The organism is [Borrelia] finlandensis (genome assembly GCF_000181875.2).
GTDB lineage: Bacteria > Spirochaetota > Spirochaetia > Borreliales > Borreliaceae > Borreliella > Borreliella finlandensis.
On the sequence record NZ_ABJZ02000002.1, the window covers coordinates 115,344 to 173,014 of the forward strand.

The 57,671-nt window shown below is 28.3% G+C and carries 53 protein-coding genes and 3 tRNA genes (2 of these 56 cut by a window edge); 20 read left to right on the plus strand and 36 right to left on the minus strand.

Features of this window, described 5'->3' with window-relative positions; translation table 11 throughout:
• The 3 genes in view from thrS to BSV1_RS00840 are tightly spaced (at most 4 nt apart) and all read left to right on the plus strand, a layout consistent with a single transcriptional unit that may run on beyond the window.
• Positions 1 to 1,057, plus strand: the 3' portion of a protein-coding gene (gene thrS, locus BSV1_RS00830) for a threonine--tRNA ligase (protein WP_008882264.1). The gene continues 689 nt to the left of window position 1, outside the view; only the last 1,057 of its 1,746 coding nucleotides appear in the window; its start codon lies beyond the left edge, outside the window; its stop codon occupies positions 1,055 to 1,057.
• Between the two features lie 4 nt (positions 1,058 to 1,061).
• Positions 1,062 to 1,691, plus strand: coding sequence for a CDP-diacylglycerol--glycerol-3-phosphate 3-phosphatidyltransferase (gene pgsA, locus BSV1_RS00835; RefSeq protein ID WP_008882268.1), 630 nt, complete (start codon positions 1,062 to 1,064; stop codon positions 1,689 to 1,691).
• Positions 1,678 to 3,123: a hypothetical protein gene (locus tag BSV1_RS00840; protein WP_039949395.1), complete on the plus strand. Its 1,446-nt coding sequence runs from the start codon at positions 1,678 to 1,680 to the stop codon at positions 3,121 to 3,123. Before pgsA ends, BSV1_RS00840 begins: the two co-directional genes overlap by 14 nt.
• Here BSV1_RS00840 and cyaB read toward each other — a convergent pair.
• The gene (cyaB, locus tag BSV1_RS00845) at positions 3,097 to 3,630 is read right to left on the minus strand and encodes a class IV adenylate cyclase (RefSeq protein WP_002665721.1); all 534 of its coding nucleotides are present in this window, start codon (positions 3,628 to 3,630) and stop codon (positions 3,097 to 3,099) included. The two genes, BSV1_RS00840 and cyaB, sit on opposite strands and share 27 nt — an antisense overlap.
• 96 nt (positions 3,631 to 3,726) lie before the next feature.
• Here cyaB and BSV1_RS00850 point away from each other — a divergent pair, with 96 nt between their 5' ends.
• From BSV1_RS00850 to BSV1_RS00865, 4 genes are read left to right on the plus strand one after another with little or no spacing between them, the layout of a single operon-like run.
• Complete coding sequence (locus tag BSV1_RS00850; RefSeq protein ID WP_008882253.1) at positions 3,727 to 5,049, plus strand: TrkH family potassium uptake protein; 1,323 nt, start codon at positions 3,727 to 3,729, stop codon at positions 5,047 to 5,049.
• Between the two features lie 5 nt (positions 5,050 to 5,054).
• On the plus strand, positions 5,055 to 5,837 hold the full coding sequence (locus BSV1_RS00855) for a potassium channel family protein (RefSeq protein WP_008882162.1): 783 nt from the start codon (positions 5,055 to 5,057) through the stop codon (positions 5,835 to 5,837).
• A gap of 9 nt (positions 5,838 to 5,846) precedes the next feature.
• A complete protein-coding gene (locus tag BSV1_RS00860) occupies positions 5,847 to 6,818 on the plus strand; it encodes a MinD/ParA family protein (RefSeq protein WP_002557312.1) in 972 nt (323 codons plus the stop codon).
• Between the two features lie 30 nt (positions 6,819 to 6,848).
• On the plus strand, positions 6,849 to 8,192 hold the full coding sequence (locus BSV1_RS00865) for an ATP-dependent 6-phosphofructokinase (RefSeq protein ID WP_008882210.1): 1,344 nt from the start codon (positions 6,849 to 6,851) through the stop codon (positions 8,190 to 8,192).
• 14 nt (positions 8,193 to 8,206) lie between these two features.
• On the opposite strand, the gene BSV1_RS00870 is transcribed toward BSV1_RS00865, so the two are convergent.
• The 5 genes from BSV1_RS00870 to BSV1_RS00890 all read right to left on the minus strand — a co-directional run bounded on the left by BSV1_RS00870 (position 8,207) and on the right by BSV1_RS00890 (position 15,796).
• Entirely contained in the window at positions 8,207 to 9,538 is a 1,332-nt protein-coding gene (locus BSV1_RS00870; protein ID WP_008882235.1) for a CoA-disulfide reductase, read from the minus strand.
• Between the two features lie 14 nt (positions 9,539 to 9,552).
• A complete protein-coding gene (locus BSV1_RS00875; protein ID WP_008882245.1) occupies positions 9,553 to 10,944 on the minus strand; it encodes an L-cystine transporter in 1,392 nt (463 codons plus the stop codon).
• 66 nt (positions 10,945 to 11,010) lie between these two features.
• Entirely contained in the window at positions 11,011 to 12,603 is a 1,593-nt protein-coding gene (locus tag BSV1_RS00880; protein ID WP_008882186.1) for a glucose-6-phosphate isomerase, read from the minus strand.
• Positions 12,604 to 12,625: 22 nt separating this feature from the next.
• A complete protein-coding gene (locus BSV1_RS00885) occupies positions 12,626 to 13,027 on the minus strand; it encodes a ParB N-terminal domain-containing protein (protein WP_008882248.1) in 402 nt (133 codons plus the stop codon).
• 6 nt (positions 13,028 to 13,033) lie between these two features.
• Positions 13,034 to 15,796 carry a penicillin-binding protein 1A gene (locus BSV1_RS00890; protein WP_008882260.1) on the minus strand — a complete coding sequence of 921 codons (2,763 nt, stop codon included), beginning with the start codon at positions 15,794 to 15,796 and terminating at the stop codon, positions 13,034 to 13,036.
• A gap of 308 nt (positions 15,797 to 16,104) precedes the next feature.
• On the opposite strand from BSV1_RS00890, the gene plzA reads away from it, so the two are divergent.
• The gene (plzA, locus tag BSV1_RS00895) at positions 16,105 to 16,890 is read left to right on the plus strand and encodes a c-di-GMP-binding receptor PlzA (RefSeq protein ID WP_008882169.1); all 786 of its coding nucleotides are present in this window, start codon (positions 16,105 to 16,107) and stop codon (positions 16,888 to 16,890) included.
• Between the two features lie 148 nt (positions 16,891 to 17,038).
• Here plzA and BSV1_RS00900 read toward each other — a convergent pair whose 3' ends face one another.
• A complete protein-coding gene (locus BSV1_RS00900) occupies positions 17,039 to 18,052 on the minus strand; it encodes an L-threonylcarbamoyladenylate synthase (protein ID WP_008882228.1) in 1,014 nt (337 codons plus the stop codon).
• Positions 18,053 to 18,157: 105 nt separating this feature from the next.
• On the opposite strand from BSV1_RS00900, the gene BSV1_RS00905 reads away from it, so the two are divergent.
• From BSV1_RS00905 to valS, 3 genes are all read left to right on the plus strand, one after another.
• Complete coding sequence (locus BSV1_RS00905) at positions 18,158 to 18,946, plus strand: septal ring lytic transglycosylase RlpA family protein (RefSeq protein WP_008882164.1); 789 nt, start codon at positions 18,158 to 18,160, stop codon at positions 18,944 to 18,946.
• 191 nt (positions 18,947 to 19,137) lie between these two features.
• Entirely contained in the window at positions 19,138 to 20,127 is a 990-nt protein-coding gene (locus BSV1_RS00910; protein ID WP_008882294.1) for a tRNA-dihydrouridine synthase family protein, read from the plus strand.
• Positions 20,128 to 20,130: 3 nt separating this feature from the next.
• The gene (valS, locus tag BSV1_RS00915; protein ID WP_008882213.1) at positions 20,131 to 22,758 is read left to right on the plus strand and encodes a valine--tRNA ligase; all 2,628 of its coding nucleotides are present in this window, start codon (positions 20,131 to 20,133) and stop codon (positions 22,756 to 22,758) included.
• Positions 22,759 to 22,841: 83 nt separating this feature from the next.
• Here valS and BSV1_RS00920 read toward each other — a convergent pair whose 3' ends face one another.
• From BSV1_RS00920 to groES, 3 genes are all read right to left on the minus strand, one after another.
• Positions 22,842 to 23,438 carry a hypothetical protein gene (locus tag BSV1_RS00920; protein ID WP_008882274.1) on the minus strand — a complete coding sequence of 199 codons (597 nt, stop codon included), beginning with the start codon at positions 23,436 to 23,438 and terminating at the stop codon, positions 22,842 to 22,844.
• Positions 23,439 to 23,516: 78 nt separating this feature from the next.
• The gene (gene mnmC2 / locus BSV1_RS00925; protein ID WP_008882207.1) at positions 23,517 to 24,194 is read right to left on the minus strand and encodes a tRNA (5-methylaminomethyl-2-thiouridine)(34)-methyltransferase MnmC2; all 678 of its coding nucleotides are present in this window, start codon (positions 24,192 to 24,194) and stop codon (positions 23,517 to 23,519) included.
• A 146-nt stretch (positions 24,195 to 24,340) separates the two neighbouring features.
• Positions 24,341 to 24,613 carry a co-chaperone GroES gene (groES, locus tag BSV1_RS00930; protein ID WP_008882183.1) on the minus strand — a complete coding sequence of 91 codons (273 nt, stop codon included), beginning with the start codon at positions 24,611 to 24,613 and terminating at the stop codon, positions 24,341 to 24,343.
• A 141-nt stretch (positions 24,614 to 24,754) separates the two neighbouring features.
• On the opposite strand from groES, the gene BSV1_RS00935 reads away from it, so the two are divergent.
• The 3 genes from BSV1_RS00935 to BSV1_RS00945 all read left to right on the plus strand — a co-directional run bounded on the left by BSV1_RS00935 (position 24,755) and on the right by BSV1_RS00945 (position 30,327).
• Positions 24,755 to 26,386: an ABC-F family ATP-binding cassette domain-containing protein gene (locus tag BSV1_RS00935; RefSeq protein ID WP_002656991.1), complete on the plus strand. Its 1,632-nt coding sequence runs from the start codon at positions 24,755 to 24,757 to the stop codon at positions 26,384 to 26,386.
• A gap of 35 nt (positions 26,387 to 26,421) precedes the next feature.
• Positions 26,422 to 28,119, plus strand: coding sequence for a PQQ-binding-like beta-propeller repeat protein (locus BSV1_RS00940; RefSeq protein WP_039949399.1), 1,698 nt, complete (start codon positions 26,422 to 26,424; stop codon positions 28,117 to 28,119).
• 105 nt (positions 28,120 to 28,224) lie between these two features.
• Positions 28,225 to 30,327 carry a P83/100 family protein gene (locus BSV1_RS00945; protein ID WP_008882193.1) on the plus strand — a complete coding sequence of 701 codons (2,103 nt, stop codon included), beginning with the start codon at positions 28,225 to 28,227 and terminating at the stop codon, positions 30,325 to 30,327.
• 84 nt (positions 30,328 to 30,411) lie between these two features.
• Here BSV1_RS00945 and BSV1_RS00950 read toward each other — a convergent pair.
• Together BSV1_RS00950 and BSV1_RS00955 are read right to left on the minus strand one after the other, a co-directional pair.
• Positions 30,412 to 30,484, minus strand: a tRNA-Pro gene (locus BSV1_RS00950).
• 7 nt (positions 30,485 to 30,491) lie between these two features.
• Positions 30,492 to 30,565: transfer RNA gene (locus BSV1_RS00955), tRNA-Arg, on the minus strand.
• A gap of 102 nt (positions 30,566 to 30,667) precedes the next feature.
• Here BSV1_RS00955 and BSV1_RS00960 point away from each other — a divergent pair.
• Positions 30,668 to 31,303 (plus strand): endonuclease III domain-containing protein, encoded by a 636-nt coding sequence (locus BSV1_RS00960; protein ID WP_008882185.1) that lies wholly within the window; start codon positions 30,668 to 30,670, stop codon positions 31,301 to 31,303.
• Positions 31,304 to 31,311: 8 nt separating this feature from the next.
• On the opposite strand, the gene BSV1_RS00965 is transcribed toward BSV1_RS00960, so the two are convergent.
• The 3 genes from BSV1_RS00965 to BSV1_RS00975 are packed head-to-tail and all read right to left on the minus strand — an operon-like array spanning position 31,312 to position 33,617.
• On the minus strand, positions 31,312 to 32,172 hold the full coding sequence (locus tag BSV1_RS00965; RefSeq protein WP_008882286.1) for an ABC transporter permease subunit: 861 nt from the start codon (positions 32,170 to 32,172) through the stop codon (positions 31,312 to 31,314).
• Positions 32,172 to 33,152: an ABC transporter permease subunit gene (locus tag BSV1_RS00970; RefSeq protein ID WP_008882299.1), complete on the minus strand. Its 981-nt coding sequence runs from the start codon at positions 33,150 to 33,152 to the stop codon at positions 32,172 to 32,174. The genes BSV1_RS00965 and BSV1_RS00970 overlap by 1 nt, the downstream gene beginning before the upstream one ends.
• A gap of 6 nt (positions 33,153 to 33,158) precedes the next feature.
• Positions 33,159 to 33,617, minus strand: coding sequence for a septum formation initiator family protein (locus tag BSV1_RS00975; protein ID WP_008882200.1), 459 nt, complete (start codon positions 33,615 to 33,617; stop codon positions 33,159 to 33,161).
• A 98-nt stretch (positions 33,618 to 33,715) separates the two neighbouring features.
• On the opposite strand from BSV1_RS00975, the gene BSV1_RS00980 reads away from it, so the two are divergent.
• Positions 33,716 to 34,984 (plus strand): hypothetical protein, encoded by a 1,269-nt coding sequence (locus tag BSV1_RS00980; RefSeq protein ID WP_008882301.1) that lies wholly within the window; start codon positions 33,716 to 33,718, stop codon positions 34,982 to 34,984.
• Positions 34,985 to 35,200: 216 nt separating this feature from the next.
• Here the strand turns inward: BSV1_RS00980 and BSV1_RS00985 are convergent, their stop codons facing one another.
• From BSV1_RS00985 to BSV1_RS01010, 6 genes are all read right to left on the minus strand, one after another.
• The gene (locus tag BSV1_RS00985; RefSeq protein WP_008882298.1) at positions 35,201 to 36,214 is read right to left on the minus strand and encodes a DUF4340 domain-containing protein; all 1,014 of its coding nucleotides are present in this window, start codon (positions 36,212 to 36,214) and stop codon (positions 35,201 to 35,203) included.
• Between the two features lie 19 nt (positions 36,215 to 36,233).
• Entirely contained in the window at positions 36,234 to 37,742 is a 1,509-nt protein-coding gene (locus BSV1_RS00990) for a GldG family protein (protein WP_008882216.1), read from the minus strand.
• A gap of 4 nt (positions 37,743 to 37,746) precedes the next feature.
• On the minus strand, positions 37,747 to 38,481 hold the full coding sequence (locus BSV1_RS00995) for an ABC transporter permease (RefSeq protein WP_008882192.1): 735 nt from the start codon (positions 38,479 to 38,481) through the stop codon (positions 37,747 to 37,749).
• Positions 38,478 to 39,407: an ABC transporter ATP-binding protein gene (locus BSV1_RS01000; protein WP_008882285.1), complete on the minus strand. Its 930-nt coding sequence runs from the start codon at positions 39,405 to 39,407 to the stop codon at positions 38,478 to 38,480. The genes BSV1_RS00995 and BSV1_RS01000 overlap by 4 nt, the downstream gene beginning before the upstream one ends.
• A gap of 8 nt (positions 39,408 to 39,415) precedes the next feature.
• Positions 39,416 to 40,375, minus strand: coding sequence for a ribonuclease Z (locus BSV1_RS01005; protein ID WP_008882261.1), 960 nt, complete (start codon positions 40,373 to 40,375; stop codon positions 39,416 to 39,418).
• 191 nt (positions 40,376 to 40,566) lie between these two features.
• Positions 40,567 to 41,634, minus strand: coding sequence for an NAD(P)/FAD-dependent oxidoreductase (locus BSV1_RS01010; RefSeq protein WP_008882208.1), 1,068 nt, complete (start codon positions 41,632 to 41,634; stop codon positions 40,567 to 40,569).
• A gap of 201 nt (positions 41,635 to 41,835) precedes the next feature.
• Here BSV1_RS01010 and BSV1_RS01015 point away from each other — a divergent pair, with 201 nt between their 5' ends.
• The 3 genes from BSV1_RS01015 (at position 41,836) to BSV1_RS01025 (ending at position 43,289) form a co-directional block, all read left to right on the plus strand.
• A complete protein-coding gene (locus BSV1_RS01015; protein WP_002557344.1) occupies positions 41,836 to 42,432 on the plus strand; it encodes an ATP-dependent Clp protease proteolytic subunit in 597 nt (198 codons plus the stop codon).
• A gap of 46 nt (positions 42,433 to 42,478) precedes the next feature.
• On the plus strand, positions 42,479 to 43,138 hold the full coding sequence (locus BSV1_RS01020) for a hypothetical protein (RefSeq protein WP_008882203.1): 660 nt from the start codon (positions 42,479 to 42,481) through the stop codon (positions 43,136 to 43,138).
• 67 nt (positions 43,139 to 43,205) lie between these two features.
• Positions 43,206 to 43,289 (plus strand) — tRNA-Leu (locus BSV1_RS01025).
• Between the two features lie 12 nt (positions 43,290 to 43,301).
• On the opposite strand, the gene BSV1_RS01030 is transcribed toward BSV1_RS01025, so the two are convergent.
• Positions 43,302 to 44,159: an undecaprenyl phosphate translocase family protein gene (locus BSV1_RS01030; RefSeq protein ID WP_008882219.1), complete on the minus strand. Its 858-nt coding sequence runs from the start codon at positions 44,157 to 44,159 to the stop codon at positions 43,302 to 43,304.
• Between the two features lie 39 nt (positions 44,160 to 44,198).
• Positions 44,199 to 44,528, minus strand: coding sequence for a nucleoside triphosphate pyrophosphohydrolase family protein (locus BSV1_RS01035; RefSeq protein WP_008882255.1), 330 nt, complete (start codon positions 44,526 to 44,528; stop codon positions 44,199 to 44,201).
• A 110-nt stretch (positions 44,529 to 44,638) separates the two neighbouring features.
• Between BSV1_RS01035 and BSV1_RS01040 the strand changes: the two genes are divergently transcribed.
• Positions 44,639 to 45,526 (plus strand): LysM peptidoglycan-binding domain-containing M23 family metallopeptidase, encoded by an 888-nt coding sequence (locus tag BSV1_RS01040; RefSeq protein WP_008882158.1) that lies wholly within the window; start codon positions 44,639 to 44,641, stop codon positions 45,524 to 45,526.
• 247 nt (positions 45,527 to 45,773) lie between these two features.
• On the opposite strand, the gene BSV1_RS01045 is transcribed toward BSV1_RS01040, so the two are convergent.
• The 13 genes from BSV1_RS01045 to flgG all read right to left on the minus strand — a co-directional run.
• Positions 45,774 to 47,132, minus strand: a complete 1,359-nt coding sequence (locus tag BSV1_RS01045) for a sigma-54-dependent transcriptional regulator (protein ID WP_008882166.1) — start codon at positions 47,130 to 47,132, stop codon at positions 45,774 to 45,776.
• Between the two features lie 2 nt (positions 47,133 to 47,134).
• On the minus strand, positions 47,135 to 48,283 hold the full coding sequence (locus BSV1_RS01050; protein ID WP_008882199.1) for a two-component system sensor histidine kinase NtrB: 1,149 nt from the start codon (positions 48,281 to 48,283) through the stop codon (positions 47,135 to 47,137).
• Entirely contained in the window at positions 48,280 to 49,326 is a 1,047-nt protein-coding gene (locus BSV1_RS01055) for a hypothetical protein (protein ID WP_008882212.1), read from the minus strand. The genes BSV1_RS01050 and BSV1_RS01055 overlap by 4 nt, the downstream gene beginning before the upstream one ends.
• Before the next feature lie 10 nt (positions 49,327 to 49,336).
• A complete protein-coding gene (locus BSV1_RS01060; RefSeq protein ID WP_008882172.1) occupies positions 49,337 to 49,825 on the minus strand; it encodes a CvpA family protein in 489 nt (162 codons plus the stop codon).
• A complete protein-coding gene (gene murG / locus BSV1_RS01065) occupies positions 49,822 to 50,913 on the minus strand; it encodes an undecaprenyldiphospho-muramoylpentapeptide beta-N-acetylglucosaminyltransferase (protein ID WP_008882159.1) in 1,092 nt (363 codons plus the stop codon). The genes BSV1_RS01060 and murG overlap by 4 nt, the downstream gene beginning before the upstream one ends.
• Positions 50,914 to 51,061: 148 nt before the next feature.
• Positions 51,062 to 51,856 carry a PfkB family carbohydrate kinase gene (locus BSV1_RS01070; protein ID WP_008882206.1) on the minus strand — a complete coding sequence of 265 codons (795 nt, stop codon included), beginning with the start codon at positions 51,854 to 51,856 and terminating at the stop codon, positions 51,062 to 51,064.
• On the minus strand, positions 51,831 to 52,871 hold the full coding sequence (gene tsaD / locus BSV1_RS01075) for a tRNA (adenosine(37)-N6)-threonylcarbamoyltransferase complex transferase subunit TsaD (RefSeq protein WP_008882288.1): 1,041 nt from the start codon (positions 52,869 to 52,871) through the stop codon (positions 51,831 to 51,833). Before tsaD ends, BSV1_RS01070 begins: the two co-directional genes overlap by 26 nt.
• Positions 52,868 to 53,749: a divergent polysaccharide deacetylase family protein gene (locus BSV1_RS01080; RefSeq protein ID WP_008882263.1), complete on the minus strand. Its 882-nt coding sequence runs from the start codon at positions 53,747 to 53,749 to the stop codon at positions 52,868 to 52,870. Before BSV1_RS01080 ends, tsaD begins: the two co-directional genes overlap by 4 nt.
• A 50-nt stretch (positions 53,750 to 53,799) precedes the next feature.
• Positions 53,800 to 54,600, minus strand: a complete 801-nt coding sequence (rpoS, locus tag BSV1_RS01085) for an RNA polymerase sigma factor RpoS (protein ID WP_002557358.1) — start codon at positions 54,598 to 54,600, stop codon at positions 53,800 to 53,802.
• A gap of 153 nt (positions 54,601 to 54,753) precedes the next feature.
• Complete coding sequence (locus BSV1_RS01090) at positions 54,754 to 55,098, minus strand: rod-binding protein (RefSeq protein WP_002557359.1); 345 nt, start codon at positions 55,096 to 55,098, stop codon at positions 54,754 to 54,756.
• Positions 55,082 to 56,086, minus strand: coding sequence for a flagellar basal body P-ring protein FlgI (locus tag BSV1_RS01095; protein ID WP_008882262.1), 1,005 nt, complete (start codon positions 56,084 to 56,086; stop codon positions 55,082 to 55,084). The genes BSV1_RS01090 and BSV1_RS01095 overlap by 17 nt, the downstream gene beginning before the upstream one ends.
• Before the next feature lie 170 nt (positions 56,087 to 56,256).
• Positions 56,257 to 56,691, minus strand: coding sequence for a hypothetical protein (locus BSV1_RS01100; RefSeq protein ID WP_008882170.1), 435 nt, complete (start codon positions 56,689 to 56,691; stop codon positions 56,257 to 56,259).
• 199 nt (positions 56,692 to 56,890) lie between these two features.
• Positions 56,891 to 57,671, minus strand: the 3' portion of a protein-coding gene (gene flgG / locus BSV1_RS01105) for a flagellar basal-body rod protein FlgG (protein ID WP_008882291.1). The gene runs 17 nt beyond the window's last position; 781 of the gene's 798 nt are visible here — the last part of the coding sequence; the start codon falls outside the window, past its right edge — the gene reads right to left on this strand; it ends in the stop codon at positions 56,891 to 56,893.

The window sequence follows — 57,671 nt, forward strand, 5'->3', positions numbered from 1 at the left end:
AAATGGGTATGATATTCTTTTTACTCCTCATGTTGGTAAATCTTGGCTTTGGCAAACTTCTGGTCATTTAGACTTTTATAAGGATAGCATGTTTGCAAAAATCGAAATGGATAAAAGTGATTATTATCTTAAACCCATGAATTGTCCTTTTCATATTGCAATTTACAATACAGGTAAGCATTCTTATAGAGATTTGCCATTTAGATGGGCCGAGCTTGGCACTGTGTATCGTTATGAAAAGATAGGCGCTTTGCATGGTATGATGAGAGCCAGAGGGTTTACCCAGGATGATGCTCATATTATATGCACCCATTCTCAAGTTTTAGATGAGATTAAAGAAGTTCTTAGGTTTGCTATTTATATGTGGAGTAAATTTGGCTTTAGCAATCTAAAGGCATATCTTTCTACAAAGCCTGACAAATCTGTTGGCAATGATTCTGATTGGGAAATGTCTTTAAAAGTTCTTGAAGAGACTTTAAGCGATTTTGAAGTTCCTTATGAAATTGATAAGGGGGGAGGTGCTTTTTATGGGCCTAAAATTGATCTTAAGATAGTTGATTCGCTTGAGAGAGAGTGGCAGATGAGTACAATTCAATTTGATTTTAATCTCCCTGAAAGGTTTAATATGACTTATACCGCTGAGGATGGTAAAGAAAAAAGACCATTTATGATTCATAGAGCTTTGTTAGGATCTATTGAAAGATTTTTTGGAATTCTTGTAGAGCATTATGGTGGTGCGTTTCCTTTATGGTTATCTCCTGTTCAAGTAGTAATCATTCCTGTTAACAATATTGTCGAAGATTATGCTATTAAGGTTTTTAATAAATTTAAAAATGAGGGGATTAGAATAAAGCTTGATAATAGTTCCTCAAGAATGAATGCTAAAATTAGAGAATATCAGGCTAAAAAAATACCTTATATGTTTATAATTGGTGAGAGAGAAGCAACAGAAGAGAGAATATCTATTAGAACAAGAACAAATGAGCAAATAAATGGAATTAAACTTGATGAAGCTCTTAAATTTATTTTATTTAAAATAAGAGATAAGGAGATTTGATAAATTGAATAATTTAATCAAGGTCATTACCCCTAATAAAATAACATTAGCTAGAATTGCACTTTCCTTTATCATATTGATTTTATTTTTTTTGGAAAATGTATTTTTTTCGTATTTGTTTTTTGGAATTATTTGGTTTTTAATTATTTTTAATGAATTTACTGATTTTATTGATGGTTATCTTGCAAGAAGATATGGTCTTGTTAGCAATGTAGGTAAAATTTTAGATCCTTATGCGGATGTTTTGCAACATTTAACATATTTTGTTTTTTTCTTTTACAAAGGTATAACCCCTTATTATTTTTTTGTAATATTTATTTATCGTGAAATTTCTATTGGGTTTGTTAGGAATTTAATTATTCAGTTTAATGTAGTTCAACAAGCAAATTTTTTGGGGAAATTAAAGTCACTTCTTTATGCTGTTTGCACTTTTGCAAGCCTTTTATTTTATACTTTAAATCAACTGAACTTTACAGAGCCCGTTCAAAATTTTATTAGTTACATTTTAACTTTTGAATTTAAATTTTTATTTATTGTTCAAATTACATATGTTTGTGCTGCTTTTTTTGCAATTTTATCATTTTTAGAATATGTGTTAATATTTTTGAATGTAAAAAAATATGAAAATAAATAAGACATTCATTTTGCTATTTTTATTGACAAAATTTTCTTTTATTCAAGCTCAAGCAAATCAAATATTAACAGAAATTAGTCCTTTAAGTATTTTAAGCAAAAATGGGAAAGGAAGTGTTTACTTAAAAGTTAGCAAATCTTCTGATTATATTTTAACCTTAGATAAGAGTTCAAATTCCGATTTTGTTTTTAGAATTTATGATATTTCTAATAAAAAATATATAACTGATAAAGTAAAAAGAAGAGATTTTAAAATAAGATTAGATAAAAATTCTCTTTATGCAATAATATATGTTGGTACTAAAAATGAAAACATTAAGTTTTCGCTTACAGATTTAGATTTTTCAATTTTAAGTAGCGATTCCCTGAAAGCTAAAACATCTAAGATTGAAAAAGAAGATTTATTTTTTACTTTAAAAGATTTGCCTGTTTTAAATTTAACTGCCAAGCTTAAAAAATATGTATTAAGGATTTATAAAGGCAATATTTATATTGCTTATCAGTTAGAAAATAGCGATGATATTAAAGTTGCTGAATTTATTGAGGATGTTGGTTGGTTTAATCTTGATTCATCTGTTAATAGAAATATTACTAATATAGTTAATTTTGATTTTTCAATTAATTCCAAAGGAAATTTATATATTGCTTTTGTTACGAAATCGGGGGCTGATTTCGCCAGTGAGCTTGTAGTTAAAAAATTTAATAGTAGAAAATGGATTGATATTAGTCCTGGTCACATAGAAAATTTTGGATCTTTATTAAATATTAGCATTGATTTAAAAGATAGGTTGTATTTAGCGTATTTAAGGGAAATTAGGGGTGAATATAAAATTAATTTAATCTCGAATATGGGTTACGGAAGTATTTGGACCGATGTAATACATTCTTATTTAAGTAAAGGTGATTCTAATGTTAATTCATCAAACATTGGGTTAATATCTGAACCTTTTTTGGGCATTTTTTATAATTATAAGTCAAATAATGAGATTAAATCTGAATTTATTATAAACAATGAAAATGCTTGGGTAAATGCAAATATTCCTTCTGTTTATATGGCTAATTTTATTAAAGGCTTTTTTGATTCTAATTTTAATCAAATAATTATGAGTTTTGTTTCTGAAAATAGACCTATTGTAAACATTTGTCCTTTGAAAAGTAGTAGATGGATTAATATAAGCCCTAATGTTGAAATGGAAGGTTTAAGTACTGACATTGGGCTTTATAAAAATAATTTGTTTTTGGCTTTTGAAGACAATAATAATGTGAGATTAATTTATTTTAAGAATAAAAATTGGTATTTTTTAAATAAGCTTGAGAATTTTAAGAGTGATGTTAAAAGCCCTCAGATTGGAATTTATGGCAATCAAGGGCTTGTAATCTCTACTTTAAGCTCTAATTCCAATGAATTATTTTTTACTTTGATTTGCCAATGAAAGTAATTCAGAGTAAGGTCTAGTTTCGATGTTTTCTTTTAATCCAAATTGGTTGATTATGTTATCAATTTCTTTTTTTGCCAAGTCTATATCATTTTGATTGTTAATTATTTTTTCTATTTCTAAAAAAAACCCAAGATTTTTTATTTCGTTTATCTCTACATTTAAATTGTTAGTTTGATAAATTAAACTTTTTTTTATCTTTTTGTATAGCTTTTTAAATTTAAGCTCTTTTATAAGGGTTAAAAAATTATTAATACTATCTATTTTGAATTCTATCTCTTTATTAATTTCTACAGTATGGTTGTTGTCTAATATTTTTTTTTTAAATGTGACAATTTTTTCTAGAGTATTTAATTTTCTTATTCTTATAATTTTTTTTTGGTTTGAGTAATAGATATCAGTTTTTATTTCTTCTTTAATAAACTTAAATTTTTTATTTGCTAGCTTAATAATTCTTTTTAACTCTTTTGGAGGAATAAATGCTTTTGATTCTATTTCAAACATATATTAAAAATAATGTAATTATGATAATATTTCAATGTTAAAATATTGTGCTATATAAGATAAATTTTTAATAATTTAAACAACTTTTTGTATGATATGTTGAAATTTGAATTTAGCGACAGGTTTTTACTTTTTAGTTATTTTGTTTTAATTATGTTTATAGGCTCTCTTTTGTTGATGTTGCCTATTTCCTGGGAAGGTGATGGCAAATTAGCATACATTGATGCTCTTTTTACTGCTGTTTCTGCTGTAAGTATTACGGGCCTTACAACAGTTAAAATGGAAGGCTTTTCTACTTTTGGATTTATTTTGATAATGTTGCTGATCCAGCTTGGAGGACTTGGATTCATAAGTATTACCACTTTTTATTTGCTTATACCTAAAAAGAAAATGAATTTAACAGATGCAAGAATAATAAAGCAGTATTCCCTTTCAAATATAGAATATAATCCTATTAGAATTTTAAAAAGCATATTGTTTATAACTTTTTCAATTGAAATGATAGGTTTAATATTAATACTTATTTGTTTTAAACTTAGGGGAGCGAATATTTCATTCTTAGAGGCTTTATTTACGACAATTTCTGCTTTTTGCAATGCAGGTTTTTCTATGCATTCTGAGAGTATTTATGCATGGCGAGATGTTCCTGAAGCTATAGTTGTGGTCTCTATTTTAATAATTTGTGGTGGGCTTGGGTTTATGGTTTATAGAGATGTAAATAATACTATTAAAAACAAAAAAAAACTATCGCTTCATGCCAAAATAGTTTTTTCTTTAAGTTTCTTTTTAATTATAATTGGTGCAATTTTATTTTTTTTTACAGAGATGCATAAATTAAAAGCTGGTTATTCAATGAGTACTTTAATATTTAATTCAATTTTTTATTCGATTAGTACCAGAACAGCTGGCTTTAATTATCTTGATAATTCTTTAATAAGTGGAAGAACTCAAATAATTTCTCTACCATTCATGTTTATTGGTGGTGCACCCGGATCAACTGCAGGAGGGATTAAGATTACAACATTTTTTTTAATTGTATTAGCTGTTGTTAAAAATCAAAACGGCAATGGATATATTATTGGTTCTTACAAGGTTTCAATAGATAGTATAAGATTTGCACTTTTATTTTTTGCAAGAGCTATTTTTATTTTAAGTTTTTCTTTTTTCATGCTTCTTTTTTTTGAGGGAGGATCTGGCAATTGGAAGGTTATTGATTTAGGTTATGAAGTATTTTCTGCTTTTGGAACGGTTGGTCTTTCAGTTGGAGTAACTCAGGATTTGTCATTTTGGGGGAAAGTCATTATAATTTTTACTATGTTTGCAGGGCGAATAGGGCTTTTTTCAATGGCTGTTTTTGTTTCAAGAAAGTCACGTTTTGAAGAATTTACAAGGCCAAGGCAAGATATTTTGGTTGGTTGAAGCATATGAAAACATTTGTTATTATTGGACTTAGTAATTTAGGCATTCATCTACTTGAAGATTTAAGCAGGCTTGATTGTCAAATTATTATTATAGATACATCTAAAGAGCTTATTGAAGAATATGATGTGATATCTACAGAAAGCTTTGTTGTTGAGCAATTCACTAAAAATGCTTTGAAAAGAATAATTCCAGTAGATACAGACGCTGTTGTTATTGATTTTGATGATGATCTTGGCAAAAGTGCTCTTGTTACTCACTATTGTAATCTTTTAGGTTTGAAAGAAATATGTGTTAAGACAGAAAATAGAGATGATGCTGAAATATTAAAAACTCTTGGGGCAACAAAAATTATATTTCCAAGTAAAGATGCTGCAAAAAGATTAACTCCATTATTAGTATCTCCGAATCTTTCAACTTATAATATTATTGGGTATGATATTATTGTTGCTGAAACTGTTATTCCCAAGGAATATGTTGGTAAAACTCTTTTTGAAGCCGATCTTAGAAGAGAATGTGGGATTACAGTTATTGCTGTTAGAAATTTAAGTAATTCTAGGTATGAATTTGTTGATGGCGATTATTTTTTTTTAAAAGATGATAAAATTGTAATTTGTGGTAAACCAGATAGCATTGAAAATTTTACAAATAATAAAGATTTAATTAAAGATTTAATTTCAGGCTCTAAAGAGGATGAAAATTTAAATAAAGATGCTGAGAAAAAATCGAGATTTTTAGGGATTTTTAATTTTATGAAAATTTTTCAAAAAGATCGTAAGGATAATTAGGATTTAAGAATGACTAAAATTATTCCTGTAGCAAGTGGCAAAGGTGGTGTTGGAAAAACATCTTTTGTTGCAAATGTTGGTTATAAGCTTTCTAGTTTAGGTAAAACTGTAATACTTGTTGACCTTGATCTTGGTGGCTCTAATCTACATACGTGTTTGGGGGTTAAAAATAAGGGTGTGGGCATTGGTTCTTTTATTAATAAAAAGAGTAAAAGTTTTTCAGATTTAGTATGCAAAACATCTTATGATAAACTTTATCTTATTCCAGGTGATGCTCTTTATACGGGAACAGCTAATCTTCCTTTTTCTATTAAGAAAAAGATTATAGAATCTATTCAAAAAGATCTTATTGCCGATTTTATTTTTTTAGATTTGGGATCTGGAACTTCTTATAATACAATAGATTTCTATTTGGCATCTTACAGCGGTGTAATTGTTACAATCCCAGAAACCCCCTCCATACTTAATGCTTATTCTTTTTTAAAGAATGCTCTTTATCGTCTTTTATATTTAGGATTTCCGCAAAAAAGCCCCGAACGGGATTATATTGGTAATTTTTTTAAAGATAAGATTGAAGGGACAAACCTTGGATTTAAAGATTTGGTTGTTGGGATTGAGCTTATTTCTTTGAGCTCTTCTTTGAAAGTTAAGAGGATGATGAATAATTTTTATCCTAGAGTGGTGCTAAATAGAATAGAAACTAGTGAAGAGATTGCTATGTGTGAAAATTTGATTAATGTTGTTAAGAATAATATTAATATACCAATAGAGTTTATAGGTTTTGTGCCTTTTGCAAAAAGTTTCAGAGAGGCTATTAATAATAGAGTTCCATTTATTGATTTTGAGAAAAATTCAAAGTTGAATAAATATTTTGAATTCATAGCTGGTAATTTAATTAAATCTCCTATTGAAGGGTCTCCTTATATTTACGATGACATATACGATATGATTAAAGATCAAAGTCGATTTATTAGAAAATAATTAGGCTATAATTCTATAAAGGAGTATTTGGTGTATAGAATTAAAAATGAAAATTTAGATTTTAAAATAGATAGCTTGGGAGAATGCAAGCAAAACAATCCTTTGATTGATTTTTATGCTAGTGAAGGTTATTCCCATTTTGTTAATGAAAAAAATAAAATCAAGTTTAGTGTATATAGAAATGAGGATAAGGGAGATAGGTATGAAGATGTTCTTTTAGAAAAAGCTGGGCCTAGAGAAAAAATTTATTTTGTGCCCAGGCATGTTAAAGCTGCTATTACTACTTGTGGTGGGCTTTGTCCTGGCTTTAACGATGTTATTCGCTCTATTGTGCGAACTTTATGGAAAATATATGGGGTTCGCAATATTTATGGAGTAAAATTTGGATATCAAGGGCTTCTTCCTGAGTCAAATTCACCTTTTATTAATCTTAATCCAGATGTTGTTGATGATATTAATAAATTTGGAGGCACTATTCTTGGTTCTTCAAGGGGCGGTATTAAGCCTGTGGAAATAGTTGATACTTTAGAGAGAATGAACATTAATATGATTTTTAACATTGGCGGAGATGGTACTCAAAAGGGGTCTCTTCTTATTGCTGAGGAGATAGAAAAAAGAAATTTAAAAATAGCAGTTGTGGGCATTCCTAAAACTGTAGACAATGATTTTATGTTTGTTCAAAAATCTTTTGGATTTGAGACTGCCGTAGAACAAGCCGTTGCAGCTGTTGCTGGTGCTCATTTTGAAGCTAATAGCGCTTATAATGGCATTGGGCTTGTTAAAGTTATGGGACGGGATTCTGGCTTTATTGCTGCTCATACCGCGCTTTCTTCTAATGATGTTAATTTTTGTTTAATTCCAGAACTTGATTTTGACATAGAAGGTCCTAATGGATTTCTTGTTCATCTTGAAAGACGACTTTTAGAGAAAGAAAGCTTAGAAGAGATTCCCCATGCAGTAATATTGATAGCAGAAGGAGCAGGTCAAAAATATTTTGATCATTTTCCTAAGAAGAAAGACGATTCCGGGAATTTGCTTTATGAGGATATTGGGCTTTATATTAAAGATAAAATTACAGAATATTTTAAAGCAAAAAATATACAATTTACTCTTAAATACATTGATCCCAGCTATATTATTAGAAGTTCACCTGCTAATGCCAGTGATTCGCTTTATTGTGCTAGGCTTGGTTCGAATGCTGTGCACGCTGCAATGGCTGGTAAGACAAAAATGTTGATTAGTTTATGGAGTACAAAATTTGTGCATATACCGATTAAGATGGCAGTAATTGATAGAAATAAGGTCAATCCAAATGGTTCTTTTTGGAGAGATGTTCTTTCAAGTACGGGGCAACCAATTAGCATGAAGAATTAATTTAATTCTTCATGCTAATTGGCAGCATTGCCAGCAATATTTAATATGTCCCAAGCTCTTGAGAAGGGTGGGGAATATGAGAAATCCATCATCCCCAGCTCTTTTGTTGTAAGTTTTGAATAGATTGCAATTGATAAAGCATGAATTCTTATTACGGCTCCATTTTTTCCTATTGCTTGTGCCCCAAGGATTATTTTGGTATTTTCCTCATAAATTAATTTAATATAAAGATCTTCTTGGCCTGGATAATAATTTGTATGATTTTTATCCTTTACAAAAATAGTTTTATATTTTATTTGGAACTTTTTTGCATCTTTTTCTGTAAGTCCTGTTCTTGCAGCTTCTAAAGATAGTATTTTAATTGAAGCTGAGCCCAATGTGCCTTTAAATGCCGTATGATTCCCAGCTAAATTTTCACCAACTATTCTTCCAAGTTTGTTGGCTGTTGTTGCCAAGGGTATGTATTCATTTTTTTTACTTACTATATTATAAATAGTTGCACAATCTCCTGCAGAAAAAATATTTTTTATGCTAGTTTCGCCGTACTCATTTACAATTATTGCTCCATTTTCAGTAGTTTTAAGCTGGTTTTCTAAAAATTCAGTATCAGGTTTTATTCCGGTAGCAAGTATAACAGCGTCAGCTTGATAAGTATTTTTGTTTGTTACTACTCCTTCTACCTTTTTTTCTCCTATTAAACTTTTTACAAACTCATTTGTATGAAGATCAATCCCTTTTTTTGTTAGTTCTTCTTCCATTATTGTAACTATTTCTTCGTCAAAGGAATCTATGAGTATGTGCTTATCTAGTTGAATTAATCTTACATTTTTTCTTTTATTTTTTGCTGCTTCTACCATTTCAATTCCAATGTATCCACCACCAATTATCACTATATTTTTAATCTCTTCTCTATCCATTAAATTTTTTATTTTTTGACCGTCTTCTAAATTTCTCAGCGTATGAAAATTTTCTAGATTGATATTATTGATTGGTGGAATAATAGGTTTTGCACCAGTTGCTATCATAAGTTGATCATAAGTATTGTTAAAAATGGTTCCTGTTTTTTGATTTTTTATTACAATTGTATTGTTTTTTGCATCTACCTTGATAACTTCATGGTTAGTTTTAACAGAGATTCCAGTTTTTTCGAATTCTTCTTGTGTTCTTAAAATCATTGTATTGGGGTTGTCAAAGAATCCCCCCACAAAGTAAGGCAGGCCACAGGTTCCAAAAGATACAATATTTGTTTTTTCATAGATAGTAATGTCTAGCTTTTTGTTTAAGCGGTTTGCTTTAGCTGCGGCACTAGTTCCTGCTGATGTGCCCCCAATAATTATTATTTTCATCATTGTTTTCCTATTTATTTGTTTTCAAGCTCTTTTTGGTTGTATATATTGTGGTTGAATTGTTTGAGCTGTTTAGCAGATATAACGCCTGCAAGCATTGAGCCTCCCACATTAACAGCTGTTCTTCCCATGTCAATTAAAGGCTCAACAGATATTACAAGTCCTACCAATCCCACTGGAAAGTTCATTGCTGAGAGCACCATTAGTGAGGCTGTTGTTGCGCCTCCACCAGCTCCAGCAGCTCCAAATGAAGTTATTATTATTAATCCAATAAGTGTGAGTATAAATGAAATATCTGTAGGGTTTATTCCCTGAGTTGGTGCTATCATTATTGCAAGCATAGCGGGGTGTAGTGCTGCACAACCATTTTGCCCAATTGATGTTCCAAAGGAGCTTGATAAATTTGCTATTCCTTCGCTTACTCCCAGATTTTTAGTTTGAATTTCTATATTAATAGGTATGGTTGCAGCACTTGATCTAGATATGAATGCAAATGATAGTGCTGGGAATATTTTTTTTATAAAAGTAATTGGGTTTAATTTATTTATTGCAATTAATGTCATATGCATAAGAAATGTAAGACCTATGGCAATGTAGGAAGCAATTACAAATTCTCCAAGCTTTATTATGCTTTTGATTTCGCTGGTTGCTGTAATTTTTGTCATTAAAGCTAATATAGCATAAGGCGTTAGCTTTAAAATTAAAGTTACTACACCTAATATTATGTCTTGGAGTGTTAATATTATTTTTTTAAAAAATTCTATTGATTCTGGCTTTTTGATAGATGTTTTAAGGGCGGCTATTCCTATGATAGCTGAAAATATCACGACCCCTATGGTTGAGTTTTTTCTAAGCCCTGCAAAATCTTCAAATATATTTTGTGGAATAAGATCTGTGATTTTTTTTGTGATTGTTGTTTGATTTAATATTTCAAGGCCTTTTTCCAATTTTTCACTTTGTAAAATTTCGATGGTTCCCGCTTGTAGTCCTTCGGCTGTTAATCCCAATGCTAAAGCAGTGAAAATGCCAATTATGGCAGCAATACCTGCTGTAAATACTAGTGTTAATATTACAAGTAGGCTCATTTTCCCAACATCTTTACTATTGGTTAGTTTTATTATTGCAGAGATTATTGATGTTATTATTAAGGGGATTATAATCATTTTAAGGAGCCTTACGTATCCATCGCCCAAAATACTTATCCAATTTATAGTTTCGTTTGTTATTTCTGAATTTGTTCCATAAAAATATTGAATGGTCATTCCAAATACTATTCCGATTGCTAACGCTATAAACACCCTTTTTGTAAAAGAAACATTTTTTCTTTTACAAAGATAAACTATGCTTATTAGAATAAGCATTATTATAATATTGATTAATGTATATAATATACTTATTTTATCCATTATTACCTCTTATATAAGCTTAGTGCATTCTTTTTTTAAACTTAAGGCGGTATATTCAAAAATTAATTAATCTTGTTTTAGAATTTTTTTAGAATAAGATTCTATTACTTCATCTTTAAAATTGTCATTTTTTAAAATTTGATTTGCAATAATTTTTCCTAGCTGAACTCCTTCTTGGTCGAATGAGTTTATATTTAATAAAAATCCCTCAAACATTACTTTATTTTCATAATGGGAGAGTATTGCTCCTATTGCATAAGGTGTTAATTCTTTTGAATATATTAGTGCAGAAGGCCTTTCACCTTGGAAATTTTTATTTTTATTGTTATTTTCTTTACCTTTTGAAAATGCTATTATTTGGGCTATTAAATTTGCTTTTAATTTATCATTGCTTGAGCTGTTATTAGATATTACATCTTCTTTAAGTTGTGTTTCATTAAAACCTATGAAATCCATTGGAACTATATCTGTTCCTTGGTGAAGCATTTGAAAGAATGAGTGTTGAACATCTGTTCCAATGCCTCCCCAAATTATTCTTACAGTTTTGTAGTTTATTGTTTCATTAAATCTGTTTACACTTTTTCCATTACTTTCCATTTCAAGTTGTTGTAAATGAAGATAAAAATTTTCCATTGCTTTAGAATAAGCAATGATGCAGTTGCTACTGTAATTTAGAACATTTCTTTCATATATGCTAATTAGTGCTGCTAAGAGAGATGCATTGTCTTTTACGTTTTTGTTTAATGATTTTTTGTCAGCCTCATTGGCTCCTTTTAGAATTTCTTTTGCAATTTTTTCTGTGAAGCAAAGAGTAAGCAGTGTAAGTCCAACTGCTGATGTTGGAGAGAATCTTCCACCTATTGAGTCATGCATGAAGAAATATTCAAGATATCCTTTTTCCTCTATTGCCAACATGCTATTTTTTAGTGTTATAATGACCATTTGTTTTTTGTATTCTTTTATGCCATTTAATTTTAATTTGTTTATTAAGAATTGCATATTAGCTTTAGTTTCTAATGTATTTCCACTTTTTGAGACAATAATAAAAAGCGTTTCATCAACATTAATGCTATTTAATACTTCTTCTGATTCGTCTGGATCAATGTTTGAAATAAAATAACCATGCATTAGGGCTAGATTGTGTTTTTTTGCATAATTTTTTATTGAGCTGTAAAGAGCTTTTGGTCCCAGGCTAGACCCACCAATTCCTATTTGAACTACATTTTTAAACTTTTTACCATTTGAACTTTTAATGTTCCCAGAATGAATTTGCTTTGCAAAATTATATATTTTTTCAAGTTCTGATTGAAAAAACTCTCTCATATTTTCTTTATTGTCTTCTATTACGTCCTTACCAATTTGCCCTCTTGTAAGGTGATGCAGGACTTTTCTATTTTCACTAATATTGATCTTTTCCCCATCAAGCACTTCTTTATATTTTTCTATTAAATTTGCTTCATCGCTTAAATTTTGAAAAATTTTAAGGTGGGTTTCATTAATTTGTTTTGAAGCATAGTTATAATGTACACTATCTCCTTCTATTGTAATGTCGTATTCCTTTATTCTTTTTCCAGTTAATGCCGTTTTGAGCATTTCTGGAGCAATACATTCAAGGATTTTAAAATTTTCAAGTTCATTAAGATTTTTGTAATTTAACATAAACACACCTCTTTATTATGATTTAAATTTTTCTATTTTTTCTTTTACACATGTTTTTAATTTTTAAGATAATAAATTTAAGGAATCTTATTATTATATTGCTTTCAGAATAAATTTTTAAGTAAGCTTCTCCCTCGTTTGCCTCGCTTCTTGTAAATGATTTTCTAACATTATTCTCATCAAGTTCAATTTCAAGTAAAGTTTTTTTGTTTTCAATTGAGATTACCTTTACTTCAACTTCTTTATAGCCTATTTCTTTTAAGGCCTGATATCTTCTAAGTCCTGCTATCAAGTTTTTATTTTTATCTATTATTATTGGATAAATTAATCCATGTTTTATAATACTGTTTTTAAGAGTTTCAATGTCTCCTATATTTTTTCTAATTCTTTTTTTTATTTTTATTTGATCGATATCTATTAACATATTGTTTTAATCCAATTGGATATCTTCTCCGTTGACGTCTTTATTGTTAATTTTTTCATTTTCATTGTTGTTTGAATTTAATTCTTTTGTGCTTTGTGTTTCTATGTTTGTTTCATTAACAATGACTTCGTCTTTAATTTCTTTAGTGTTTTCAATAAGCATTTCCTGGTTATTATTGTTATTCGCTGGATCTTGTTGTGAGTTTTTATTTTCTATTTCATTTAAGGGTTCTTTAATGTTCATTTCTATTTCATCTTCATTTTTATTTTCTTCATTATCATTAATGCTCTCAAGATCATTATTATTATTGTTATTAAAGCTTTCAAGATTATTATCAAGATATTCAAATTCAGGAGTGTCAAAATTTATTTCATCGTTATTATTAATCTCATCAATTCCATATATATTAAATTCTATTGTATTTTTAAATTCTTGTTTATTTTCATAATATTTTGATTTTTCAACTGGCTGGGTGCCGGAAATAAATAGTTCATTTATTATTTTTTCATCAGCAATTTCTTCTGGTAGTAGGCCCGTTTCTGCTTGTACGGGGATGCTAATTATTCCTGCAGGTTTTACAAAAACTTTTTTGGGTAAGTTTTTGTGATATTCTGCCATAAATTCTCCCCAACTAGGCCCCGCCAATCCTGTTCCTGTTCCAGATATTCCCAGTGAATATCCTTTTTTGTCAAATCCAACCCAAAATGCTGTTGTTATATAAGGAGAGTATCCTATTGCCCATCCGTCTGCCCAATTTTGTGTTGTTCCCGATTTTCCAGCAATGTCTGATTTAAAATTTTTGAGATTTGTATATCTTTGATTTGCTAGGGTTCCGTATTGAATTGTTGATTTCATCATATCTGTGATTATATAAGCGGTTTGAGGAGATACTATTTGAGTTTGGTGTTCTTTGTTTTTTATTTTAGCCAATATGCTTGCTTCTTCATTTGTTATTATTCTTCCAGCTCTGTCTTCAATATATCTTATCCCATAAGGTTCGATTTCGCTACCACTATTTCCTAAAATTGCAAAGGCTCTTGCCATTTGGATTGGAGAAACCGATATTACACCTAGCGCTAGTGGATAAACTTTTGGAAACGTTTTTTCTATTTCTTTTGGATCTGTTATTCCTAGTAGTTTTGAGGAGTAGCTAATTGCAGAGTCAAAGCCTAGCCTGTCTAATATTCTTAATGCCGGAATATTTAAGGACAAAGCCAATGCTTGGCGCGTTAAAACGTTACCTCTCCATTTGCCACCATAATTTCCCGGAGCATAAACTTCTCCGTTTTTATTTAGAAATGCTACTGGAGAGTCTGAAAACATTGTGGCAGCTGTTATCTTTTTTAGATCAATTGCGGCTGCAAAATATAATGCTTTGAATGCACTTCCAGGCTGAACTTTTGCTTGTGTGGCTCGATTAAATTCATTGTCTTTAGTATGTCCACTTCCCCCAACCATGGCTCTTATTGCTCCACTTGTTGTATCTATTGCTATCATTGCTCCTTCAGGCTGTGCAATAAGTTTTGGTGTTAATTTATTTTTGATAATATATTCTTTTGTTGCCTTATCTATTTTATCAATTCCAAGTATAGCTCCAAAACTTGCAATTAGATCAATATTGTCTTCGTAAAATTTTCTTTTTCTCAGTTTTTTATATTGTCTTCCATTTATTCTTAAATTTTTAATTCCCAATAAATCTGATATTGCATCTACTACAGGGACAATTTCTGAATTAATGATTATTGTTTCAGATGATCTATTTAAATTGTGCATTGTTCTTGCTTTATTAATCATATCGTTTGTAACTTTATCTGCATATTTTTGTGCCTCAAGATCAAGGGTTGAATATATTGAGTATCCATCTTTATATATGTTTGCACCATCTGGTAAATATTTTAGTATTTTTTGCCTTATATATTCAGAGAAATAAGGAGCTTGGTCTTTTTTGTTTGAAATTGCAGATGTATCAGCCATTCTGGTCCAATCATAATTTTGCCAGTATCCATTAAATTCTTTTTCAGCAATTTCAGCCTTGACTATTCCATTTGATACAACTTGGTTTAAAACTGCGCGCTGTATTTTTTTTGAAAATTCTGGATTATAAAGAGGTGAATAAAGTTTTGCGTTTGGAAGCTGGATTATCATCATCACAGATTCTGCTGTATTGATTTTATTTACACTTTTGCCAAAAAAGAATTTTGATGCTGCAACTATTCCATAATTTCCGTTTCCAAAATAAACTTTATTAAGGTACTTCTCTAGTATTTCGTACTTTGAGAGTTTTTTTTCAAGTTGAATTGCCCACCATATTTCATGTAATTTTCTCAAAATAGATCTTCTTGCTTGATTTGTGTAGAGAAGTTTTGCAAGTTGTTGGGTTAATGTGCTGCCGCCTGAAAAATATCTGCCAAGAACAATATTAAATGCGGCTCTAAATATTCCTATCAAGGAAAAACCTCGATGAGAAAAAAAACCAATATCTTCCCGTATTAAAAGCGTATTAATTAGATTGTCAGGCATTTTTCTCAAAGGCATTAATTCTCTATTCTCATCAGATATAAATTGAGTTATTTGTTTTCCATTAATATCTAAAAGTCTTGAAGGAACTGCTGGATTTACATATCCGAAATTTTTATCTTTTTGTATGTTTATAGTCTTAGATACTGCTAATGAGAGTGTGATAATAGAAAAGCTGACTGCGAAATATGTTAAATATATAAGCAGCCTATGCGCATTTATTTTTTTCAAATTAGGGCTATTCAATTTCATACTTTTTACTAAAGTATACTATAAGTGCATAAGAATTAATAATGTTATGGGTTGATTGTTATAGTGTAAAATTATTGTTATAATTTTACACTATATAAACAGCATTTTGTAAGTTTTGTTAATTGAAAGATGCTGTGAGAGGTGGATGATGGTATGTTTTTGATTTTAAGAGTAGATTTGTTGATTTTTGGCTAAGCGTGTTTATAGCTTAATTGTTTTAAACTTTTTTATTTGCGTAAAACTGTTTAAAACAATTTGAAGCTTTGTTTAGTATTTTTATATTCAAAAAAAGGAGAAAGGAGAGGTTTATGCTTTTATCTAGAAAAATAAGAGATTATGGGGCTAAGTATAGGGGTAAAGAGATTAAAATGAGCACAGAGATAAATAGTTTTTTAAATCTTCGCAATACTATCGAGATGAGAATAGGCTCTTATACTGCTTTTGGGGTAATTTATTCTATTTCTATGGATTCTCTTAAGCTTATTTTTCAAGAAGATACGGTATTGCCCGCTTTGGCTAAAAATAAAAATTTAGGCTCTATTCAACTTAAGAAAAATTCAGATTCTAAGAGTAGTGCAGCTTTTTCCCCTTTTTTGTCTGTGAAACTATTGAGTGCTTCTGCTTATTCTTCTTTAAATAAAGAATACAATTTATTAACATTGGAATTTTTATCTCCTGCACCAGAAGAGATTGCTATTAAAGTTGGAAAGCTTCTTGATTTAAAGCTTGGGCAAAATCAGAGAATTCATGAGAGGATTATTATTGATAAAGATTCTATTAGAAAGCTAAAAATTGATTCTGATAAAGCTTTTATCAAGTTTAATGGAGCAAAACATAAATGCTTAATAAAAGATTTATCTTATGGGGGCGCTTTAGTAATTTCTTCTTTTGATTATGGGGATGTCGAGGAAGACGCAATTGATTTGATTTTTAGTTTTGAATTTATAGATGGAGAAATTTTTATTGAAGGTAAATCAAAAAGCTTAAGCGTTATTCAGACGCCCAGCGGAAAGGTTTTTGCGCTTGGTATTGCTTTTGATGAAGACAAAATACCACTTGAGTATACTATGTTAATCCATGATTATTTCAATTAATCAAAGGATTGAAATTTTTCTTATGTGATTATGGGAAAATTTATTTGTAATATTTAAATTTAAGTCTTCTTGGTTGTATTTGCTGGTTTTGTTCGGGTTGGGGAGGAGAGGTGTGGTGTGTTTTAGTCTTTTGCTTTTGGCTTTAGGATTATTTTTTGTTAATGAATCTATTTGAACTAGCTTTTTTGATTCTATTGTTTATTGAATGTCCAAGTTCTTCGTCTTTTAAGAATTCACTAAGTATTTGTTTGTAGTTGTTTTCAGAATTTACCAACTCTTTGTAAAGATTTTGTGCATATTCCTCAAGAGTGTTAAATACTGTAATATTTTTTTTATCCCAAAAAAAATTAAATAAATAGGATTTTAGAGTAGCTTTTGTGATAAGTATTTTTGTATCTTTGTTTAAATATCTTCTTATGTTATCTTGACTTTTAAATAAATAAACGGGAATTTTTGGCTTGTAGTGTTCTATTATGTTTCCGGGTGATTTTTCTAGTTCTATTTTTGTTTCTGCGTAATTTACCGTATATTTTCCTTGAAGTTCATTTTCTATCATTTTTTTTGTTATTGCGCCTGGTCTTAATATCAGTACGTTATCTTTTAGGTCAAACCCAACCACAGTTGATTCGATTCCAATATTAAAGTCTTTGTTCTCTTCCGGTTTTATTATTCCTCTTACAAGCCCATTTAATTCTTTCAAGGCCATTTCGAAATTTGTTGAGCTAGGTCTTTTTGATATATTCGCAGACGGTGCTACTAGGGGGACTTTAGATGCTTTTATTAGGCTTAAAGCTGTTTTATTTGCAGGAATTCTTATTGCCACTGTGTCTAGGTTTCCACTTACAAATCTAGATATTTTTATTGATTTTTTAAGAACATAAGTTAAAGGGCCTGGACTAAATTTTTTGATTAGCATGAGGGCACTTTTGGGAATATATTCTGATAATTCTTTTATTTTTTTTACCGTATCAACGTGTACTATTAAAGGATTGTTGATGGGCCTTTTTTTTACTAAAAAAATCATTTTTACAGCATCTTCATTGTAAGCATTTGCGCCAATTCCGTAAACTGTTTCTGTTGGGAATACTACAAGTTCTCCCATTTTGATAAGTTTTGCTGCTTTTTGTATTTGGCTGCTGCTAATTATTTCTGTTGATATCATTTTTTAGACTTTTTTCTTTTTATAATTAAATCAAAAAAAATGTAAATAAGCAATTTGCAAGCTTAATTGTTTGTTGAAATATGTTTTTATATTATAATAAACATTATGAGAAATTTAATTGATGCCATCTTAAGAGATAATAAAAACTTTGTTTTTCTCTTTGTATTTTTTTTTATTGCTTCTCATTTAAATTCTGCCACAGTGGGCCTTGCTTCATGGTATGGCGAAGCTTTCCATGGCAAAACTACTGCTAATGGCGAAAAATTTGATATGATGGCGCTTACTGCTGCTCACAAAGAATTGCCCTTTAATACTACTGTAAGGGTTACAAATCTTTTAAACAATAGATCAGTTGTTGTAAGAATTAATGATAGAGGGCCTTTTAGGAAGGATAGAATAATCGATTTGTCAAAATATGCCGCTGAGAAGCTTGATTTTTTAGGAATAGGGGTTGCTCCTGTAAAAATTGAAGTGATTGAAGGTCCGAATGAAAAAAGACCTTCTGTATCAAAATCTAGTGACTTTAAAAAAACATTTAATATTCCTGAGGTTAAAGAAGAAAAGAAAACCAAGCAATCAGACGAAAATATTTCTGTTGAAAATAAATCCAAAGATTTATTGGCAGATTACTCAGTTTATGCTGACAAAGAAACAGATTTTTACATACAAGTTGGATCTTATAGGAAAAAAGATTACGCCGACAGGGCTTATCGAATATTAAAAAAAGCGGGTCTTTTTGTTGTAGTAAATTCTCATGGGCCGTTTTATACCGTTTTTATCCCTACTAATGCCGATGATGTTCAAAAAAATATAGAGCTTATTAAATCTGCCGGATATAAAGATACTTTAATAAGAAAAACCAAGGTTCCAGGCGAGAGCCTTATTATGGATTGATTTTTTAAATTATTTTTTTATTAAAATTATTTATTAACTTTTTAAAATTTTATGATTATGTCCTTTATTGCCGGTCCTTTTATAGTATTTTTTTATTTTAAAAATTGCAATATTATTTTTGGAAATTTAAATTTATTAAACGACTGTTTTACTTTGCTTAAATTTGTATTTTATTATTATGTAGTTATTTTATGAAGTTTTTATTTGATATTCCTCTTCCAATTATGATTTTGGCTCCAATGGAGGATGTTACCGATACTGTTTTTAGAAATTTAATTCATTTAATAGGATCTACAGAAGGAGAACCTCATATTTATTTTACTGAATTTATTTCTACAAAAGGAATTTTAAATGGATCAAAACAATCTGTTCAACATATTTTTTTAAAACCCAATGAACTTAATAGGCCTTTAATTGCTCAGATTTGGGGCAATGTTCCTGAGCAATTTTATAGAGCAATAGAAATATTAGGGGGCATGGGGTTTTGGGGAATTGATATTAATATGGGTTGTCCTAAGAGTAAAATAATTAAAAAAGGAGTTTGTTCAGCTTTAATTAATAATAAATCTTTGGCTAAAGAGATAATTCTTGCAAGCAAAGAAGCTTGTGCAAGATTTAATTTGCCTCTTAGTATTAAGACCAGGCATGGATTTTCATATCCAGAAGTTGATGATTGGCTGGGGTTTTTGTTAGGCCTTGAAATTGATATGTTAACGGTTTATCCAAGACTTGCTGTTAATCAGAGCAAAGGTCCTGTTAATTTTGATATTTTTTATGAACTTGTTAAATTACGAAATAATCTTAGTCCTTCTACTCTGATTATTGGAAATGGGGATGTTTTGAGTCTCAAGGAAGCTAGATATTATGTTGATAAATATTTAATTGATGGAATTATGTTTGGTCGTGGAATTTTTGATAATTTGAATTTATTTAAGCCCTTTTCAAAACACTTTTTAGATAGTAATTTAAATTTTAGGTTAAATATATTAAAATTCCATATAAAGGATTTTCATGCTACTTGGGGACTTGAAAAAGATTTTAATAAACTTAAAAAATATTTTAAGATATATTTTACTGAGAAGGAAAGACAGAGTAAGTATTTCTCAAATCTTATAAATTCAAAAACTTATAAAGAGCTTTTTGAAAATTTAAAAGTTATTGACATGGTAGGAGATTTTTAAACGATGAATTGTAGACCTCTTGAAAAATATGATCCTAAGGCATTTGAAGATGAAATTTACACCAAGTGGCTTAAAAACAATGTTTTTTTGCCAGATAATTCTTTATTTGAAAAATTTAGTATGGTTGCGCCTCCTCCTAATGTTACTGGCGTGTTGCACATGGGGCATGCTCTTAATTTTGTTTTGCAAGATATTCTTGTAAGGTATAAAAGAATGAAAAGACACAATACTTTGTGGCTTTTTGGCACAGATCATGCAGGAATAGCAACGCAGGCTGTTTTTGAAAGACATCTTAAAAAGATTGGTAAAAGCAAAGATGATTTTGAAAGAGAAGAGCTTGTTCAAGAAATTTTTAAATTAAAAGATAGGCATAGAGGGATAATTGTTAATCAGATAAACAAACTTGGGGCGTCTTATGATCACTCAAGAGAAAGGTTTACTCTTGATGAGAGTCTTTGTAAGGCTGTTAACAAGGTTTTTAAGGACTTGTATTTTAAGGGGTTGATTTATAGGGGCGAGTATCTTGTTAATCTTGATCCTGGATCTGGGAGTGTTGTTAGCGACGAAGAGATTGAATACAAAGAAGTTGATGGTAAGCTTTATTTTGTTAAGTATTTTATTGATAACTCTTCTTTTATTGAGGTTGCAACAACTAGGCCTGAGACAATGTTTGGGGATACTGCTATTGCTGTTAATCCTAATGATGAGAGATATAAGTCTTTAGTTGGCAAAGAAGTTACAATTCCTTTGACAACTAAAAAGATAAAAATTATTGCAGATTTTTATGTTGACAGCGCTTTTGGTACTGGGGCTTTAAAAGTTACTCCTGCGCACGATCCTAATGATTTTGAAATTTCAAAAAGGCATAATATTTCTAAGGTCAATATTTTAACTCAAGATGGAAAGCTTAATAAAAATGTTCCTTTGCAATACCAAGGATTAAGTGTGAAAGATGCAAGATTTAAAATTGAGACAGAATTAATGGAAAAGGGTTTTTTGCAAGATGTTAAGAAGCATAGACAACAGGTTGGGCATTGTTATCGGTCAGGTGAGGTTATTGAACCTTATTTGTCTACTCAGTGGTTTGTGAGAATGAAGCCTTTAGCAGACAAAGCTTTAAAGGCTTTACAGAATGGCGAATTAAAATTTTATCCTAAAAAGTGGGAAAATACATATAAACATTGGTTATCAAATATTAGAGATTGGTGTATATCAAGACAGCTTGTTTGGGGACATAGAATACCGGTTTGGTACAATGTTGATACATCTGAACTTATTGTTAGTGATACTGATCCTTCTTTAGATGAAAAAAATATGGGGAAGAGATTTGTTCAAGATCCAGATGTTCTTGATACTTGGTTTTCTTCTTGGCTATGGCCTTTTTCTTCGCTTGGATGGCCCAATGTTGATGTTGATTTTAAAAATTATTATCCAACAAATACCTTAATAACAGCTTACGATATAATATTTTTTTGGGTTGCAAGAATGGTGATGGCAGGATTAGAATTTACAGGGCAAGTTCCTTTCAAAGATGTTTATATCACACCTCTTTTGCGTGACAAACAAGGTAAAAAAATGTCAAAGTCCTTAGGCAATGGAATAGATCCTCTTGATATTATTAATGGGTATGGAAGTGATTCTTTGCGGTTTACTTTATCCTTTTTGTCTGTTCAAGGTCAAGATTTGAATATTGACGCTAAAGATTTTATGTTTGGGGCTAAGTTTGCAAACAAAGTTTTTAATGCTTCCAAATTTATTCTTTTAAATTTAAAAAATAGAGAAATATTAAATGATTTGAAATTTAACGACATTGACAAATGGCTGCTTACAAGCTTAAATTCGACTATTCTTGGTGTAGAGTCTTCTTTTGCAAATTATAAATATAATGAAGCTTCAAAATTTGTTTATGAGTTTTTTTGGAATGATTTTTGTGATTGGTATATTGAAATTAGCAAAATTGATTTAAATAATGAAAATATTGATATTCAAAATATGGCTATTTCTAAGTTGCTATTTTTTCTTAAAAAAGCATTATTAATTTTGCATCCGTTTATTCCTTTTGTTACAGAAAAAATTTATTCTGAATTTTCAGAAAAGGAAGATATTTTGGCTTTAAATGAATATCCAAATTTTGATATTACCAATAATTTTCAAGAAGAATTTGAAAGTTTTAAAGTATTGAAAACTTTTATTATAGCTATTAGAACGCTTAAGAGCGAATTTAATATACCTGCTAGCGTTGAAATTGATGTTGCTTTGAAGTTTGATGCTGATTTTAAATATGAGGCATACTTTAAGGCTAATGAAAGTATTGCAAAAAGAATGATTAACTTTAAAAATATATTTTACAATGAAAATTGTGATGGTATGCTTGGTGTAGCTGCAGTTGGTTTTGAAATTTATGCAGATGTTAAGTCATTGATAGATAAAACCAAAGAGTTGATAAGGCTTGAAAAGCAGCTTGAAAAGTATAAAATGCTCAATATTTCTGTTTCAAAGAAACTTGAAAATAAGAATTTTTTAATGAATGCTCCTAAGGAAATTGTTGAATCTGAAAAATTAAAATTTGTAGAATTTTCTTCTTTAATTAATAAAATAAATAATTATATTATTAATTTAAAAAATCTGTAAAAAGATTGAAAAATTATTATGTAATGAAATTGGTTATGGTTAGTTTTTAAACAAAATGCTGTTAGAAATAGCATTTTGAATTTTTAATTGTCATTTAATATTTGAGAAGATAAGAAGTTTGAATCTTGTAGCTTCGTAAAGCTGTTTATTATTACTGATACATCTTCTTCTTTAATGTAAATTGATGGAAACGTTTTTCTTTGATCAAATAGGAAATTGAAATCAAGAATTAAATAAATTTGATTGTTTTTTCGAGTTACACTTAGCTTTAACTCAAAATCATCATCGTCTTTGTATCGTTTATAGGGATTTTCTTTAATCATTTTTGTCTCTAATAATATGATTTCATTTTCTTTAATTTTTTTTGGTCTGCTATCAAATAAGCTTAGACTTTTGATTATATTACTAGTATTTAAAAGATTAAAAAAGTTGAAATTTCTTCTATATCCGTTTTCTTTTAGGATAAGCTTAACTTCTGAATCGTGATCTTTAATGTATGGTCCGTTATGTTCAATTTCAATAATGCCTTCAAGGCTTGCATTATTTAGAACTTCGGAATATTTTTCTTTTTTTATTAGTATATCTTGTATAAAGAACAAATCTTTGATTGTGTCTTTTGCAAAAACATAATTATTAGATATTAAAAAGATTAATACCATAACAAATAATTTTTTTGTCATTAAAATTCTCCTTGTGTCATTTGGTAGTATATCATACTTGTTGGGATTTTTTTAACGACTTATGTTAAAAATAAATTTTTAATTTTTTTGAGCTTTTATCATATGTCTTTTATTTCCAAATCCTTTTTCTATGTAAATGTATTTAAAATTAGCAAGTTTTAGGCCATCTTTTACAATTCTTGCAGAGGAAAATGTTGAAAGCTTGCATTCTGGACTGCTTTTCTCAGAAATTAAATTAAATATTTCATTGCTCCACATTTCAGGATTTTTTTTGGGATTAAATCCGTCTAAAAACCAGTATTCTACATTTTCAGGAATTTCTTTGATTTTTATTTTGGCGTCTCCAATTAAAATTTTTAAATTAACATTTTCTGTTATTTTTAGTTTTAAATTTTTTTTTGGAATTTTAGGATAATTTTTCAACATTAATTTAAAATAAGCGGTTTCTTTAGCAAAGAACTTTGAAATTTGCATTATTGTTTTTTTTTCGAGTGGAAATTTTTCTATAGAATAATAATTAATTTTTGAGGTTATGTTGTTTTCTTTTATGAATTTTAAAAGACATATAAAGTTTAATCCTGTTCCAAATCCCAACTCTGCTATTAAAATATTTTTTTTTGTTTTTAATTCTAAATCTAAATTGCAACCTTTAATAAATGTATAAAAACTCTCTTCAATTCCCTGCTTTGGATTGTAATAGATGTCATCGAATTTGCTTGAATATATGGTATTTTCTTTAAAAATTGGCTTTTTCATTTAATTTTATTTTTTCAAGCTTACAGAATTTTGTAAGCTTGAAATTTTTAATTTGATTGATCAGAATAATAAGTTTTTATGTATAAATTTGTAATTTTTATTAAATATTTCATAAAAATTAAAGCTAAGTAGCTAAACTTAGCTTTTTACTCTTCTATTATTGCAACTATTTCTTTTGCTTTTAGTATTAAATGTTCTTTGTTTTCAATTTTTACAGCAGCTCCTGCGTATTTTTCATAAAGCACAGTATCACCAACTTTTACAGTGATCTCTTCTTTGTTGGAGCCAATAGCTATAACTGTCCCAATATTTGTTTTTTCTTTTGCATTTTCTGGTATGTAAAGTCCTGAGATTGTTTTGCTCTCAGCTTCTTTGATTTTTATTAAAACTCTATCAGCCAACGGCCTAATATTTTTCATCTCAAACATCTCCTTATATAATAATATTAAATATACGAAAAAACTGAGAGTTGAGTCAATATATTTATATGGTGCTTGAAAATTAAATTAATTTTCAAGATAATTTTGTTATTAGAATATCAATTTAGGCAGGGTAATGGTTTGATAACTGTAAGTAATTTAGAAGTTGCATTTGGAGAGAGAGTTTTATTCAAAGATGTAAATATTAAATTTTCTCCTGGAAATTGCTATGGAATAATTGGTGCTAATGGGGCAGGAAAAAGCACTTTTTTAAAAGTATTAGGGGGAATGATTGAAGCTAGTAAGGGTGAAATATCTATCCCTAAAAATCAAAGAGTAGCAGCTCTTGAACAAGATCAATTTGCTTATGATGGATATAAGGTTATCGATACTGTTATTATGGGTCACAAAAGACTTTATTCTGTTCAAAAAGAAAAAGATGAAATTTATAGTAAGCTTGATTTTACTGATGAGGATGGAATTAGAGCTGGAGAGCTTGAAGCAGAATTTTCAGAGCTTGGAGGATACGAGGCTGAATCTGATGCAGCGGTTCTTCTTAAAGGTCTTGGAATAGATGAGGCAATTCATAATAATTTAATGGGTGATGTTGAAGGGGCTTTAAAAGTTAGAGTTCTTTTAGCTCAAGCACTTTTTGGAGATCCTGATGTATTACTTCTTGATGAGCCTACTAATAACCTTGATCTACAATCTATTAAATGGTTAGAAGAGTTTTTAATTAATTTTGAAAATACAGTTATTGTTGTATCTCACGATAGACATTTTTTAAATCAAGTTTGTACTCATATTGTTGACATTGATTATGGCAAGATTCAAGTGTATCTTGGAAATTATGATTTTTGGTATGAAACAAGCCAGATTTTAAACAAGCAACTAAAAGATGCTAAAAAGCGATCTGAAGATAAAATTGCTGAACTTAAGACATTTATTCAAAGATTTTCTAGTAATGCATCTAAGTCTAGGCAAGCAACATCAAGGAAAAAGTTGATTGAAAAAATAAAGGTTGAAGATTTAAAACCTTCTTCAAGGAAGTTCCCTTATGTTAATTTCAAAAGCGAAAGAGAACTTGGCAAGAATGTTCTTACAATTAAAAATTTAATAAAAGAATTTGAAGGGAATTTAATTTTAAATAAATTTAGTATTATTGTTGAGCCCCAGCAAAAGATTGTTTTTTTGGGAAATCCCATGTTTGCAACTTTTTTGTTTGATATTATTACAAATGAAGATAGAAATTATAAAGGTCATTATGAATGGGGATCTACTGTTAATTTTTCATATTTTAATAAAGATAATGGAAAATATTTTGATTTAGATTTAAATTTAGTCGATTGGTTGCGTCAGTATTCAAAAGAACAAGATGAAACTTATATTAGAGGATTTTTAGGTCGAATGCTTTTCAGCCAAGATGAAGCTTTAAAAAAGGTAAATGTTCTCTCAGGGGGAGAAAAAGTAAGATGCATGCTTGCTAAGGCTATGCTTAGCGGAGCTAATGTTTTAATACTGGATCAACCCACAAATCACTTAGATCTTGAGGCAATTACATCTTTAAATTCCGGGCTTAAAGAGTTTAAAGGAGTTGTTCTTTTTACATCACATGATCATCAATTTATAGATACTGTTGCTAATAGGATTATAGAGTTTACTCCTAACGGAATAATTGATCGATATATGACTTTTTCTGAGTATGTTGATGATGCTAAGATTAGGGATCTGAGAAATAATCTTTATGGCAATAATGCTGGTTTTAGGCTTTAGCAGTAGTTTTTTAGAAACTCAAAAGGTTTTTTATTTTGAGAGGTCTACTTTTCATATTTGTGTTTTCATCTTCTTTTTTAAGGCTTTATTCTGATATTAATTTATATTTTCAAAAAGCATTAACTGGTAAAGTTGCAGGCAATCCAATTATTGATGAAAAACGTGATACCATTACAGTTTTAACAAAAGATAGATGGTTGACTACTTATACAATGTCATTTGAAAAGAAATATTCTTATAGATTAAATAGAATGCCATATCCTTTTCTTTTGAAAGATTTTGATAATGGGTATTATGTTATTACAGTTAGAAATGAAGTTCAAAAGATCAGAAGAGGAAAACTCGTTTGGAAGTATAAGCTTGATTTTTCACCTTTGAGCTCTCCTGCCATAGGGAATGATAGCATTTTAGTTCCCCTTGTTAATGAAAAGGTTGTTTCTATTGATTTAAATAGCGGTAAAAAAATGTTTGAGGTTGACATAGGTGGTAGGCCTGCTACTTCTCCTGTAGTTTTTGATAATGGGGATTTTTGTATTGCAAGTGAAAATGATGAAATATTTTTGTTTGATTCTTTGGGTAATAAGAAATGGTTTTCCAGGTTAATTGCTTTCCCTTTTTTGTTAATGATAAATACAAAAAAAGAGGTAGTCGTTGGGCATAAGTCAGGGCATATTGTTGCTTATGGAAGAGATTTTGGGGAAGTTATTAGCTCTATTAAGTTGGATTTTCCTATTAATTTTTTGTTTGAAAAGTTTAATGGTGAATATGTCGCAATTTCAAATGTTGGTATGTTTTTTGATTTGAATAGAAACTTTAAGCTTAAATTTAAAAAAAAAATGAACTTTGAGATTGAGAAAGCTGTTCTTTATAATAATAGAAATCTTTTGATTTTAACCAAATCAAATGGAATTTTGTCTTTTGAAGAGGATTTTGATATATCTTTTTCAGATACTAAACTTAAGGGCTTGTCAGGGCTTAGTGCTAATTCAGGTATTCTTGTCTTAGGGGGAGATGATTGGGTTCTTAGTACTTATTATTACGAATACGACAGAGAGCTTGATGTTAGTGTTTGGAACCATTTTGGAGGCAATAAATATAATCAAGGCAGAATAGATTTAAAAGAAAAGCGTTTTGTAGATTATGATAAAAATTATTTACTTCTTGAAGAGATCCTTAATTCTAATTATAGTGATGCTGCTTATAATAAATTTTTAGAGATTTTGGATTTTCTTGCAGCTGAACATGGAAATTTTCCCGCAAAATATTTAAATTTATATGAAAAAGCTTTTAATGTGTGGCTTTTGCCAGAAAAGAGGTTTGATAGAATTGCTTCAAGGGGTAAGCTTTATAGATATTTTGTATATATTAATGATAAAGCCGCAATTAAGAGTTTTATTAATTTGGCAATTAGAGAGAGAGATATTAATAATATAATTACCATAGTCCAAACTATTACTAAATTTGAAAGTTATTATGGGCAAGATTGTATTATATATAATTACATCCAAAATATAGTGTTAAATTATCAGGGTAATTTAGAAATAGCTTATTCTGTGATTTTAAATTTGAGAAATATAATTTTAAATTCAACAGCCGAACTTCTTAAACTTTGTAAGCATAAGTATATAAAGTTATTAATGTTTATGAGGCGTCAAAATTTTTCTGAAAATATTAACAAGTACATTAATGAAATTATTTCAAGCATTCAAGATATTTCAAGTACCCAAGATTGAATTAGCTGTTTTGCATATAAATCCGATTGTGTTAAAATTAGGTTTAAATTGGTGAATTTAGTTGGTAAGGTAGATTATAATTAAATTTATAGGAGAATTTCTTTTATGAAAAAAATGTTACTAATCTTTAGTTTTTTTCTTATTTTCTTGAATGGATTTCCTGTTAGTGCAAGAGAAGTTGATAGGGAAAAATTAAAGGACTTTGTTAATATGGATCTTGAGTTTGTAAATTATAAAGGCCCTTATGATTCTACAAATACATATGAACAAATAGTGGGTATTGGGGAGTTTTTAGCAAGACCGTTGACCAATTCCAATAGCAATTCAAGTTATTATGGTAAATATTTTATTAATAGATTTATTGATGATCAAGATAAAAAAGCAAGCGTTGATGTTTTTTCTATTGGCAGTAAGTCAGAGCTTGACAGTATATTGAATTTAAGAAGAATTCTTACAGGGTATTTAATAAAGTCTTTCGATTATGACAGGTCTAGTGCAGAATTAATTGCTAAGGTTATTACAATATATAATGCTGTTTATAGAGGAGATTGGGATTATTATAAAGGGTTTTATATTGAGGCTGCTTTAAAGTCTTTAACCAAAGAAAATGCAGGTCTTTCTAGGGTTTATAGTCAGTGGGCTGGAAAGACACAAATATTTATTCCTCTTAAAAAGGATATTTTGTCTGGAAATATTGAGTCTGACATTGATATTGACAGTTTAGTTACAGATAAGGTGGTAGCAGCTCTTTTAAGTGAAAATGAAGCAGGTGTTAACTTTGCAAGAGATATTACAGATATTCAAGGCGAAACTCATAAGGCAGATCAAGATAAAATTGATATTGAATTAGACAATATTCATGAAAGTGATTCCAATATAACAGAAACTATTGAAAATTTAAGGGATCAGCTTGAAAAAGCTACAGATGAAGAGCATAAAAAAGAAATTGAAAGTCAGGTTGATGCTAAAAAGAAACAAAAGGAAGAACTAGATAAAAAGGCAATCAATCTTGATAAAGCTCAGCAAAAATTAGATTCTGCTGAAGATAATTTAGATGTTCAAAGAAATACTGTTAGAGAGAAAATTCAAGAGGATATTAACGAGATTAATAAGGAAAAGAATTTACCAAAACCTGGTGATGTAAGTTCTCCTAAAGTTGATAAGCAGCTGCAAATAAAAGAGAGTCTGGAAGATTTGCAGGAGCAGCTTAAAGAAACTGGTGATGAAAATCAGAAAAGAGAAATTGAAAAGCAAACTGAAATCAAAAAAAGTGATGAAGAACTTTTAAAAAGTAAAGATGATAAAACAAGTAAAGATGGCAAAGCCTTAGATCTTGATCGAGAATTAAATTCTAAAGCTTCTAGCAAAGAAAAAAGTAAAGTCAAGGAAGAAGAAATAATCAAGGGTAAATCACAGAAAAGCTTAGGCGATTTGAATAATGATGAAAATCTTATGATGCCAGAAGATCAAAAATTATCCGAAGATAAAAAATTAGATAGTAAAAAAGAATTTAAACCTGTTTCTGAAGTTGATAAATTAGATAAGATTTCCAAGTCTAATAACAATGTTGGCGAATTGTCACTGTTAGATAAGTCTTCTTATAAAGACATTGATTCAAAAGAGGAGACAGATAATAAAGATGTTAATTTACAAAAGACTAAGCCTCAGGTTAAAGACCAAGGTACTTCTTTGAATGAAGATTTGACTACTATGTCTGTAGATTCCGGTAGTCCTATATTTTTAGAGGTTATTGATCCAATTACAAATTTAGGAACTCTTCAACTTATTGATTTAAATACTGGCGTTAGGCTTAAAGAAAGCACTCAGCAAGGCATTCAGCGGTATGGAATTTATGAACGTGAAAAAGATTTGGTTGTTATTAAAATGGATTCAGGAAAAGCTAAGCTTCAGATACTTGATAAACTTGAAAATTTAAAAGTGGTATCAGAGTCTAATTTTGAGATTAATAAAAATTCATCTCTTTATGTTGATTCTAAAATGATTTTAGTAGCTGTTAGGGATAAAGATAGTAGTAATGATTGGAGATTGGCCAAATTTTCTCCTAAAAATTTAGATGAGTTTATTCTTTCAGAGAATAAAATTATGCCTTTTACTAGCTTTTCTGTGAGAAAAAATTTTATTTATTTGCAAGATGAGTTTAAAAGTCTAGTTATTTTGGATGCAAATACTTTAAAGAAAGTTAAATAACTTTACAGTTAGATTAAATTTGTATAAATTGTTAAAAAACTAAAAAAGCTAAAAACAAAAGTTTTTAGCTTTTTTAATATTTTTTCGGGATGGTGGGATTCGAACTCACGATCCCCTGCTCCCAAAGCAGGTGCCTTAGCCACTAGGCCACATCCCGAATGAAGCGCACCAATTAGGACTCGAACCTAAAACCTACAGATTAGAAGTCTGTTGCTCTATCCAATTGAGCTATTGGTGCATTTAAAATTCTAATGATGAGTATATCATTTTGAAAAATCCTTGTCAATAAAGTCTAGATACCTTTACTTTGTATATTTTTTATTTTTGTTTTGTGTTTATAATGTTTTATAATTTTTTTATGATTAATCTTGATTTGATTGTTGATGAAACTTTGTTTAGATATCCTGATGTTAAACCTTTTTTAAATTATAAAAACAATTATGAACTTTTAATAATGGTTATTTTAAGTGCAAGAACAACAGATAATTTAGTGAATAAAATTTCTCCGTACCTTTTTGAAAGGTACGAGAATTTTGAAAGTTTATCAAGAGCAAATGTGAGAGATGTTGAAAAATTAATTTATAAGACTGGCTTTTATTCAAGAAAGGCTAAAAATATTGTGAATTGCTCTATTGATATTTTAGAAAAATTTAATGGTGTTATTCCAAATAATATTTTTGATCTTATTAAGCTACCTGGAGTAGGTCGAAAAACAGCAAATGTTATTCTTGGGTCTGTTTACAATAAACCCGCAATTATTGTAGATACTCATTTTAGTAGAGTTATTACAAGACATGCTCTTTCTTTGGAAAGTTCTCCTATTAAGATTGAATTGGATCTAAAAAGAAGAATAAAACCTTGTAAACAGTATAGATTTTCTATGGCTATTAATAAGCATGCAAGAGAAATTTGTACTTCTAGAAATGCAAATTGTGATAATTGTTTTTTAGAAAAATTTGCTCCAAGAGTTTGTTAATTTTTTATTTAAGATGATATTAAATGTTTCATTTTTTTTCTTAGCTTAAAATTTATAATTGCTAGTATTATGTTTATGCCTATTAGTATGAGTAGGGGATTGATCCATATCCATAGATATTTATTGCCCATTTGCATATAGTTGAGCAGTTCTCCAAGACTGGGATATAGATTTTTATCTTGTTTTTGTAAAAAGCTTACTACTTCAAAAGTAGTAAGACTTCTTCCCATTTGCAATGGGATTATAGATGATATTGATGAGAATACTTCTGGAAAAATATGATACAATATTATTCTAATTTTGCTTGCTCCCATAGCTTCGCTGGCTTTAATATAATCTAAATTTTTTATTATTAATGTATTATTTCTTGCAATAAAAGCAAATCTAATCCATCCATGAATCAATGCCAATAGTGTTGCTGTTTGAAGCATATTGTAAGTTTTTTGTTTTAAAAAGTAGTAAAAAACTAAAGACACAATGTAAAAAAAGGGTAATGTTTGCAATGTTTCAATTGGTTTTGAAATCAGCATACAAATTTCAAAACTAAACATGCCAATAATTGTTCCAATAAATATTCCAATTATTGCAGAAATTGTTGCGTAGCTTAGTGAAAGTAAAATAGAGTTTCTGGTTGCAATTATTAATCTTGCCATAATATCTCTTCCCATTTTGTCGATTCCTAATGGGTTGTCTTTTGTGGGTGGCATAGGTACATTTTTAATAGATTTTAAATAGACTTTATTTGGATCTTTTTTATAGATTGCAATTTTTGAATTTTCATTAACCAATGACGGAGTAATAATTAGCAACACAATAAATATATTAAAGAGTACGATATAAATTTTTTTTATTATTGTATCTGGTTTCATTACTTTAGAGTGTCCTTATATGGGTTAATTTTGTAAATTAGTATATCTGTTATTATATTTGGAATAAGCATAATGAAAACACCAATAAAAATCAAATCTTTAGAAATAGCATGATCGTTAAATTTCAAAGCATTTAAATATAATGCCCCAATTCCATCAATTTCAAACATTGATTCAATCATTGATGCTCCAAAAAAAGCGGTTGTAATAATAGGTCTCATGTTTGTGAGCAGTGGCGTTATTGATGGAATTAATGCATGTTTTAAGATTATTTGCAATTTATTTATTCCTCTTGATTTTGCAGCTTTTATATAAAATTCTGATAAAGTTTTGTCAAGAGATTGTTTAAAAATTACAGAATTAAATATGAAGAATGAAAAAAACCATGCAAATCCACCCATTATTAAATTTTTTGGATTTAAATTAAGGTAATATATTAAAGACAATATTAAAAATACTGTTAAGTTTCTTGGCATGGAGTGGAGCAATAGCATTAAATATTCTAGAATATTATTTATTAGATTATTTTTTATGTAAATTTTCCAAATTATAATAAGGATTATTGCTGCAATATAAGAGAGTAGGGCGCCTGGAATTGAGACTTTTAAAGTATTAAATATTTTTTGAAAAATTATTTTAGTAGTTGGCTTTCCTTTGCTCAGCAGAGAGTATCGATGATCGCCCCACAGTATTCCCTCATTTTTTGTTTTGTATATTATATATGAATTGCCAGCTATATGCTTTAAAAAGCAATCTTTTTCTAATTTTGATTTAGGGTTAAAGTCATGTATCAGGGCATATCTTTCTATACTTTTATATACTCCAATGTATTGTAAGTAATTTTGTATGACATTTGTTTTAACAAAAGGAGTATACTGTTGTTCATTTGAAAAAAGATTTACTAACGATACGCAAAAAAATGATGCACAAGTTAAATTAATTAATAAATATATTGTATTTTTTAAAATAAATATTTTCAATAAAGACTAATCCTTAGAGTTGTTGGAAGCAAGCTTATTGCTTTTTGTAATTTTCTTGGTTTGGATAATGCAGCTTGATAAAAAATAATAAATTAAACCTATTGCTATTGATATAAGGTAAAAATTTTGATTCTTGGAAAGGGGTTTTTGTAAGGTTAATATTTGCCCCTGGTTATATTGATCTTTATTATTGTTGGTTTTTATTACTGTTGAGTTTTTTGGGTAGTAGCCCAATTTTTTAGCTTCTTTTAGAATTTCTGATTTAGATACTTGTAGGTTAATATATCTTGCTTTTAATTCTTTTTGAATTTCTTTTAGTTTTTCGATGTGATTTTTTATTAATGTTAAGTTGTTATCCAATTTTTGATAATTAACAAATCCTCTCTCTCCAAATATGGGAGCTATTATAAAGTAGCTTAGTATTCCTGAGTAAAAAGACATTGCAATTTTTTTATAAATAGCCATATAGCTTGTAATTATATTCTTAATATACTATATTTACAAGTAGTTAAAATTGGTTTAGATTGTAGTTTTATTGAGTAGTTTTGGAGAGCAAGTTTGGCATGAAGGAAAGTGTTTTTTTTATCAAAGAAGGTCCCAAGGAAGTTAATTTTGATATTGAAAAGGTATTTTTAAGAAGTGAGTCTGTTGATATTGTTTCTACAGCTCCAGATAATCTTAAAACTTTTTTAGATGAAAAGCTGTTAAAACTCGATAACATCTTAAAAGAAAGGCACGGCGAGCTGATTAATTGTTTGAAGGGCGTTGAGCTTCGTGTTGAGAGAGTTGAAAAAGAAATGCTTGATAATACTCTTAAGCTTGTTCAAAGGGATTTTATTTCTTATGATTCGAAGGATTTTGAAAAAAAATCATCCGAGACGGATGATTCATTTTCCAAAAAAGAAGATAATTTGCCCAATATTTCTATTGGTCAAGAAGAATTAGATGCGCTGCTTGAAGGTATTAATTATACTCCAAAAGAAAATGAAGAAGTTCAGCACGATGTTAAATTTAATAGAGATAAAGATTTGAATTTGACTAACAATTTGCATGTGGCTGATAATTTTTCTAATAATATTCTTAAAAAAGAAGATATTAATGTTGACAGTGATAATGTGTCCATAGGAAATATGGAGTTAAATAATAATAACGATCACAGTGAAAAATTTGAAAGCTTTGCTACAGAGCAAGATAAACACCTAGATTCTGTTAATAAAAATTTGGATAATAGTTCTTCTTTAGGACATGAAGTGGAAGCAGAAGATCCCTATTCTATTGCTAGCGATAACTCTAGAAAATTGGAGAGCTTTGTAGATAATAAACAACGTTTGGATTTAATTGATGAGAATGAAAACATTGAGCATGAGAATGGTGATAATTGTGCGATTCTTAAAAACTCTGGTGAACGTTTTGCGCTAAAAGAATTTGATGATTTTGAAAATATTTTAAAAGAGGATCTAGATTCTACGGTTGCCGAAGGCTCTTTTTCTAATGCTGGAGAGAAAAATTTGCATGATAATTTGAGAGATAAAGCAGATCAAGACCAAAGCAATGATGTTGCTGATTATGAAAAGCCCAGTTCTCAAAGCATAACTAAGGACCCCTTTCCTTCTAATTTTAATTTTAATGATGTTGAAAAGGTTGTAAGCAAATTTAATGCTGAAGAATCTTTAAGTAATGTTATGCTAAATAGCGATGAAAAAGCCATATTAATAAATTTTATTGATAGGGTAGAAAGTGAACTTGAGTTAAATCCTAATAGAAATATTTTTAAAATTAAACAAGAGTATGAAGTTTTAAAAAAAGTTAAATTTTTACTTACTAAAGGTTAAAAATCCATTCGTTTAAGTTCTATTTTTTATAAAAATTCTTAAAATTAATATTTGATAACTGAGCGGTTTGTTTGATATTAATTTTAATTTAAAAGATATATCAGTAAAGTCAAACAACATCTTATCTTTTGATAAAATGTTGTCTTTGTCATGGTATATTTTGAGTATATTTATTTTTATATGTTTTTCTTTTAATGCTTTTTATATATAGCAAGATTAATCTGCATTGTTGTGATGTTCATGATTATCTTCTTGATTATCGTTGCTAGAAATATTATCTTTTTCTGTTAATTTTTTTTCTAAGTCGAATACATCAAAAAAAGTCCATTTACTAGTCATGTAGTAATATTCATCTTTATCTTTTTTGATTAATATGTCTTTGTCATTTTCTTCGTTTTTATTAAAATAAACTTCAATATTATTGACACTTTTATTGCTCCATTTGACTTCAATCTTGTATTGAAGATTATAATCATCTATTTTAGATTTATCAATTTCAAGTCCGTCAGCTTTAAATTCAGCAATAATATTTAAAGGCCTTTCTTTTGTCATTTTTTGCTTATTTAAAAAATAAAGGCCATCTTTAGTGATAATCTCATAGTTATTATTTATATTATTTTCATTTTCCTTGTTTAATTTTCTTATTATTTTGAATGATAAATTTTCTAATTTTGTGTTTTTTTCTTGGAACAATGTAGTATCTGAAAATGTATTATAAGAATTTCCTTTGTATGATAAGAAAATGTTTTTTGTTAAGTAAACATTTTCGTCACTACCTTTAATGTATGCCAGTCTTGAATCGCCTTCTCCTGATTTTCCAACAAAAATTTCTGTTAGCAGCTTATTATTATTGTCAAATAATTTAAAGCTTGGATTTTCTCTAATTCCCAGTTCCTTATGTTTTTTTTGATCTCTACTTACAAGTTTGTTTTTTTGAAGCTCGTCTAATGCTTTGATTAGAGAGTTAACTTTTTTGTTATCAACAGGAATATTTTGTTTATTGTATGTTAGAATCCAATCTTTGCCAAGTTTTGTTAGCGTTCCTTCAAGCTCTGTTTCAATTTTAGAAATTAAATTAAAGTCAAAATCAAAAAATTTTTCTTCAAGAATCCTTGCCACTTTATTTTCATTTGAAAAAATTATTCCCAATAAGAATGTAGATGTTAACAGTACTATTATCAATATTTTTATTTTTTCTTTATTGATTGAGAATATTTTTGGTTTTGTCATAAACACTCCTTTGTTCTTATTAATTTGCTTTTCTTTTTCTAGTAAATCTAATAAGTCCAAATATTAATATTATTGTTGGAAGAATAATTAAGTTAACAATTATTAATGAAAACTTTGCGTTGACCATTTCGTTTGAAGAGCTTGCAAATTTTAATTTAGCTCGTACCTCTCTGGATTTAATATTAAAAAATTCTTCCTTTTGCATTAAATAATCCGAAATTCTTCCTGATAGTTCAAAGTTTGATGGAGAACCGTTGTACATATAATCACTAAATATCATGCTTGATCCTGTTAGGATTATTTTAGAATTTTTGGAATATTGATCTTTATAGGGACTTTTAATTTTTCCTTCAATTGCATATCCTAGTATTTTAGTTTTATTCTCTTCAAATTTATTTGGAATTTCAAATGCATTCAAAGATATGTTTGAAAGGTTAGGTTCTTTAACTTGCCATGATTGTTTGGAGCTTGCAAATAGAGGTAAAAATTTTACTTCTGTTTCATCTTTTTTTATAAGTTCTAATGAGCTGCTCCAAGGAATTGTAGCGGTATAAAAATTTTTAAGTAATGGCATGTCTTTTTTTACAATATTGCTTTTATCTATTAAGATCCATGGATAGTAAGTTTGGAAATTGCCACCCAAAAATATTGTGGGCGCTCTTTTGTCAAGAATAATGTTATCGTTGTATTTTATCCCATAACTTTCAAATAGATCAAATAGGCTGGATTTAATGGGAGTTATGCCATATGGATTTTGAGGATTGTAGTCAATTGTGCTTGTTGCAACAAATATTTTTCCATCATTAACAATAAAATCGTCAATTTTTTTTGCAATTTCTTCGTCAATTTCTTTAGCGCCAATAATGAATAATCCATTTATATCTTTTCTAATGTCTTCTAATTTTTCAGTTTTTAAATCTATTTCTTTTATTTCAATTCCAAATGCTTTTTTCATTATTTCGGAAAAGTTTTTATGTGCTTCTTTTAAAGTGTTGTCTCCAAAAGCAAGTCCTAAAACTTTTTTTGTATTATTTATTAGTTTGTCAAGTCCATTTGCAAGGTCATATTCTAAATTACTGATTTCTGTTACAACCGGTATTACTTCTCTTTTCCCCTCGTAAATAATCTCAATTCCTGAGTATATTTTGAGTATTGAAAGCTGATTAATATCTCTTAAGTCGATTTGCTGAGAGGGAATACCAATGTGCTCTAATGGTGTTGAAATTTTATCAGCGTCAATTTCTTTATAAATTACCTTACCTTTTGAAGCATCAGAAAAACTTATTAAAAAATTTTTTATTTGGTTTGGAAAAGCAAAATAGTTTTCAAGGCTTCCTGAATTGTAATATGTTATATATATTGTTTCATTTGCGCTTGAGAACAAATTTTTTGTAACTTTAGATATTGTAAAAGCTTTGTGTTTTGTAAAGTCTATTTTAAAAATGAAAATAGATATATTACAAAAAATCAAAAAGATTATTGTAAGGTTCAAAGTTAGGTTTAAAACTTCATTTTCTTTATTTTTCATAAATTTATCTCCATTTTTTTAGTGTTATGCTGTGTGTGCTTAGTATTAGAAATGTGATTGTGAATGTAATAAAATAAATAAAGTCTGATAGGTTTAATATGCCCATATTAAAATAGCTAAAGTGATTAGTTATTGAAACAAAATTAAGCATTTCTCCTATTATATTTTCTTTTCCAAAGATCATAACCAATTTCCCAGAAAATAGTATTAATATCAATGTAAATACGGTAAGAATGTAAGAGACTATTTGGCTTTTTGTAATGGAGGATATAAATGTTCCCATGCTTAGCACAGAAAGAGAATAAAGAATTATCCCTAGATATTGAAGCAATATTATCCCAAGATCAAATTCGCCCATGAAAATTGTCATTATTGTAAGAGGTAGGGTAAGTGAGAATAGTATTAAGGTAAATATTTTAAGCGTAATAAATTTGCCTAAGACTATCTCTTGAGGGCTTAGCGGTAGAGCATAAAGAAGTTCAATGCTTCCTGTTTTGTGTTCTTCTGAGAATACTCCCATGCTAAGTGCTGGCAGTACCAACATTAAAATAATAGGCATTGAAGAGAAATAAGAGGTAAGAGATGCATTGTCTTTAATAAAAAATCCTGATAAAAAAATAAATGAAAAGTTTATGAATATTAAAAAAAATAGCATCACAACGTATGCAGTTGGAGTTCCAAATAATATTTTTAGTTCTTTTTTAGAAAGCGATAAAGATTGCTTTAAATCTATTTTCATTTTTCTCTCTCCTTGGTTAATTTGCTAAATATCTTTTCAAGGCTTTCATGTTTTGGAATCATTGCTTTTAAGATTATGTTATTTTTTACTATGTAGCTAAAGAGATCTTCTTCTGTTTTGCCTTGAGATAGTTTTAATGAAATATTTAAGTCTTTTTCGTGTTCTTCAAGCTTTATTAATGAAAAAATATCATTTTTGCTGTTGAAAATTTTTTTCTCATTTTCAGATTTTTTTAAAACTATTAATTCTATTTCAATCTCTTTAAGTTTATTTTTAATAATATTTTCTTTTGTTTCATCAGCAACAATTACTCCGTTGTTGACAATAATTATTCTTTTACAAATAGATTCTACTTCGCTTAGTATGTGTGAAGAGAATAATATTGTGCTTTCTTTTGCAAGCTCTCTTAAAAATTCTTTAAATTCAATTATTTGATTTGGATCAAGACCATTTGTTGGCTCATCAAGTATTACGAGCTTAGGATTGTTTATTAAAGCACCAGCTATTCCTACTCTTTGTCTAAATCCTTTTGAAAGTTGAGAAATCAGCTTATCTTCAACTTCTTTTAATTTAAATATGCTTATTACTCTATCAATTTCTTTTTTTAATTTTTTAACACCTTTTATTTCTGATATAAACTTTAAGTATTCTTTAACAGAAAGCTCTGGATAAAGAGCTAGTTTTTCAGGAACATATCCTATTTGCTGTAGTATTTCTTTCGAATGCTCTACAATGTCTTTTCCAAAAATTTTTACATTACCTTTGCTTGGATAATGAAATGATGTTAAGATTTTGATTAATGTGGACTTTCCGGCTCCGTTTGGGCCAAGTATACCAAGTACTTCACCTTCTTCAACCTTAAAGCTAACATTAAATAGTGCTGTAAATGGCCCATACATTTTAGTAACTTTTTCTACATTTATCATATACCCTCCTATTTAATAATAAAGTTATTTTTGTTTGCTTCAAGCCTCATTCCATCTCTTGTTAAAAAAATTTCTCCGTCTGGATATTCCAATTTTGCCTCCTTTAGTAAGTTTTCAAGATCTTTTCTTAATGTATATCTTTCACTAAAATGGATAAGTCCCGTTTGTAAAACTTTTGCTTGCTTGACAATATTTGCAGCCTCGCCAGCTGTTAAGTGAAGTTTTTTATCGGCTTCTTTTTTTAGCTCATTTTTAAATGTGCTTTCAATTATTACAAGGTTAAAATTTTTGATTTGCTGTATAAGTTCTTTAAAATAACCAGTATCTGTAATGTATGCAACTTTTAGTCCTTTTTTAGATTTTCCAAGTATTTCTGATGGCTTTATAATTTTCCCGTTTACCAATATTTCTTTTCCATCTTGTAGGGCTTTTCTAATAGGCCCTTTAGGAATATTTAGCTCTTCTGCTTTTTCTGTGTTGAATTTGCCGGGTTTATCTTTTTCTATAAATAAATATCCAACACATTCTATTGAATGTTTTAGTTTGGTGTATTCAATTTTTTTTGTTTTATCTTCATATATTATTTTTTCGGTTTTATCTATGATTATTTCTTTATAAATTATTTCATAGTTTTTATATATTTTAAGCATATTTATATTAGCTTGTGTATAGGTTTTTATTCCAACAGGTCCAGCGATTATTAATGGCTCTTTTCTTGTTTCTCCACTTTGTGACATTAGCATTACTATTCCAAGTAGTCCTGTGATGTGGTCAGCATGTAAGTGTGTAATGCAAATCATTTTTATTTTTTGCCAGGATATTTTTTGTTTCCTTAAAGACATTTGGGTTCCTTCACCACAATCGAATAAAAAGTTATCTCCATTGTATTCGATTAGTACGGATGACAAATATCTATTGTGGAGTGGCCTTGTTCCTCCAGTTCCTATGATATTAATATTAAATCCCAAAGATCATTCTCCTGGTTTATTTTGAAAGTGTCAATTAATTTTATTTGCTTTGTTAAATCTTGTTTCACTCTTAGTTTCTCTTTGGATAAGAATTATTTTAGCTTAACTTAAACATTATATTATTTTTTTATGAATTTAGAAATATTAATAGTAGTCGTTTGTCAGTATGTATGGATTTAAAAATTTTGATTTTAAGAATGATCCAAAATATTGTAATATTTTGCATATCTTTTAATATTGTAATGATTTGGAATTTTGTCAATTTTTTCAATATTATTAACTAATAAATTGGATAAGTATGGAGCCATAGATATGCCCCTTGTTCCAAAACCATTTAATATAAAGATATTTTTATGCTTAGGGTGTTCCCCCAAGAAAGGTTCTCTGTCAAGGGTTGAAGGCCTTATATGTGCTTTTTGAGCAATGACCTTACATTTTAGATTTGTTATTTTTTTAAATTTTTTCAATAGCTCTAATTTTGCCCATTCATTTGTAAGTGTATTCCAAGTGTTCCATTCGTAAGTGCCTCCAAGGTAAAATTTATTGCCTTTTAAGTGAATTAAAGATACGTGTCTATTGTAAATCTCTTTAAAATTTAATTTTTTGCATTCTAATATAATGATTTCGCCTTTTGCAGGCTCAAATGGGAGATAAGAAAAAAATCCTTTGAGTTTTTCTTTATACCCTTTTGCAAATATTAATTTTTCAAATTTCAAATCTTCTATTTTGAAAAAACTTTCTCCAAGTTTAATTTTATTTTCGTTTATATTTTTGCTTATGTAAGAATTTTTTTCGATTAAGTATTTTTTAATATTTTTTATATATGTTTTTGTATTAACCCTAGCGCCTTTTATTATCATTCCGCCGTTAGAGTCGTTTGAGAAATTGTAAGTTTTTCCATCTTGTATTTTTAAAATAAAGTTTGTTATGTTTTTATTATTTTCAAGTTTATCAATCAGTTCATTTTTTTGATTTTCAGTAGTAAAGGGTCTAAAGATATTTTTTTCTATAAAAAAGTTGGATTTAATGGTTTTTTCAATTTCTTGATAGTAGTTTTTTGCAAATTCAAAAATATGTGGTTCTTTCCAGGCAATGTTCATTTTTCTACCCATAATAGGATTAATAAGCCCGCCCGCCACTATTGTTGCTTTTGTATCTTCATCATCAAAAAGAATTACTTTTTTATTTCTTTTAAGCAGTTCGTAAGCAACGGTGCTTCCCGCTATTCCCCCTCCGATAACTGCAAATTCATGGTGCATTATAAGCTCCTTTTTAAATTTTACTTAATTTGTAAAATTTAGAGTATTTTTTGACTTTGATGAAGCTTAATTAAAGATTTATTAGTCTTTTGCTTTTCAGAAATTAAGTGCAATTGTTTAATTTTTGTGCTTTTTTATCATTTAAAAACCTTTTATTTTCAATTATAATATATCATTATGTTTTTGTATAAGGGATGTTTTATGACCGGGAAAGAAGATAATGATGCTTGTGTTTTGCATGATAAATCATTGAAGTTAGTTTTAAAGAGCAGATCAATAGTTATTGCTGGTGAGATTACTAAGGATGTTTCCAGGCTTTTTCAGGAAAAAATATTATTGCTAGAGACTCTAGATTTTAAAAAGCCTATATTTGTGTATATTGATTCAGAAGGAGGCGACATTGATGCTGGATTTGCTATTTTTAATATGATTCGTTTTGTTAAGCCTAAAGTTTTTACAGTTGGAGTAGGGCTTGTTGCTAGCGCTGCTGCTTTAATTTTTTTGGCTGCAAAATTAGAAAATAGATTTTCACTGCCCTTTGCCAGGTATTTATTGCACCAGCCCTTGAGTGGATTTAAGGGAGTTGCTACAGATATTGAGATTTACACTAATGAGTTAAATAAAGTTAAAAAAGAGCTTAATAATATTATTTCAAAAGAAACGGGTCAAAAAATTTCTAAAATAGAAAAGGATACTGATAGAGATTTTTGGTTGGATAGCAGCGCTGCAAAAAAGTATGGGCTTGTATTTGAAGTTGTTGAGACAAAGTATCAACTTGAAGAGTTTATTTCCGCTTAGTGTTTTATTTTTTTCCTGTAGTGTTGTAGATACAGATTTTAGTGTTTTGGAGCTTAAGGTTGCAAATTTTAATTTAAATGATGACTCTTCTCAAGGGTTACTTGATTCTGCTTATAATATTCTAAATCAAAGTTTTGATTTAATAATTATTAAGAATCTTGAGAATAAAAATGTTCTTGATTTAATTAATAATAGAGTTTTATTTAGAGCTTTTAAGAATGCTTATTTTATTGATCAAGGTAGGGGTCTTTCTGTTAGCATTCTTTCTAAGCGCAAAATAAATATTAAAGTTTTAAGTTTAATGCAAGATTCTTGCGATTTAAAATTAGGATTGCTTGTGGATTTTAAATTTGAGAATAATCACTATGGTATTGTTATTTATAATTTAAGCAAGGATTTTATTAAAAGTATTGCCAATTTGCAAATTAGTGAACAAATTTTATATTTAAAAGCCCAAATGGATAAATTGATGTTTATTTTAGATGAATCTGAATTTGTTATTTTTGATTTATTAATTAAAAATGGATTTTTTAGCTTAATAAATGATTCAAACGACATTTCAATGTTAGCAAATAAAATTGATTTTAGAGTTTTTTCTAATTTTTTTGCTAGGGTTTCTTTATATTCATTTATGTTTGTAATTGCAGATTATTTGCATAGCAATTATGTTGTTGAAAATTTTCCTCAAAAAATAGTTATCAATTGAGTTTTTATATTTATTTTCTTGTTTAACTTGACATTGCAATATATTATTATTTATTATATTATTCTATGCCGAAGTGGTGGAATTGGTAGACACACAGGACTTAAAATCCTGAGGAGGAAGCTCCGTACCGGTTCAAGTCCGGTCTTCGGTATTTTTAAATTTTTTATTTATGTTTCTCAGCCAATTTTTTGTTTATAAAGATTCCCAGTATGAATGATGTTCCCAGAGATGTAAAAGATGTAAAGCCGATTTTAAAGTTCAATTTTAATACAATTAATATCATTTGTAGAATTGATCCAAAAATTAAGCCTTTTGATAAATAAATAAAATTATTTAAGTGCTTATCTATTATTTTCTTTATTATTAATATTGATGTAATTATTCCCATTGTTGCAGCTGCTGCAAATATTGTAATAAGAATAATGTTAAATTCAGACACAATAAGTATTATTTCTTTATAAAAGCCAAGTAGCAAAAGCATTGCAGATCCTGAGATTCCCGGTAAGATCATTGATGCTCCGCTTATTGTTCCAGAGGATATCAATAATAAGTAATATTTTATTGAGTTTTTGTCTTTAGGTATTGTACTTTGCAATTGTATATTAGATTCTTTGAGTATTAATAAGAGCACGATAATGCTCATGCCAATAAAAAACAATAAATTATTTAATATTTTTGTATTACTATTTATTTCTTTTATAGATATTTCTGTTTTTAGTGTTAGTATATTTCCAAATGCTAATCCTATGAAAAATACTATTAGCAGTGCTTCTATTATTCCATTGTCAAAAGCATAAGTTTTAAATATTTTTGCAGTTAATAATATTGAGGTTAACATTCCTGTTGTCAAAATAGTTAAAAACATTAAATTTTTTTTAATTTCTGTGAGCTTTAAGATTTCTGAGATGGAGTTTATTATTTTGTAATAAATTTTTAATATTAAAGCCAGTGTTCCCCCAGAAACCCCTGGGATTATGTTTGCAATTCCAAGTAAAATTCCCTTGATATAAATATTAAGCATTTTTATTTTTAAGCTTTGAGTATTTTTAATTTAAATGCCTTATCTGTCATCGCCTTCGCCATTTATTGTTCCATTTTCATGTCGTTTTTGTATTTTTTTTAGGTTTGTAAGGGCAACATCTTCAAGCGTAATGCCTAAATTATTACTTAAACTTGACAAGTACCATAATACGTCCCCAAGCTCTTTTTTAATTGATATTAAATACTCATCATCAATAATGTAATTTTTATCTCTTCCCAATTTTTTTATTTTTTCAACAACTTCTCCAGTTTCACCAGCAAGGCCAAGTGTTGTTAAAATTAATTCTTCTTTTTTACTTTTGTATTTAGCAGTTTTTTTTGCTTTTTCTTGGTATTCGTTTAGTTCCATGTTGAGAGACAGTTTATTACAGTTTGTTATTATTTGCAAGTCCAAATAGGATTTATTTTTTTTATGTTTTTTATTATATTTGATTAATTAATCGTTAAAGAATTTATAGTATGAGTAAAATTTTTTTATTATTTAATGCAGTTTTCTTTTTTTTAAAAATAATTTATGTTTTTTCTTATCCAGAAATAAAAAATTTCTCAAGGCAAGATCCTGTTTTTTCTGATCTTAAAATTAAAGTTTTAAAATATAATAAAAAACAACATATTCCTCTGTTTTTTTACTCATATAAAGTTAAAAAAGGGGATACTTTTTTTAAAATTGCCAATAAAATAAATGGATGGCAGTCTGGCATTGCTACTATTAATTTATTAGATTCTCCTGCTGTGAGTGTTGGGCAAGAGATTCTTATTCCTAGTAAAAAAGGAGTTTTTGTTTTTGATAGTAAAGATTATAGGTTTAATAATTTGCTTTTAGCAACAAGGGATCTTACTAAAGCTGAAAAGGTAAAAATTAAAAAGAACGACAGAGTTTATGAATTTTATTTTTTTGATTTTGTTAAGAATCCAGATTTTGGACTTTTTTCAGGCACAGAGTTGCTTTTTTTCTTAAATGCCAATTTTATTTTTCCTTTAAAAAAATTTATTGTTAGTTCTGATTTTGGATTTAGAAATGACCCTTTCACTGGCAATAAAAGTTTCCATACGGGAATAGATCTTGCAGCTCCAATGAATACTGAAGTGTATTCTTCTTCTTCTGGAATAGTTATTGAAGCTGGATATAATGATCTTTATGGGAATTTTGTTGTGGTTGGGCACAAAAACAATATTAAATCTCTTTATGGGCATTTAAATTTATATTCTGTAAAGATAGGCGATTTTGTTAAATCGGGAGAATTTCTTGGAAGGGTTGGGCAAACGGGTCGCGCAACTGGTCCCCATTTGCACTTTGAAATATTAAAAAAAAATATTCCTATTAACCCTTTAAAGTTTTTAAAGTAAGGCAGGCTCTGCAGCCAGCTAAATATATTGAATTATCAAATTGTATTGATTATTAATAAATAATGGTGTATAATTATTTGTTTGATAAAAATATTTTTACACTTTTACGCCATAATTTTAAAAGAAAGTGTTTCATTTTAATATAATTATTGGCATTAAAAAATTTTTTGGTTTCAAAAATATACATGTAATTTAAAACAGTATTATTTTTTTGTACTCATTATAATTTAATAATTTAAAATAAATCCTATTGATCAATATTATATTCGATTATTTTATTGTGTAAAGTTTTTCTTCCTATTTTTAGTATTTCTGCGCATTTGCTTTTGTTGTTCTTGGAATGAAAAAGTGTTTGTTTTATTATTTCTTTTTCAGCTTCTTTTAGGCTAATTCCTATTGGTAGTGTTATTTTAAATATAAGATTTTCATTATTTTTGATTTTTGCTGGTAAATCTTCTTTAGTGATTTGTTTGCCTTTTGATAATATTAATGCGCTTTCAAGTACATTTTTTAATTCTCTAATATTTCCTGGCCAATCGTAATAATAGAGAGCTTTCATTGCATCATTAGAAAGAGTTTTTTCTTCTCTATTGTTTTCCTTTGCGACGTCTTTTATTAGTATGTTTGTTAAATAGGATATATCATCTTTTCTTTCTCTTAAAGGTGGTATGTTTATATTAATGATATTTAATCTATAAAATAAATCTTCTCTAAATTTTTCCTTTTTAATTTCCTCTTCAATGTTTTTGTTTGTTGCAGCTAGAAGCCTGATATCAACTTTAATTGTAGCTTCTCCCCCAACGCGTTCAAAAGTTTTGTTTTGCAGTACTCTTAAAAGTTTGACTTGAATTTCAGGTGAAATTTCTGCTATCTCATCAAGAAAAATTGTGCCTTTGTTTGCAAGTTCAAATCTGCCTTTTTTTTTGGAAATTGCTCCAGTGAATGCTCCTTTTTCATGGCCAAAAAGTTCACTTTCAAGGATGCTTTCAGAAAGTGCAGCGCAATTTACTTTTATAAATGGTTTGTCATTTCTATTTGAAAGATCAAAAATAGCATCTGCTATTATTTCTTTACCAACACCGCTTTCTCCCGTTATAAGAACAGATGCATTTGATTTTGCTATTTTTATTACAAGTTCAAAAATTTTTTGCATTAATAGTGATTTTCCCATGATTTTTTCATAGTATTTTAGATCTTTTCTTATTAGTATATTTTCTAAATTAGCATTTTCATCATCGTTATTTTCTTTTTTGTTTAGTGATCTTTTTATTATTAGCAAAAGTCTTTCAAGGTCTAAGGGCTTTGTTAAAAAATCATAAGCACCCTCTCTCATGGCATCTACAGCAGAATCAACTGTTCCGTGGGCTGTTAGAATAATAAAAGGTATTCCTAAGTTTTTTTCTTTAACTATTTTGAGCAATTTTTCTCCAGATATCTGGGGCATTCTCAGGTCAGATATTATTACGTCAAGATTTTCATTTTCAATTGTTTCAAGAGCTTCTTCTCCGTCACTAGCAGTGAAAACAAAATATCCTTCATCCTCAAGATAAGTAGCAATTCCTTCTCTAATATTCTTTTCATCATCAGCTACAAGTATTTTGCTCATTTTCAATACCCTTCAATTAAAATATTTTTTTTATTTAGTTTAGGCAGTGTAATTGTAAAAATAGTGCCTTCGCCTTCTTTGCTTTCCACAAAAATTTCACCTCCAAGCTCTTTTATTATTTTATAAGAAATAGTAAGTCCTATTCCACTTCCTTTTTCTTTTGTGCTAAATTGAGGTTTAAATATTTCCTCTTTTACCGCATCTTTTATTCCGTTTCCGGTATCTTTTATGTTGATATGTATTTTATTGTCTTTTTCGAAGAGAAAAATTTCTATTTTTTTTATTTCTTTTTTTGTTTCAAGCAGTGCTTCTTCTGCGTTTTTAACGATGTTTATAATAACTTGTTTTAATAGTTTTTCATCAATGAGAATATTGCTTATTTTGTTTAAATTAAGCAATAGTTTTATGTTTTTATTTTCTAATCCAGGATTTAACAATTCACATACGCTGCCTATTACTTGTTTAATGTCTTTTTCTTGTAAGTTAATTTTTATTGGTCTGACAGTTAGTAAAAATTCTGTTACTATTTTATCTACTCTGTTTATTTCTTCTTTTATTACTTTAAAATAATTTTCAGCTTTACCATTTTTCATTTTTTGTTTTTCAATTTCCTTTTTTAGTAGTTGTAAATTTATATCGATTGCTCCAAGTGGGTTTTTGATTTCATGGGCAATATTTCTTGCATGCCTTGTAAAAGAGGCCAAAGCTTCAACTCTTCTAAATAGTTCCTCTTTCTTTTTTTTCTCTTTAATGTCTTCGATTAAAATAATGTTGCCTTCAAGTTTTTTTTCTTTTACATAGGGCATAAATGAGATTTTAATATATATGCTGTTTGAAATTGGAACTTCTAATCCTATTATTTTATCCTCTGTTCTAACTAGTTCTTTTATTAAATTTATTAAGATTGGAATTTGAATGTCATCAAGAATTTCTATTTTTGATTTAGATGTTAAAGCTAAAATTTGGTATAAAATCTTGTTTGAATAGATTATATTGTTTTGTTTGTCAAGTACAATGATTCCTTCATTAATTGATGCAAATATTCCGTCATATATTTCTATTTTTTTGTAAATTTGTTCAATAAATTTAGTTTTTTGTTCGTTAGATAATTTGTTTAGCTTTGTTAAAGCTTTTTTGAAAAAATTATTCATATCTCCTCATAATTTAGCATCAAGTTTTCTATTATTAATTTTTTATTTTGATTATAGGGGCGATATTTGTAAATATTTTTCAAATGCTCTGTGTACTTTAGATATTGATTAATATCTATTTTGTTTTCTAAAAAATCTTTTCTAATGTTAATTGTAAGTTCGTTTAAAAATATTTTAAAGCTTTGATCATCTTTTATAAAGTCGCCTTCTTCAAGATTAAATATGGATTTTTTTTCTTTTATTATATTTAGAATTTTTGTCAATTCTTTTTTTATTTTTTTGCTTTCTTCTTTGTAAAATGAGGCGAAATACTCTTCAATTGTTATATCTTTATTTATTAGAAAGCTTTCTTTAAATCTTTGAATTTCTAAGCTTCTTTCTAGTTTTGCAAAATTGTAGACTCTAAGTCTTGAAAGTATTGTTTTTGGTATTTTGTTTTTATTTCTTGCTGCCAAGATAAAGTAAATATTTGAAGGAGGCTCTTCTAATATTTTTAAAAGTGAGTTGTGGACATTAAATGATAAATTTTCGATTTCGTTTATGTAGATTACCTTTGGTTTTTCTTTTTCAGAAAAAATCCAAGTTTGAATTTTTTTTACATCATAAACAGTAATGCTATGATTTAATTCTTTGTTTATATTTTCTATATTTTTTATAAGCTCATTTTTTATGTTTTCATTGTATTCTTTTTCATAATAAACAGAATTAATGTAGTTGATATTTTTTTCTATTTTTTTTAAATTTTTTTCATTACTGAAATAACATTTGGTAAAAATTACAGTTTTAATATATTCTAGGTATTTGTTTACTATCTTTTGCGAATTTGTAGAAAGATGTGCTTTTGCTTCTACTGTGTCAAGATTTGAGAAAATGAGCAAATTAGGGTTTGTTAAGTTTTTTCCGTTTAATATTTTTTTTGCAAGCTCAATTGCGCTAATCTTTTTTGATGAAAATTTTTCTCCTAGTAAAAGGATTGCATTTGGCAGTATTTTTTGATCATATTCGTTTATTATCTCTTTTGCAATTTTTGGAAACATTGTCATTATTGGTCCCTTATTTTGTTTTTGAAATTTTAAAGAGATAGTTTATTCCAGGATTTAAATAATCAAGTAGTTTGCTTTCTTTTAGGAAATATTCAGGTTTAAATATTTGTTGTGAGTGTATTATGTAAACCACGATTGCAATTATTCCAAAAGCTTCAAGTAGGCCAAGTACTAAGCCTAGTATTCTATTGAAGAATAGTAATTTAAGTTGACTTATTATTGATTCTATTAGGGATTGTAGTATTAAAAATCCTATATGTATAAGCAAAAAAAATACAAGTAGTGCTTGAATGTAGGATAGCTCAATAATAGGTTCAACAAGCCTTCTAAACTCTTCAGTTTTTTTGTAAAGCAGTAGGATTAAAACAAAAACTTCAGCAAATCCGCTAATTTCTTTAATAAATCCTCTTAAAAATCCTCTAAATCCCAAAGATGTAAAAATTATTATTATTAATATGTCTACTATTCCAGTTATTTTCACAGGATCGTTTATTATCATTTAGATTTTGTCTCCTTAATATCTTTTATTAGCAATTTGGCTATTAAAGTTGAAGAATGTTTATTATTGAATTTTTTGATATTTTCTTTGAGAGAGTTGATTTTTTCTCTATCTTTTAAAGTTTTTTTTATAATTTTTAAAATATTTATATTTAAAATTTCATCTTCATCTATATAAATGCAGGCATTTTGATTTGTTAGTAATTTTGCATTTTTAATTTGATCTCCTCTAGAACCTTTTTTAAATGGGATCAAAATTGCACATGCACCAGCATTTGCAAATTCCTTTATTGCTCCAGCCCCAGCTCTGCTTATTATTATATTAGAAAATTTAACTATACTTGCCATTTCTTCTGCGTTAAAAAATTGCCTTCTAAGGTAATTCTTTTCGCTCAGGTCATTTAAATTTTTCCCCGATTGATGGATGAAGTAGATTTCAGCATCCTTTTTAATGCAGAGTGCAAGGTTGTTTAAAGCATTAGCGCCAAGAGATCCCCCAAGTATGCTAATAATTGGTTTGCTAGTGTTTTGCGTCAACTGTTTGATTATTTTGGGATCTGGATTTAAAAATTCTCTTCTTATAGGAGATCCTGTGTAAATAATATTTTTGTAATTTTTGAAGTATTTTTCACTTTCTTTAAAGCTTATGTGTATTTTATTTGCGAATTTAGAGTTAATTTTTGTTGCAAGTCCAGGATCTAGATCCATTTCATGGGTTATACTTTTTATTTTTAGCAAACTGGATGCAATAATTGCAGGAGTTGAAACAAATCCTCCGGTTGCATAGATAAGCTGAGGTTTATATGTTTTTAAAACGTAAAAGCTTTTTATTATTCCAAGTATTACTTTGAAAAAGTCAGTAAAATTTTCAAAAGAAAAATAGCGTCTAAGTTTTCCGCATGGAATCGAAATAAATTTAATATTATCTTTTTCTTTTATTAGTTTTTCTTCTATAGAATTTTTTTTACCTATCCAAAAAAATTCAATTTCATTATCAAATTCTTTTAATTTTTGTATGATGGAAATTCCTGGAAATACGTGACCTCCAGTTCCTCCCCCTGTAAAAAATATTATTTTTTTATTTGACATATTTTTATTTACTCATGAAAACAATAAAGCATTTACTTTGTAATAAATTTTTTCACATTTTATTTTAATAATATATTGCAATATCAGTATTTCCTTTGTACCAATAAATTGATTCAATCTTAAAAATTGAATTTAATGGAATTTAAATTCAAAATGTATTTTTTAAGAAATTTTCAATCCGAACCCCTTCTTTTTTTGAAACATTTTCTTTAATTGACTCTTTTATTATTAGGTGAATAGCCTTTGTTGTTTTTTCTAAGGCTTGCTCTGTTTCAAATTTTTCCAAATATCCTATAAGTAAGCTAGTAAATAAATCTCCTGTTCCACTGAAATTTTGTTCTAATCCTTCTAAAAAAAACTCCGAGTATTCTTTGGTTTTAGGATTGTAGCAAATGTTTCCCAAGAGATTTCCTCTTTTAACGCTTGTAACAACTACTGTCGCTTTTGTATCAAGATTTAATATTGCTTTTATGATATCATCTTTGTTGTTAAGTTGCGGGCTTTTGCTTAGCATTTCAAGTTCTGTGATATTGGGTGTTATTATGTTTGCGTACTTTATGATTTTTCTAAATCTGCTAATTATTTTATTATCAAATATAGGGTAAATTTCCCCATTGTCAGCAAACACAGGGTCAATTACAATTTTTTCAAATTTTATTAATTTAATTATTTTCTCTATTGTTATTTGTTGTTTTTCGCTTCCCAGAAATCCGGTATAGAGTATGTCAAAGTGCTCATTTTGTTCTTTCCATATATTGATAAATTTTTCTAAATGATCGGTCAAATCCACTATTTCAAATTTTTTATAAGCTGTGGAAGCAGAAAGGACAGCTGTCACAAAAGGACAAACTTGCATATTAAACGAAGATATTACTGGTATGCATATTGTAAGAGATGTTCTTCCCATGCTTGAAATATCATGCATTGCTAAAATTCTTTTCATTATTTTTCCCCCTATACTGGTTTTTATAATTTTCTATTCTTGAATTTGCATCAATCTCAATTGGACTTTCTCCATATTTTAAATACATATTAAATCCAAGTCCCGCAATCATTGCTCCATTGTCTGTGCAAAGGTCAAGAGGAGGGTAGTAAGTTTGTATTTTAAGCTTATCTATTTTTTCTCTTAAATATAAATTGCTTGCAACACCCCCTGCTATTACCAATTTGTTGATTTGAGTATCTTTTATTGCCCTTTTTAGTGGGGTGATTAGATTTTCAAAGGCAGCTTTTTGGAAGCTTGCAGCTATATTATTTTTTGTTGTTGGATTATCTTTGCTTTTGAATTTTTCGAGTTGGTGTATGCAAGCTGTTTTTAGTCCAGAGTATGAAAAATCATACCAGTTTTCTTTTTTTCTAAAGGTGGTAACTGGAAATTGAAATGTATTTTCATCTCCATTTTTAGACATTTGTTCGATGTTTGGACCTCCCGGAAATCCCATATCATAATGTTTTGCCACTTTATCAAAAGCCTCTCCACAAGCATCATCTAGAGTTCTTCCAAGTATTTCAACATCATCGAAATTTTTTTGTTTAGCAATCAATGTATGTCCACCACTTAATAATAATGATATAAATGGATATTCTATTTTTGAGTGCATTAAAGGGGCGTAAAGATGACCCAAGATGTGATCAATGCAAATAATAGGCTTTTTTAATGAAATTGCTAGACCTTTGGCAAAGTTTAATCCAACTATTAAAGACCCAATAAGTCCAGGTCTAGATGTTACAGCTATTAAGTCAATTTCAGATATTTTAGTATTTGCCTTTTTGAGCGCTTTTATGCAAACAGACATAATAGCTTCCGTATGAAGTCTTGAGGCAATCTCAGGCACTATGCCGTAATATTTTTTGTGTTCGGCTTGATTTAATTTTATATTGCTTAAAATATGAATTCCATTTTCTACTACAGCTACGCAACAGTCGTCACAAGAGGTTTCTATTCCAAGCACTTTCATCTGATTGTTTCCTCGTAAAGATTTAATAAGTTGTCGAATTCGAATTCCTGGGTTAAATCAGGTCCTTCTTTTTTAAGGACTTTTAGCGTATTTTTAGACCAAATGTGTCCTATTACTTTTACCATTCCATTTTTTCTAGCAATATTTTTTGCTTTTTCAAGCTCCTTGATTACGGACTCTTCTGTGTCTTTGCTATCAAGAAATACGTCTCTTTTTTCTACTTTAACTCCAATTTCTTTGCCTATTATTTCTGGTACGCTTCCTGCAATGGTTACGCTGTCGAAAAAATATCTGTCAATCTCTTTAAGCTTTTCTAAAATGATTTTCATAAAATCTTTATTTGAAGTGATTAAACTTCCCATATGGTTATTCATTATTTTTGAATCAGGATACTTTTTAAATGCTTTTTCGATTTTTTTGTGTATTTCTTCTTTTTTATCTTTTATGTTTATATGAAATTTTTCTATTGAATTTCTATGTTTTGATTGCATTGGGAAATGTATTATTACTGTTTTGTTAGCATTTTTTAGTTTTTTGTATAAACTCATTGATTTTGGTAAAAATGGAATAATAGCATAATTTATTTTAAGATTAAGTTTTATAAATTGTTCTAACATAAATTCATCATAACCCACGTCGTCAATGATTAAGTAAAACTTAGGCTTGCTTTTTGCTTTTTTATTCTCGGTGTTGTTTTTTATTATTAAGCTTTCTTTTTGTGTTTTTTCAAACCTATTTTTAAGTGGGGCATTTGCAATTTTTGAATTGTCATTAAAATATAAAAAACTTGCAAATGCCTGAGTTATTGCAATAACAATAGAAATTATAATAAAAATTACAATAATAAACTTGTTTTTTTTAATATAAAATACAAACATTCATGACCACTGACTTACAAGTAGACCAGAACATGTCATGAATGTCAATGTTAATTTATTTCTTCTTTTAATTTTTTAAGAACTCTTTTTTCAATCTGTCTTACAGTTTCTGATGATATTCCAAGTTCTGTTGAAATATCTTTTAAGGTGCTTTTTTTGGGACTATTGTCTAGGTTATATCTTTTTTTAATTATGTATCTTTCCTTTTCATTTAATTTTGTTTCAAGTATATAATTCAAATGTTTTAGAGTTGAATCTTGTTCAAGGGTAATTTCAGGGTTAAAAGAATTATCCTCGTATAGATTCAAGAGTGTTGAATTTTCAGATCCCTCTATTTCTTTGTCCAGAGAATATTCTTTTTCAAGATAGGGAATAATTTTTATATACTGAGCAGGGGATAAGTTGAATCTTTTCATTATTTCTTCTTTTTTGGGCGATTTTTCTTCTTCTGTTAAATATTTATTTATTTGTAGTATTAGATTTTCTTTTCTGTATGGGACTTTTACCAATCTGGTTTTAGTGTTTAATGCTCTTTGTAGTGATTGCTTAATCCAGAATGATGCATAAGTTGAAAATTTGGTATTTTTATTCGGGTCATATTTTTCAGCAGCCCTTATTAATCCCAAGTTGCCTTCTTGAATTAAGTCTTCAATTTTTAGCCCTTTGCCCGCATATCTTTTTATTATTTTTAAAACAAGTCGCAAATTTGCATTTATCATCTTGTTTTTTGCTTTTGCATTGCCTCTTTGTATTTGTCCTGCAAGTTTAATTTCTTCTTCGTGAGTAATTAGCTTGTGTTCTCTTACTGATTTTAAATATATGTTTAAATCCTCATTACTAAATATGTTCATAGTTATTATATTTTCTCCCCTTTTTTGAATATTGTGATTAAGTTTTTACTACTTAACTTTCATGCAAAAATTGTGCCAATTTAATTTAAAACCATTTTTTAATTAAATTGGATATAATTTTGAGTTTTTAGGTGGGAGTGTTTTTCGAATTATTTACTTTTTTTGTAATTGATTGTAAATTAAATCGGCAAGGCCAAAGCTTTGAGCTTGTGCCATTTGTTTTGCTCTTTGTTCGCAAAGCATATCTTCAAAAATTTCTTCTACTTGGCCTCCGTTTAACAAATTTTGATCTTTGTTAAGAGTTTTTTTCATGCTTTCAAGCATTTGCTTGATAAACATAGCCTCAAATTCTAAAGAAGCTTTTCGAAGATCTTCGTTTTTTTGAAAGGATTTTTTTATTTCTACAGAATTTTTAAAATTATTTATTTTATTTATTTGATTTTTAAATTTTAGATTTTGTGAATTAATTAAATTTTGTGAATTAATTTTGGTTTCCATTAATTTCCTCCAAGATAAGTTCCCCATTTAATTTATTAATTTTTTGCGCAGCTTGAATTATTTGAATTAATTCTTTATTGCTAAGATTGTTGGAATTTTTTAATATAAATTCATTTAATTTCATTGAGTTTATTTGAATTGTTGTTTTATTATTTTTACTTAAAATGTTTTGATTGTCTTTTTCAATGGAAAATGTAAAAGCTCCTATTTTTGCATTTTCACTTGCTAAAATAATGCCATTTTTTTTGTCTATTAATATCTTAGGGTTGGTTTCTATTTTAATATTTTCAATCTCTTCTAATAGGCTTATGTTTTTTGCTTCTATTTCTATTGTGCTGTCTGATTTAATTTTGTTGTTGATTTTTTTAGAGGTCAATATTTTATGAATTCTATTTATTAATGTATAATTTCCTTTTTTAAGAATTATATTATAACTGTGGTTAATATTTTGATTCTCATTTATTATTACACTATCTAGAGTATATCCAGATTCTTTTAATTTATTATTGGGCTGTATAATTCCTGATGCAATTGCTATTATTTCTCCTTCTTTATTTTTAAGATTTGTTTTTAAAAGTATTCCATTTTTTAAATCTTTTGAGTCTAGTATTGATGCAATGCAAGCTTTATGTTTTGAACCTTTGATTGTATTACCTTTTACTTGGAGGCTGACATTTACTAGTGCAATATTTTTACTTTCTATATTATTAGAGCCTATTTCATTTATTATATTGTTTTCTTCTAAAATTTTAATTATAAGGTCTTTTTGTTTTATAGAGTCTCCTTTTCCAGCAAGTCCCGCTACTATTCCAATACCTGTTAAAAAAATTGTATTTGTGGGATAAATATCCGCAATTTCTTTTAATTTTACGCTTTCAGACAGGCTATTGTTAAATGATTGATCTGTTTTTAGTCCTGTTGAATCTTTGTTTGTTTGGGCTAATAGACTCGTTGCAAATGTAATTAACATCAACATTAGTTTGTTCATTCTTTACCCTATTTATTGTATTTCTTTAATATCTATTATTTTATATCAATTATTACAATTAATGAAACTTTTTTCGTCAAATTACTAATTAATCCTTGATTTGTTAAATATTATCTGTATTGAGGCAGATTAAAATAATAATTTTTAGAAAAGGGAGATAAAATTAGGCATTATTCTTTTTGTACCTTATTTAATCTTATTTCTTCATTTTTGATTGTGTTGCGTATAACTTTGTATTTGCTATTGTTTAATTCATTTAGACTTAAAACATCATTTATTCTTGTTGTGTTGATTTTGTATTTAAAGTATGTATTGTGCTCATTAAGGATTTCATTTTTTTTTATATTTTCTTTTGCAAATACAATTGGCTCGATTACATCAATGTACATATTGATGTAATTATGTCTTTTGTAGCTTTCAAAGTTTTTTGCATAATAAACAAGAGTTTTTTCAATTGGAATATTTTTGTATGAGTTGTTGCTTTTTACCTTAAATTTTACTTTTTTGAAAAATTTATCTTCTATGTTTATTTCAGATTCATCAAAGTTAAATTGAAGTATATAGATATTTTCATTTGATAAGTTTTTTGTAATGTAATAAATCATTTCAAAAATTATTGATTTTTTTGTTAAATGTGGGGGAATATATATTTTTGATAAGCTTTGATTGTTGCATATTTTTGAATACTTCTTTGAAAAGAAATATGTTTTACTAGGAGTAATGTTGAAACATAAATCATGAGAAGCGCTTATAATTGAGCTTGTTGTGAAAAATAAAATAAAAATAAATAATCTTTTTTTTATTTTATTGCCTTTTTAAGTTATTTGCAATTCCTAACATATTGTCAGAAGTTTGAATAGCTTTTGAGTTTATTTCATAAGCCCTTTGAGCTACTATCATTGTTACCATTTCTTCAGCAATAGATACATTTGACATTTCAAGTATGCCTTGTCTTAGTCTTCCCATGCCTTCACTTCCTGGTATTCCTGCTATTTCTTGACCTGATCCAGCTGTTTCTTTAAATAAATTGCTTCCAATGGCACTTAGTCCTGCAGGATTGACAAATCTTGATATTTCAATTTGCCCAAGCTCTATTGGCTCGTTGTTGTTATCAATTTTTACTGATACTATTCCCTCTTCAGATATTGCAATTGAGTTTTGGATATATTCTTCTGGGAAGAATATATTAGGCAATACTTTGTATCCTTGGCTTGTTACAAGCTCTCGATTAGAATCGATTTTAAATGACCCATCTCTGGTATATGCATAAGTTCCATCAGGTAGAAGAATTTTGTAAAATCCATCTCCTTCAATGGCAACGTCAGTGAGTAAATTTGTGGATTGCATTTTTCCTTGTTCAAATATTCTCTGGGTGGCAGCAATTTTTGTCCCGTGGCCAACTTGATTTCCAAGCGGTCTTAAAGTATTTTCAGTTGCAGGGGTTCCTGCTCTGTTATGGGTTTGATAAATTAGATCCTCAAATTCTGCTCTTATTTTTTTAAATCCCGTAGTATTTACATTTGAAAGGTTATTGGCAATTGTATCTACATTGTATTGTTGTGCAGTCATTCCACTTGCTGCTGTC

Excerpts from the sequence above, each read along its gene's own strand:
- BSV1_RS01090 (WP_002557359.1), bottom strand. The coding sequence starts at position 55,098 with ATGGAAACCAAAATTAATTCACAAAATTTAATTAATTCACAAAATCTA.
- BSV1_RS01040 (WP_008882158.1), top strand. The coding sequence starts at position 44,639 with ATGAGTAAAATTTTTTTATTATTTAATGCAGTTTTCTTTTTTTTAAAA.
- valS (WP_008882213.1), top strand. The coding sequence starts at position 20,131 with ATGAATTGTAGACCTCTTGAAAAATATGATCCTAAGGCATTTGAAGAT.
- BSV1_RS00860 (WP_002557312.1), top strand. The coding sequence starts at position 5,847 with ATGACTAAAATTATTCCTGTAGCAAGTGGCAAAGGTGGTGTTGGAAAA.
- BSV1_RS00890 (WP_008882260.1), bottom strand. The coding sequence starts at position 15,796 with ATGAAATTGAATAGCCCTAATTTGAAAAAAATAAATGCGCATAGGCTG.
- BSV1_RS00900 (WP_008882228.1), bottom strand. The coding sequence starts at position 18,052 with ATGATATCAACAGAAATAATTAGCAGCAGCCAAATACAAAAAGCAGCA.
- groES (WP_008882183.1), bottom strand. The coding sequence starts at position 24,613 with ATGAAAAATATTAGGCCGTTGGCTGATAGAGTTTTAATAAAAATCAAA.
- BSV1_RS01095 (WP_008882262.1), bottom strand. The coding sequence starts at position 56,086 with ATGAACAAACTAATGTTGATGTTAATTACATTTGCAACGAGTCTATTA.
- BSV1_RS01055 (WP_008882212.1), bottom strand. The coding sequence starts at position 49,326 with ATGACAATGTTTCCAAAAATTGCAAAAGAGATAATAAACGAATATGAT.
- rpoS (WP_002557358.1), bottom strand. The coding sequence starts at position 54,600 with ATGAACATATTTAGTAATGAGGATTTAAACATATATTTAAAATCAGTA.
- BSV1_RS01050 (WP_008882199.1), bottom strand. The coding sequence starts at position 48,283 with ATGAATAATTTTTTCAAAAAAGCTTTAACAAAGCTAAACAAATTATCT.
- BSV1_RS00985 (WP_008882298.1), bottom strand. The coding sequence starts at position 36,214 with ATGACAAAACCAAAAATATTCTCAATCAATAAAGAAAAAATAAAAATA.
- BSV1_RS00965 (WP_008882286.1), bottom strand. The coding sequence starts at position 32,172 with ATGAAACCAGATACAATAATAAAAAAAATTTATATCGTACTCTTTAAT.
- BSV1_RS00945 (WP_008882193.1), top strand. The coding sequence starts at position 28,225 with ATGAAAAAAATGTTACTAATCTTTAGTTTTTTTCTTATTTTCTTGAAT.
- BSV1_RS00885 (WP_008882248.1), bottom strand. The coding sequence starts at position 13,027 with ATGTTAATAGATATCGATCAAATAAAAATAAAAAAAAGAATTAGAAAA.
- BSV1_RS00855 (WP_008882162.1), top strand. The coding sequence starts at position 5,055 with ATGAAAACATTTGTTATTATTGGACTTAGTAATTTAGGCATTCATCTA.
- BSV1_RS00975 (WP_008882200.1), bottom strand. The coding sequence starts at position 33,617 with ATGGCTATTTATAAAAAAATTGCAATGTCTTTTTACTCAGGAATACTA.
- BSV1_RS00880 (WP_008882186.1), bottom strand. The coding sequence starts at position 12,603 with ATGTTAAATTACAAAAATCTTAATGAACTTGAAAATTTTAAAATCCTT.
- BSV1_RS00905 (WP_008882164.1), top strand. The coding sequence starts at position 18,158 with ATGAGAAATTTAATTGATGCCATCTTAAGAGATAATAAAAACTTTGTT.
- cyaB (WP_002665721.1), bottom strand. The coding sequence starts at position 3,630 with ATGTTTGAAATAGAATCAAAAGCATTTATTCCTCCAAAAGAGTTAAAA.
- BSV1_RS00870 (WP_008882235.1), bottom strand. The coding sequence starts at position 9,538 with ATGAAAATAATAATTATTGGGGGCACATCAGCAGGAACTAGTGCCGCA.
- BSV1_RS00910 (WP_008882294.1), top strand. The coding sequence starts at position 19,138 with ATGAAGTTTTTATTTGATATTCCTCTTCCAATTATGATTTTGGCTCCA.
- BSV1_RS01045 (WP_008882166.1), bottom strand. The coding sequence starts at position 47,132 with ATGAGCAAAATACTTGTAGCTGATGATGAAAAGAATATTAGAGAAGGA.
- tsaD (WP_008882288.1), bottom strand. The coding sequence starts at position 52,871 with ATGAAAGTGCTTGGAATAGAAACCTCTTGTGACGACTGTTGCGTAGCT.
- BSV1_RS01010 (WP_008882208.1), bottom strand. The coding sequence starts at position 41,634 with ATGCACCATGAATTTGCAGTTATCGGAGGGGGAATAGCGGGAAGCACC.
- BSV1_RS00995 (WP_008882192.1), bottom strand. The coding sequence starts at position 38,481 with ATGAAAATAGATTTAAAGCAATCTTTATCGCTTTCTAAAAAAGAACTA.
- BSV1_RS01100 (WP_008882170.1), bottom strand. The coding sequence starts at position 56,691 with ATGATTTATTACATTACAAAAAACTTATCAAATGAAAATATCTATATA.
- BSV1_RS01015 (WP_002557344.1), top strand. The coding sequence starts at position 41,836 with ATGACCGGGAAAGAAGATAATGATGCTTGTGTTTTGCATGATAAATCA.
- BSV1_RS00920 (WP_008882274.1), bottom strand. The coding sequence starts at position 23,438 with ATGACAAAAAAATTATTTGTTATGGTATTAATCTTTTTAATATCTAAT.
- BSV1_RS01030 (WP_008882219.1), bottom strand. The coding sequence starts at position 44,159 with ATGCTTAATATTTATATCAAGGGAATTTTACTTGGAATTGCAAACATA.
- BSV1_RS01000 (WP_008882285.1), bottom strand. The coding sequence starts at position 39,407 with ATGATAAATGTAGAAAAAGTTACTAAAATGTATGGGCCATTTACAGCA.
- BSV1_RS01080 (WP_008882263.1), bottom strand. The coding sequence starts at position 53,749 with ATGTTTGTATTTTATATTAAAAAAAACAAGTTTATTATTGTAATTTTT.
- BSV1_RS01060 (WP_008882172.1), bottom strand. The coding sequence starts at position 49,825 with ATGATAATAAACGATCCTGTGAAAATAACTGGAATAGTAGACATATTA.
- BSV1_RS00980 (WP_008882301.1), top strand. The coding sequence starts at position 33,716 with ATGAAGGAAAGTGTTTTTTTTATCAAAGAAGGTCCCAAGGAAGTTAAT.
- murG (WP_008882159.1), bottom strand. The coding sequence starts at position 50,913 with ATGTCAAATAAAAAAATAATATTTTTTACAGGGGGAGGAACTGGAGGT.
- BSV1_RS01070 (WP_008882206.1), bottom strand. The coding sequence starts at position 51,856 with ATGAAAAGAATTTTAGCAATGCATGATATTTCAAGCATGGGAAGAACA.
- plzA (WP_008882169.1), top strand. The coding sequence starts at position 16,105 with ATGCTTTTATCTAGAAAAATAAGAGATTATGGGGCTAAGTATAGGGGT.
- BSV1_RS00850 (WP_008882253.1), top strand. The coding sequence starts at position 3,727 with ATGTTGAAATTTGAATTTAGCGACAGGTTTTTACTTTTTAGTTATTTT.
- BSV1_RS01035 (WP_008882255.1), bottom strand. The coding sequence starts at position 44,528 with ATGGAACTAAACGAATACCAAGAAAAAGCAAAAAAAACTGCTAAATAC.
- mnmC2 (WP_008882207.1), bottom strand. The coding sequence starts at position 24,194 with ATGAAAAAGCCAATTTTTAAAGAAAATACCATATATTCAAGCAAATTC.
- BSV1_RS00875 (WP_008882245.1), bottom strand. The coding sequence starts at position 10,944 with ATGGATAAAATAAGTATATTATATACATTAATCAATATTATAATAATG.
- BSV1_RS00990 (WP_008882216.1), bottom strand. The coding sequence starts at position 37,742 with ATGAAAAATAAAGAAAATGAAGTTTTAAACCTAACTTTGAACCTTACA.
- BSV1_RS00840 (WP_039949395.1), top strand. The coding sequence starts at position 1,678 with ATGAAAATAAATAAGACATTCATTTTGCTATTTTTATTGACAAAATTT.
- BSV1_RS00960 (WP_008882185.1), top strand. The coding sequence starts at position 30,668 with ATGTTTTATAATTTTTTTATGATTAATCTTGATTTGATTGTTGATGAA.